Origin of the sequence: Pedobacter zeae (assembly GCF_014196715.1) — a bacterium.
GTDB lineage: Bacteria > Bacteroidota > Bacteroidia > Sphingobacteriales > Sphingobacteriaceae > Pedobacter > Pedobacter zeae.
Genome location: NZ_JACIEF010000001.1, coordinates 1,149,285 through 1,206,955 on the forward strand (window position 1 = coordinate 1,149,285; position 57,671 = coordinate 1,206,955).

The 57,671-nt window shown below is 38.8% G+C and carries 50 protein-coding genes; 26 read left to right on the forward strand and 24 right to left on the reverse strand.

Annotation, left to right across the window (positions count from 1 at the left end):
• Window positions 1–304: 304 nt before the first annotated feature.
• The 4 genes from GGQ60_RS04825 to GGQ60_RS04840 all read right to left on the reverse strand — a co-directional run bounded on the left by GGQ60_RS04825 (window position 305) and on the right by GGQ60_RS04840 (window position 4,972).
• Window positions 305–994 (reverse strand): response regulator transcription factor, encoded by a 690-nt coding sequence (locus tag GGQ60_RS04825; protein ID WP_183760398.1) that lies wholly within the window; start codon window positions 992–994, stop codon window positions 305–307.
• A gap of 103 nt (window positions 995–1,097) precedes the next feature.
• The gene (locus tag GGQ60_RS04830; protein ID WP_183760400.1) at window positions 1,098–2,210 is read right to left on the reverse strand and encodes a TlpA disulfide reductase family protein; all 1,113 of its coding nucleotides are present in this window, start codon (window positions 2,208–2,210) and stop codon (window positions 1,098–1,100) included.
• A complete protein-coding gene (gene gatB / locus GGQ60_RS04835; RefSeq protein ID WP_183760402.1) occupies window positions 2,210–3,673 on the reverse strand; it encodes an Asp-tRNA(Asn)/Glu-tRNA(Gln) amidotransferase subunit GatB in 1,464 nt (487 codons plus the stop codon). Before gatB ends, GGQ60_RS04830 begins: the two co-directional genes overlap by 1 nt.
• Before the next feature lie 111 nt (window positions 3,674–3,784).
• Window positions 3,785–4,972 carry an ATP-binding protein gene (locus GGQ60_RS04840; RefSeq protein WP_183760404.1) on the reverse strand — a complete coding sequence of 396 codons (1,188 nt, stop codon included), beginning with the start codon at window positions 4,970–4,972 and terminating at the stop codon, window positions 3,785–3,787.
• A 248-nt stretch (window positions 4,973–5,220) separates the two neighbouring features.
• Here GGQ60_RS04840 and GGQ60_RS04845 point away from each other — a divergent pair, with 248 nt between their 5' ends.
• Together GGQ60_RS04845 and GGQ60_RS04850 are read left to right on the forward strand one after the other, a co-directional pair.
• Entirely contained in the window at window positions 5,221–5,712 is a 492-nt protein-coding gene (locus GGQ60_RS04845) for a hypothetical protein (protein WP_183760406.1), read from the forward strand.
• 125 nt (window positions 5,713–5,837) lie between these two features.
• Complete coding sequence (locus tag GGQ60_RS04850) at window positions 5,838–6,344, forward strand: hypothetical protein (RefSeq protein WP_183760408.1); 507 nt, start codon at window positions 5,838–5,840, stop codon at window positions 6,342–6,344.
• 80 nt (window positions 6,345–6,424) lie between these two features.
• Here the strand turns inward: GGQ60_RS04850 and alaS are convergent, their stop codons facing one another.
• Entirely contained in the window at window positions 6,425–9,046 is a 2,622-nt protein-coding gene (alaS, locus tag GGQ60_RS04855) for an alanine--tRNA ligase (protein ID WP_183760410.1), read from the reverse strand.
• 116 nt (window positions 9,047–9,162) lie between these two features.
• Between alaS and GGQ60_RS04860 the strand changes: the two genes are divergently transcribed.
• The 6 genes from GGQ60_RS04860 (at window position 9,163) to GGQ60_RS04885 (ending at window position 17,683) form a co-directional block, all read left to right on the forward strand.
• Complete coding sequence (locus GGQ60_RS04860; RefSeq protein WP_183760412.1) at window positions 9,163–9,498, forward strand: MerR family transcriptional regulator; 336 nt, start codon at window positions 9,163–9,165, stop codon at window positions 9,496–9,498.
• Window positions 9,499–9,879: 381 nt separating this feature from the next.
• Window positions 9,880–11,877, forward strand: coding sequence for a ComEA family DNA-binding protein (locus GGQ60_RS04865; protein ID WP_229685090.1), 1,998 nt, complete (start codon window positions 9,880–9,882; stop codon window positions 11,875–11,877).
• 81 nt (window positions 11,878–11,958) lie between these two features.
• The gene (locus GGQ60_RS04870) at window positions 11,959–13,968 is read left to right on the forward strand and encodes a ComEC/Rec2 family competence protein (protein WP_183760416.1); all 2,010 of its coding nucleotides are present in this window, start codon (window positions 11,959–11,961) and stop codon (window positions 13,966–13,968) included.
• 1 nt (window position 13,969) lies between these two features.
• Window positions 13,970–14,746 carry an enoyl-CoA hydratase/isomerase family protein gene (locus GGQ60_RS04875; protein ID WP_183760418.1) on the forward strand — a complete coding sequence of 259 codons (777 nt, stop codon included), beginning with the start codon at window positions 13,970–13,972 and terminating at the stop codon, window positions 14,744–14,746.
• A gap of 22 nt (window positions 14,747–14,768) precedes the next feature.
• Window positions 14,769–15,416: a DUF4412 domain-containing protein gene (locus GGQ60_RS04880; protein WP_183760420.1), complete on the forward strand. Its 648-nt coding sequence runs from the start codon at window positions 14,769–14,771 to the stop codon at window positions 15,414–15,416.
• A gap of 98 nt (window positions 15,417–15,514) precedes the next feature.
• Window positions 15,515–17,683 carry a S9 family peptidase gene (locus tag GGQ60_RS04885; RefSeq protein WP_183760422.1) on the forward strand — a complete coding sequence of 723 codons (2,169 nt, stop codon included), beginning with the start codon at window positions 15,515–15,517 and terminating at the stop codon, window positions 17,681–17,683.
• A 32-nt stretch (window positions 17,684–17,715) separates the two neighbouring features.
• Here GGQ60_RS04885 and GGQ60_RS04890 read toward each other — a convergent pair whose 3' ends face one another.
• Window positions 17,716–18,423, reverse strand: a complete 708-nt coding sequence (locus GGQ60_RS04890) for a DUF3307 domain-containing protein (protein WP_183760424.1) — start codon at window positions 18,421–18,423, stop codon at window positions 17,716–17,718.
• Entirely contained in the window at window positions 18,423–19,034 is a 612-nt protein-coding gene (locus GGQ60_RS04895) for a SatD family protein (protein WP_183760426.1), read from the reverse strand. The genes GGQ60_RS04890 and GGQ60_RS04895 overlap by 1 nt, the downstream gene beginning before the upstream one ends.
• 156 nt (window positions 19,035–19,190) lie before the next feature.
• On the opposite strand from GGQ60_RS04895, the gene GGQ60_RS04900 reads away from it, so the two are divergent.
• The 5 genes from GGQ60_RS04900 to GGQ60_RS04920 all read left to right on the forward strand — a co-directional run bounded on the left by GGQ60_RS04900 (window position 19,191) and on the right by GGQ60_RS04920 (window position 26,369).
• Window positions 19,191–20,219 carry a ligase-associated DNA damage response exonuclease gene (locus GGQ60_RS04900; RefSeq protein ID WP_183760428.1) on the forward strand — a complete coding sequence of 343 codons (1,029 nt, stop codon included), beginning with the start codon at window positions 19,191–19,193 and terminating at the stop codon, window positions 20,217–20,219.
• Between the two features lie 2 nt (window positions 20,220–20,221).
• Window positions 20,222–21,811 carry an ATP-dependent DNA ligase gene (locus tag GGQ60_RS04905; protein WP_183760430.1) on the forward strand — a complete coding sequence of 530 codons (1,590 nt, stop codon included), beginning with the start codon at window positions 20,222–20,224 and terminating at the stop codon, window positions 21,809–21,811.
• Window positions 21,812–22,039: 228 nt separating this feature from the next.
• A complete protein-coding gene (locus GGQ60_RS04910) occupies window positions 22,040–24,514 on the forward strand; it encodes a ligase-associated DNA damage response DEXH box helicase (RefSeq protein ID WP_183760432.1) in 2,475 nt (824 codons plus the stop codon).
• 71 nt (window positions 24,515–24,585) lie between these two features.
• A complete protein-coding gene (gene pdeM, locus GGQ60_RS04915; RefSeq protein ID WP_183760433.1) occupies window positions 24,586–25,224 on the forward strand; it encodes a ligase-associated DNA damage response endonuclease PdeM in 639 nt (212 codons plus the stop codon).
• 161 nt (window positions 25,225–25,385) lie between these two features.
• Window positions 25,386–26,369, forward strand: a complete 984-nt coding sequence (locus GGQ60_RS04920) for a hypothetical protein (protein WP_183760436.1) — start codon at window positions 25,386–25,388, stop codon at window positions 26,367–26,369.
• On the opposite strand, the gene trxA is transcribed toward GGQ60_RS04920, so the two are convergent.
• The 5 genes from trxA to GGQ60_RS04945 all read right to left on the reverse strand — a co-directional run bounded on the left by trxA (window position 26,359) and on the right by GGQ60_RS04945 (window position 32,742).
• Window positions 26,359–26,655: a thioredoxin gene (gene trxA, locus GGQ60_RS04925; RefSeq protein WP_183760438.1), complete on the reverse strand. Its 297-nt coding sequence runs from the start codon at window positions 26,653–26,655 to the stop codon at window positions 26,359–26,361. The genes GGQ60_RS04920 and trxA overlap by 11 nt on opposite strands.
• 160 nt (window positions 26,656–26,815) lie before the next feature.
• The gene (locus tag GGQ60_RS04930) at window positions 26,816–27,430 is read right to left on the reverse strand and encodes a hypothetical protein (protein WP_183760440.1); all 615 of its coding nucleotides are present in this window, start codon (window positions 27,428–27,430) and stop codon (window positions 26,816–26,818) included.
• A 71-nt stretch (window positions 27,431–27,501) separates the two neighbouring features.
• Window positions 27,502–28,866 carry a dihydrolipoamide acetyltransferase family protein gene (locus GGQ60_RS04935; RefSeq protein ID WP_183760442.1) on the reverse strand — a complete coding sequence of 455 codons (1,365 nt, stop codon included), beginning with the start codon at window positions 28,864–28,866 and terminating at the stop codon, window positions 27,502–27,504.
• Between the two features lie 56 nt (window positions 28,867–28,922).
• Window positions 28,923–30,167, reverse strand: coding sequence for a competence/damage-inducible protein A (locus tag GGQ60_RS04940; RefSeq protein WP_183760443.1), 1,245 nt, complete (start codon window positions 30,165–30,167; stop codon window positions 28,923–28,925).
• A 4-nt stretch (window positions 30,168–30,171) separates the two neighbouring features.
• Window positions 30,172–32,742: a putative LPS assembly protein LptD gene (locus tag GGQ60_RS04945; RefSeq protein ID WP_229685091.1), complete on the reverse strand. Its 2,571-nt coding sequence runs from the start codon at window positions 32,740–32,742 to the stop codon at window positions 30,172–30,174.
• A 164-nt stretch (window positions 32,743–32,906) separates the two neighbouring features.
• Here GGQ60_RS04945 and GGQ60_RS04950 point away from each other — a divergent pair, with 164 nt between their 5' ends.
• The 3 genes from GGQ60_RS04950 (at window position 32,907) to GGQ60_RS04960 (ending at window position 35,674) form a co-directional block, all read left to right on the forward strand.
• Complete coding sequence (locus tag GGQ60_RS04950; protein ID WP_183761292.1) at window positions 32,907–33,770, forward strand: N-acetylmuramoyl-L-alanine amidase family protein; 864 nt, start codon at window positions 32,907–32,909, stop codon at window positions 33,768–33,770.
• 12 nt (window positions 33,771–33,782) lie between these two features.
• The gene (locus tag GGQ60_RS04955; protein WP_183760447.1) at window positions 33,783–34,559 is read left to right on the forward strand and encodes an N-acetylmuramoyl-L-alanine amidase family protein; all 777 of its coding nucleotides are present in this window, start codon (window positions 33,783–33,785) and stop codon (window positions 34,557–34,559) included.
• A gap of 161 nt (window positions 34,560–34,720) precedes the next feature.
• The gene (locus tag GGQ60_RS04960; protein WP_183760449.1) at window positions 34,721–35,674 is read left to right on the forward strand and encodes an MlaD family protein; all 954 of its coding nucleotides are present in this window, start codon (window positions 34,721–34,723) and stop codon (window positions 35,672–35,674) included.
• A gap of 314 nt (window positions 35,675–35,988) precedes the next feature.
• On the opposite strand, the gene GGQ60_RS04965 is transcribed toward GGQ60_RS04960, so the two are convergent.
• The 5 genes from GGQ60_RS04965 to GGQ60_RS04985 all read right to left on the reverse strand — a co-directional run bounded on the left by GGQ60_RS04965 (window position 35,989) and on the right by GGQ60_RS04985 (window position 39,768).
• Window positions 35,989–36,894 carry a ribonuclease Z gene (locus GGQ60_RS04965; protein ID WP_183760451.1) on the reverse strand — a complete coding sequence of 302 codons (906 nt, stop codon included), beginning with the start codon at window positions 36,892–36,894 and terminating at the stop codon, window positions 35,989–35,991.
• A gap of 71 nt (window positions 36,895–36,965) precedes the next feature.
• Entirely contained in the window at window positions 36,966–37,343 is a 378-nt protein-coding gene (locus GGQ60_RS04970; protein ID WP_183760453.1) for an STAS domain-containing protein, read from the reverse strand.
• A 43-nt stretch (window positions 37,344–37,386) separates the two neighbouring features.
• Window positions 37,387–38,331 (reverse strand): phosphoribosylaminoimidazolesuccinocarboxamide synthase, encoded by a 945-nt coding sequence (locus tag GGQ60_RS04975; RefSeq protein WP_183760455.1) that lies wholly within the window; start codon window positions 38,329–38,331, stop codon window positions 37,387–37,389.
• 121 nt (window positions 38,332–38,452) lie between these two features.
• The gene (locus GGQ60_RS04980) at window positions 38,453–38,731 is read right to left on the reverse strand and encodes a hypothetical protein (RefSeq protein WP_183760457.1); all 279 of its coding nucleotides are present in this window, start codon (window positions 38,729–38,731) and stop codon (window positions 38,453–38,455) included.
• A gap of 77 nt (window positions 38,732–38,808) precedes the next feature.
• Window positions 38,809–39,768: a PhoH family protein gene (locus GGQ60_RS04985; RefSeq protein WP_183760459.1), complete on the reverse strand. Its 960-nt coding sequence runs from the start codon at window positions 39,766–39,768 to the stop codon at window positions 38,809–38,811.
• Between the two features lie 103 nt (window positions 39,769–39,871).
• Between GGQ60_RS04985 and GGQ60_RS04990 the strand changes: the two genes are divergently transcribed.
• The 3 genes from GGQ60_RS04990 to GGQ60_RS05000 all read left to right on the forward strand — a co-directional run bounded on the left by GGQ60_RS04990 (window position 39,872) and on the right by GGQ60_RS05000 (window position 41,448).
• The gene (locus tag GGQ60_RS04990; RefSeq protein ID WP_183760461.1) at window positions 39,872–40,651 is read left to right on the forward strand and encodes an SAM hydrolase/SAM-dependent halogenase family protein; all 780 of its coding nucleotides are present in this window, start codon (window positions 39,872–39,874) and stop codon (window positions 40,649–40,651) included.
• A gap of 142 nt (window positions 40,652–40,793) precedes the next feature.
• Window positions 40,794–41,321 carry a hypothetical protein gene (locus GGQ60_RS04995; protein WP_183760463.1) on the forward strand — a complete coding sequence of 176 codons (528 nt, stop codon included), beginning with the start codon at window positions 40,794–40,796 and terminating at the stop codon, window positions 41,319–41,321.
• A complete protein-coding gene (locus tag GGQ60_RS05000; protein ID WP_183760465.1) occupies window positions 41,302–41,448 on the forward strand; it encodes a hypothetical protein in 147 nt (48 codons plus the stop codon). The genes GGQ60_RS04995 and GGQ60_RS05000 overlap by 20 nt, the downstream gene beginning before the upstream one ends.
• Before the next feature lie 155 nt (window positions 41,449–41,603).
• On the opposite strand, the gene GGQ60_RS05005 is transcribed toward GGQ60_RS05000, so the two are convergent.
• The 6 genes from GGQ60_RS05005 to rpsO form a co-directional block, all read right to left on the reverse strand.
• The gene (locus tag GGQ60_RS05005; RefSeq protein WP_183760467.1) at window positions 41,604–42,554 is read right to left on the reverse strand and encodes a D-2-hydroxyacid dehydrogenase; all 951 of its coding nucleotides are present in this window, start codon (window positions 42,552–42,554) and stop codon (window positions 41,604–41,606) included.
• 63 nt (window positions 42,555–42,617) lie between these two features.
• The gene (gene serC, locus GGQ60_RS05010; RefSeq protein ID WP_183760469.1) at window positions 42,618–43,691 is read right to left on the reverse strand and encodes a 3-phosphoserine/phosphohydroxythreonine transaminase; all 1,074 of its coding nucleotides are present in this window, start codon (window positions 43,689–43,691) and stop codon (window positions 42,618–42,620) included.
• Between the two features lie 224 nt (window positions 43,692–43,915).
• Window positions 43,916–46,306 carry a TonB-dependent receptor gene (locus GGQ60_RS05015; protein ID WP_229685092.1) on the reverse strand — a complete coding sequence of 797 codons (2,391 nt, stop codon included), beginning with the start codon at window positions 46,304–46,306 and terminating at the stop codon, window positions 43,916–43,918.
• Between the two features lie 114 nt (window positions 46,307–46,420).
• Window positions 46,421–47,092: a ribulose-phosphate 3-epimerase gene (rpe, locus tag GGQ60_RS05020; protein ID WP_183760472.1), complete on the reverse strand. Its 672-nt coding sequence runs from the start codon at window positions 47,090–47,092 to the stop codon at window positions 46,421–46,423.
• Window positions 47,093–47,415: 323 nt separating this feature from the next.
• Window positions 47,416–49,551 carry a polyribonucleotide nucleotidyltransferase gene (pnp, locus tag GGQ60_RS05025; protein ID WP_183760474.1) on the reverse strand — a complete coding sequence of 712 codons (2,136 nt, stop codon included), beginning with the start codon at window positions 49,549–49,551 and terminating at the stop codon, window positions 47,416–47,418.
• Window positions 49,552–49,727: 176 nt separating this feature from the next.
• Window positions 49,728–50,012 (reverse strand): 30S ribosomal protein S15, encoded by a 285-nt coding sequence (gene rpsO / locus GGQ60_RS05030; RefSeq protein ID WP_090979643.1) that lies wholly within the window; start codon window positions 50,010–50,012, stop codon window positions 49,728–49,730.
• 197 nt (window positions 50,013–50,209) lie between these two features.
• Between rpsO and GGQ60_RS05035 the strand changes: the two genes are divergently transcribed.
• From GGQ60_RS05035 to GGQ60_RS05065, 7 genes are all read left to right on the forward strand, one after another.
• On the forward strand, window positions 50,210–50,764 hold the full coding sequence (locus tag GGQ60_RS05035; RefSeq protein WP_183760476.1) for a hypothetical protein: 555 nt from the start codon (window positions 50,210–50,212) through the stop codon (window positions 50,762–50,764).
• Window positions 50,765–51,071: 307 nt separating this feature from the next.
• Window positions 51,072–51,491, forward strand: coding sequence for an acyl-CoA thioesterase (locus GGQ60_RS05040; protein ID WP_183760478.1), 420 nt, complete (start codon window positions 51,072–51,074; stop codon window positions 51,489–51,491).
• A 264-nt stretch (window positions 51,492–51,755) separates the two neighbouring features.
• Entirely contained in the window at window positions 51,756–53,180 is a 1,425-nt protein-coding gene (locus GGQ60_RS05045; protein ID WP_183760480.1) for an MATE family efflux transporter, read from the forward strand.
• Window positions 53,181–53,509: 329 nt separating this feature from the next.
• Window positions 53,510–55,297 carry a translation elongation factor 4 gene (gene lepA, locus GGQ60_RS05050; RefSeq protein WP_183760482.1) on the forward strand — a complete coding sequence of 596 codons (1,788 nt, stop codon included), beginning with the start codon at window positions 53,510–53,512 and terminating at the stop codon, window positions 55,295–55,297.
• An 86-nt stretch (window positions 55,298–55,383) separates the two neighbouring features.
• The gene (locus GGQ60_RS05055) at window positions 55,384–56,265 is read left to right on the forward strand and encodes a bifunctional 5,10-methylenetetrahydrofolate dehydrogenase/5,10-methenyltetrahydrofolate cyclohydrolase (RefSeq protein ID WP_183760484.1); all 882 of its coding nucleotides are present in this window, start codon (window positions 55,384–55,386) and stop codon (window positions 56,263–56,265) included.
• 120 nt (window positions 56,266–56,385) lie between these two features.
• Complete coding sequence (locus tag GGQ60_RS05060; protein ID WP_183760486.1) at window positions 56,386–56,646, forward strand: DUF6364 family protein; 261 nt, start codon at window positions 56,386–56,388, stop codon at window positions 56,644–56,646.
• 3 nt (window positions 56,647–56,649) lie between these two features.
• On the forward strand, window positions 56,650–57,069 hold the full coding sequence (locus GGQ60_RS05065) for a PIN domain-containing protein (protein ID WP_183760488.1): 420 nt from the start codon (window positions 56,650–56,652) through the stop codon (window positions 57,067–57,069).
• A gap of 170 nt (window positions 57,070–57,239) precedes the next feature.
• Here GGQ60_RS05065 and GGQ60_RS05070 read toward each other — a convergent pair whose 3' ends face one another.
• Window positions 57,240–57,575: a Rieske (2Fe-2S) protein gene (locus tag GGQ60_RS05070; protein WP_183760489.1), complete on the reverse strand. Its 336-nt coding sequence runs from the start codon at window positions 57,573–57,575 to the stop codon at window positions 57,240–57,242.
• Between the last annotated feature and the right edge of the window lie 96 nt (window positions 57,576–57,671).

Here is a 57,671-nt window from a genome sequence, read left to right on the forward strand (position 1 = left end):
AAGAAGGATACTGAAGTGAATACGAGCAAACAATATAGAAGAATCGTCTTTTCTACTGGAGCCAACCGGTTTTGCCAGCAGCGAAATGGAGAAATCTATAGAGAAGGATTTAGCTGGGCTGAACACTCCGTGGTTCTCGACTGCGTTGCACTCCGGTCGAAATGATGATCCAGCAGAAGGCTTTCAGCCATATTGATTCTTATACAATAAATTATCCCTCAGAATGGCAACATAAAAAAACACAGATTAATCATCAGGTAAATACCTTTATTAATCTGTGTTTATATGTGGTGTGAAAAATTGCTTAGGAAAGTTCAAACTTATAGCCTACTCCTTTTACAGTCGAAACATAGGTTTCACCTAATTTTTCCCTTAATTTACGGATGTGTACATCAATAGTCCTGTTGGTTACCACGACCGAGTCTTCCCAGATATTTTTTAGGATCGATTCGCGGGTGTAAACTTTTCCCGGTTTCGAAGCCAATAAATACAGGAGTTCAAATTCTTTTTTGGCCAGCACTACTTTGTTTCCGGCTTGAAAAACCAGGTAAGCTTCGCGGTCGATGACCAAATCGCCAATTTCCAACTTGTTTTCAGATACTTCTTCCGTCCCTGCATTTCTTCTTAATATAGCGTTAATGCGGCTAACCAGGGCACGTGGCTTGATCGGTTTTGCAATGTAATCATCAGCGCCTACATTAAAACCTGCAATTTCGGAATATTCTTCACTCCTGGCGGTTAGGAATACCATAAATGTATTCTTAAATTCAGGAATGGCACGCATTAAACGGCAAGCCTCTATCCCATCCATTTTAGGCATCATAATATCCAGGATGATTAAATCCGGATGAACCTTTTTCGCAACAGTAATTCCTTCCTGGCCATTGGTAGCTGTGAAAACCTGATAACCTTCTTTCTTTAGGTTATACTCAATAAGTTCCAGAATATCTGGTTCATCATCAACAATTAATATTTTCTGACCTGCGTTGTTCATAGTTAAATATTTGTTACGAAAGTAGTATCTGTGATGCAGTATTTAGTTAAGCTTAAGTTAAGAAATTGTTAATTACTTAAATTAGTTTAACATGGATTTTTTTTTAACGTAACGTTTTAGCTAAAAATGCTTCTAATTCATTTCCCCGTAGGTTTTTTGCTATAATTTTTCCCGATGGATCAACAAGATATGAAGTAGGGATAGCCTGTACCTGGTATTTTTTTACCGTTTCCCCGTTAAAATCTTTTAGTTCCGAAACGTGGGTCCAGGTTAATCCATCAGCCTTTACCGCACCCAACCAGGCTGCTTTATCGGTATCTAAGGAAATGCCAATGATGTCAAAATTTTTGCTTTTATATTTATTGTAAACTTTAACTACGTTCGGGTTTTCCTGGCGGCATGGCTGGCACCATGAAGCCCAAAAATCGATCAGTACATATTTTCCTTTATAATCTGATAAACTTACCGGCTTATGATCTGCAGTATTAATCGTAAAAGCAGGCGCAACCTGTCCTACCTGAACAGCTTTTAATAGGGCCATCTGTTTTACAAAAGTATCTACAGTGGCATTGCCTTTAATTTCTTCTTTAATCTCATCTGCAAACTGCACCAGCTCGGCTTCAAACTCCTGCGGACTTAAAGTATTCATTGCGTAAAAACTGGCAAGTGTTCCTTTATTATCTTTAGCAAATTTAATGATTTGTGTATTAAGCTGGTTGATATACGATTCGTACTGTGGTTTCATCGATTCTAACACCGCTGCCCTGTTTTGTGGCTGTGTTGCAACTTTTGCCTCAAAATCTGCCTGCAATTTTTCTACCTGTTTGGCGAAATTATTTCGGATGGCATTCAGTTCTGAGAGTTTATCTACTTCATTTGCACCGGAGATTTTGTAAGCCATGGTTTTATCGGCTATATCGGCTTCCAATTTGATATCGTCGCCGTTTTTTGCAATGAACATAAATTCATGGTTACCCAACGATATCCTGAAAAAATCAACCGATGGTGTTTTGCGTGTGAACTTAAATTCTCCCTTTTCTGATAAATTGGTCGAATCAATTGCCACCATGTTGCTGTTTTGCATTCCATATAAAAACACTTTCTTCTCTGTTCCAGGATTGATGAAAGTTCCTTCAATGGTAAAGCTGTCTTTGGGTTTGCACGCCGTGAAGGCGATCGCGATCAGCATAAATATGCTCAATTGTTTTAGTCTCATTATTTCAGTTTTTCAAGTATTAATCCATTTAATTTTTTAGCATCGGCTTTACCTTTGGCCAGTTTCATTACATCGCCAACAAATAAACCTAAAACGCCTTTTTTTCCTTTCTTGTACGCTTCTACCTGTTGAGGATACTTATTTAACACTTCATCAATAAAAGCACTTAATTCATCTTCGTTTTCGGAAATGAGCAAATTTAACGACTGTGCTAAATCGGTCACTTTTGCGTCTTCCTGTAATTCAACTGCCGGTAATAACTGTTGAACCGCAATCTGCTGGGTAATTTTTTTATCATCAACCAGGTTGATCGTTTCGGCCAGTTGTACGGGTTTTATGTTAAACCCGGCAATGTTAATCCCTTTTTCATTTAAAATAGCCCTTACCGGACCGATTAACCAATTGATCAAACTTTTCTTATTGTTTACAAAAGGTTTGGCCGTATTGAAATAAGTGAGCAGATCCAGATCCTCTGCAAATAAGGCCGAATCGGCCTTACTGATCCCAAATTCAGCCATCATTTGTTCTGAAATCTCATTCGGCAGAAGAGGCATCAACGATTTGATTTCTGCCAGCCAATCGTCCGAAATGTAAACAGGCTGCAGATCGGGATCTGAAAAGTAACGGTAATCATTTGCTTCTTCTTTGGTACGCATAGGGGAAGTAATTCCGCTATCCGCATCAAAATTCAAGGTGCTCTGGATGATCTTCCCACCATTAGTGATAACTTCTACCTGGCGGCTAAATTCGAAATCCATAGCCCTGCGCACGTTACGCATGGAGTTTAGGTTTTTTACTTCACAGCGGGTTCCAAAGCCTGTTGTACCACTTGGTCGTATAGAAATATTGGCATCGCAACGCAAGCTGCCCTCTTCCATATTACCGTCGCTTACATTTAAATGCCTCACCAATTTCCTGATTTCGCTCAGCAACACCGAAGCTTCTTCCGAACTTCTGATATCGGGCTCGGTTACAATCTCAATTAATGGCACACCTGCACGGTTTAAATCAACCAGCGAATAATTATCATCCTGGTCGTGGATACTTTTACCTGCATCTTCCTCTAAATGGATCCGGTTAATCCCAATCTTCTTTTTAGAACCATCTGCAAGCTGGATTTCTAAAAAACCATTTACACAGATCGGTTGATTATCCTGCGTAATCTGATAACCTTTCGGTAAATCGGCGTAGAAGTAATTTTTTCTATCGAAATGATTCACCTGATTGATGGTACAGTTTAAGGCCAGCCCTATCCGGACAGCTTTTGCAACCACTTCTTTATTAAGTTTAGGTAAGGCACCGGGCAAGGCAAGTGAAACGGTTGATATATTTTGATTGGGTAAAGCTCCGAAAGCTGCACTATCAGCTGAAAATATTTTAGTATGCGTATTTAACTGAACATGGATTTCCAATCCTGAAACGAGTTCGAAGGCAGTTTGGGGGCTTGTTTCTTGTAAAGGCATTAAAGCTTCGTATTAGGGTAAGTTTTGTTAACCACAGCTTTGCCGTTTAAATACGGATTAATCTATGGTTAACTATTATGGTGTCAAATATAGTTATTATTTGGTTTTTCGTTAAAAAAGGCTCGATGGAGAAATTTTTAGAAACTCCTGCCATGGCAAACCTCCTGCTCCAACTAAAAGGATTTTATCTGGCTTATACATTTTGCTAAAAGCATGCATGCCAGATGTGCCACTAACCAAACCTGTGCTTTTAACCTCCAGGCCAATTGTTTTACCGCGTTTTTCTAAAACAAAATCTATCTCATCATTTCTATGGCGCCAGTAAAATACCTTGTATCCTTCTACAAAAGAAGAGTTTAGCAGGTGCGCCCCGATTGAAGATTCGACCATTCTTCCCCATTCTGCGGGTTGTTTCCTTATTTCCTCAAAAAGCTCATTTCTCTGTGCACTCACCAATGCATTGTTATGTACCTGGAATTTAGGACTTGACGAACGTTTACGAATTACGTCAGCCGCGAATTTTTCAATACCGCCCAACAAGCCTGCAGTATCTAACAATTGCAGATAATGAGACAAGGTAGTGGTATTACCGGCATCAGAAAGTTGCCCTAGTATTTTGGTAAAAGACAGTATCTGACTTGAATATAAACAACCCAATTCAAATAAACGTTTCATTAAAGCAGGTTTATCTACACGCGTGAGCATTAAAATATCTTTCGAAATACTGGTTTCTATCAAAGCATTTGAAACATAGTTTTTCCAGCGCTCTTCATCTTTAATTAAACCTGCTGAGCCGGGATAACCTCCAAACCATACATACTCTTCGGCTGTAAAACCAAAAGCGCTTTCCATTTCTGTAAAGCTCCAGTGCCCCATATAGGTTAATTCGAAACGGCCGGCAAGCGACTCAGTAAGCCCCTGTTGGATAAGCAGCCTTGAAGATCCCAATAAAATTACTTTCAGGTTTACTTCATTCCGCACGTCTTCTTCCCAAAGACGTTTCACCATTTCACTCCAATTATCAATTTTCTGAATTTCATCAATTACAAGAAGGTATTCATCAACCCCAGTTTTTTTTAAAAGCTCCCTGGTATTATACCATATCAGTTCTATCCATGTTCTATCAGAAGCCGCAACAGCATCTGCAGATTCGAATATATAAGGCGTATCAATTCCCTTAACCAATTGACTGATCAATGTTGTTTTGCCTATCTGCCTAGGTCCTACAAGTACTTGAATAAACTTCTTAGGTTCATTCATTACTTTTTTAAGTTTCTGTAAATAAGATCTTTGAAACATAACTAACAATTTACTCAATACATTGAGTAAAATTACTCAATAAACTTAGTAATTCAAAAAGGTATCTAAATTCCTGTTAATAGAATCTTATATCAAGATATAACTAGGCCAAAAAAGGCAAAAACAAGTTCGTTATAATAAGTGCTGTAATCACTACACAATAAAAGGCTTTGAAACTGGTCTTTTTATTTAATAATTTTTGGCACGTATTTGGCATTGGATAAAAACACACACAAATTAAATTGGTTATGAAAAGATTATTTTTAATTGCTGCATTAATGATGGTTTCATTTTTCAGCATTCCGGCAAAAGCTCAGTTAAATGTAAATGTGAACATTGGTTCGCAACCCTTATGGGGACCTGTAGGCTACGATCATGTTGATTATTATTACCTTCCCGACATAGAAAGCTATTATTATGTTCCGAAGAGACAGTTCGTATACCTGAATGGAAACGATTGGGTTTTTGCTAATTCTTTACCCAGCAGATATAGTAATTACGATTTATACAGCGGTTATAAAGTAGTAGTTAATTCGCCAAGACCATATCTGAATTTCAGAAACGACAAGGTAAAGTATGCAAAATATAAAGGTAATAAAGGTCAGTTGATCATCAGGGATAGCCGCGATAGTAGATATTATGAGATAAAAGGGCATCCACACGGCATGCCTCCAGGACAGGCTAAAAAAATCTTTGGAAAAGAGAATAAAGGCAAAGGCCATGGAAATGGCAAACATTAGCCTGTCATATTAAATTAAGTTAAAAGGAGCTTCGAAAGATGCTCCTTTTTTATTTCTCTGTTACAATAGAAGTTTTGGCACAGCGTTTGAATTAATGAAACACACACACAAATAAATAGATTATTATGAAAAAGTTATTCATCATCTCCGCGATTGTAGGTATCGTGGCTTTAACAGCTAATCAATCTAACGCTCAGGTAAGTATTAATTTAAACATTGGCACGCAGCCTGCGTGGGTTCCGGCGGGCTATCAAAGTGTTGATTATTATTATCTCCCGGAGGTACAATCCTATTATTGTGTGCCGCAAAGACGATTTGTTTATTTAAGCGGAAGCAGGTGGATACGTTCGAGGTATTTACCGGCCAGGTATAGAGGTTATGATCTCCATCACGGAAGGAAAATCGTAATGTACGGAAATAATCCATACCGTAATTTTAATGAACACAGGGTAACCTATATTAGCCGTAACAATTATTACCGTTCATCTTATGGTGGCGGAGACAGGATCAGATACAATTCGCCCCGGTATGATTACAGACCGCACCGCGAAAAAAACTGGCATCGTGAAGGACGTGGAGATTTCATGTTAAGAGGCCACGGTCATGGTGGTGGAAAACACGGCAGACATTAACATAAAAAAACAAAAAAGAGGCTCTAGGGCCTCTTTTTTACATTCAAAGTGTTATCTTGATTTATTTTATGGTTATCTCATTATTGATGATGAGGTATAAAATTTTCTGCTTTTTCCAGCACAGTTTTTAAGCCGGCCGGATTTTTGCCCCCTGCGGTTGCATAAAAAGGCTGTCCGCCACCACCACCCTGGATTTCTTTACCCAGTTCGCGTACGATGTTCGAGGCATTTAATCCTTTTTTAACCAAATGATCAGAAAGCATTACGGTTATACCTGGTTTCCCATCAATTTCTGTTGTAAAAATAAGGAAAAGGTTATCAATCATGTCTTTTAAAGAGAAAGCCAGGTTTTTAATTGCTTCTGCACTTTGCAGGTCGATGTGTTTGGCAATCAGGTTGATTCCGTTAATTCCTCTAACATGGTGTACAATTTCATGTTTTAAATTGTTTACACGTTCCAATGTCGATTTTTCGATTTCCTTTTTCAGTTTGGCATTCTCATCCAATAAGGCCTGAACAGATGCAGATAAATCCTTGCTTCCGTTTAATAAAGCCTTTAAATGCCCCAATTCTCTTCTCTGATCGAGGAAAAATTGTTCAGCCTTATCGGCAGTAATGGCTTCGATACGGCGAACACCTGCTGCTACTGCACTTTCTGAAACAATTTTAAAAGAACCAATCTGTCCGGTGGCTTTTACATGCGTACCACCGCAAAGCTCTTTGGAAAAATGATCATCGAAGGTAATCACACGAACAAAATCTCCATATTTTTCACCAAATAGCGCAGTTACACCACTTTCAATTGCATCCTGATAGGGAACATTGCGCTGCTCTTTAAGTTTAATGTTCTGGCGTATTTTTTGGTTTACAATAACTTCGATCTGGGCCAACTCTTCATCAGTTACCTTTGCAAAATGAGAAAAATCAAAGCGCAGGTAATCGGCGTTTACCAGTGAACCTTTCTGGTTAACATGTTTGCCCAGCACCTTTTTAAGCGCTGCATGCAATAAATGCGTTGCTGAGTGATTATCTTCTGTTAAAATACGTTTATCTTCATCTACAACCGCCCAGAATTTACCTTCTAAATTATCAGGCAAAATGTCGGTAAAATGAACTGTTAGTCCGTTTTCCTTTTTGGTATCAGTGATATCTACCCAGAACTGGCGGCTATGGTCTTCTAAACGGCCGGTATCACCTACCTGACCACCGCTTTCTGCATAAAAAGGCGTTTGTCGCAGCACAATCTGGTATTGCTCTTTGCCCTTAGCTTTAACTTTACGGTATTTTAAAATCTCTGTTTCAATTTCCAGGTCGTCGTATCCTACAAATTCACTTTGATCTTCGGCATTTACTACAATCCAATCGCCTGTGTCAATAGCTGTTGCGGCCCTACTGTCGTCTTTTTGTTTTTTCAACGCCTGCTCGTAACCAAGCAGATCAACACTCCAGCCTTTTTCCCTGGCCATTAGCTCGGTTAGATCGATCGGGAAACCGAAGGTATCTGATAATTCGAAGGCAAAAGCTCCTTCAACTACGTGATTGGTGGCCTGGTATTTTTCGAAACGCTGAATCCCTGTCGACAAGGTCCTCAAAAAAGAAACTTCTTCTTCTAAAACTACTTTTTGAACAAAATCCTGCTGAGAGATCAACTCATCAAAAACGCCTTTAAATTGTTCGGCCAATAAAGGAACCAACTGATTTAAAAACGGCTCTTTAAAGTTTAAAAAAGTATAGGCATAACGTACAGCCCGGCGTAAAATCCTGCGGATTACGTAACCGGCTTTGTTGTTGGAAGGCAACTGGCCATCGGCAATAACAAAAGAGATGGCGCGGATATGATCAGCCATTACGCGCATGGCAATATCAGTTTTCTCGTCAGCCCCGTATTTAACGCCTGCTTTATCAGAAATAAATTGGATCAGCGGCTGGAAAACATCGGTATCGTAATTGGATGTTTTATCCTGTAAAACCCGTACCAAACGTTCAAAACCCATCCCGGTATCTACATGTTTAGCCGGTAAACTTTGCAATGCCCCATCTTTTAAACGGTTAAACTGCATAAATACGTTGTTCCAGATTTCTATCACCTGTGGATGATCTGCATTTACCAGCGAAGCACCGTCAACTAAAGCTTTTTCTTCGTCGGTACGGCAATCTACATGGATTTCAGAGCAGGGGCCACATGGTCCGGTATCGCCCATTTCCCAGAAATTATCTTTTTTGTTTCCTGGTAAAATATGGCTTTCATCAACATATTGTTTCCAAAGGTCGTAAGCTTCCTGGTCTTTTTCCAGGCCTTCTTTTTCATCGCCTTCGAAATAGGTAACATATAATTTTTCTTTCGGGATTTTATAAACTTCGGTCAATAACTCCCAGCTCCAGGCAATGGCCTCTTTTTTAAAATAATCGCCAAAGCTCCAGTTGCCCAGCATTTCGAACATGGTGTGGTGGTAGGTATCGATACCTACTTCCTCCAGGTCGTTATGTTTACCGGAAACGCGCAAACAGCGTTGCGTATCTGCAACACGAGAATATTTTACGGTGGCTTCTCCTAAAAACAAATCTTTAAATTGGTTCATACCTGCATTGGTAAACATCAATGTAGGGTCGTTCTTAACTACAATCGGTGCTGAGGGAACAACATGGTGCTGTTTCGATTCAAAAAAACTAAGGAATGCCTGTCTAATCTCTTTTGCTGTCATTTCAATATTATTGGAGGCAACAAAATTAAAATTTTATTGCGTTATTAAGGAAAAATCGACCTACATTTGAATACTTTAATTAACCGATATAAAACACTCATAATCAAGCACAAGTTATGCCGTATAAAGAAAGGGACATTAATAAAATGTATTATACCATGGGCGAGGTGACTGAAATGTTTAATGTAAACGCGTCGCAGATCCGTTTTTACGAAAAAGAATTCGATATCCTGCAACCTAAGAAAAACAAGAAAGGCAACCGCTTATTTACTCCCGAAGATATAGAGAACCTAAAGATCATTTTCAATTTGGTTGATGAAAAAGGCTTTACCTTAAAAGGCGCGAAGGAATACTTAAAGAACAATAAATCGGATGTGAAAGAGAACCAGAGAATTATTGATTCATTGGAAAAGTTGAAAAGTTTTTTGGTCAACCTGGCTGAAGAACTTTAGGCAGCTATTTGATTTGTACATCGGTTAATTGCATTAATTAAAGCGTTTTAAAAATACATTTTTGTAGTTTTTTATTTATTTTCCTATATTAGGATCAACAATACAAAAATCACCCTATTTTTTATTAACCAGTTTAACTCCTGCTTATGAAAATATGGTGTGCATTGTTGCTCTTCTCTTTTCCCTATTTTTTATTTTCCCATAACCATTTTGGTGGCTGTTCTTTCGTAATGGTTAACCATGTAGGTACCTGTGCAAATCCTTTTGGAAGTATGCCGGCTCCCAGCCGGGAAATGGCGATTGTACAGGTTTTTAATTTTTATGATCAATTTCTAACCAGGAGGGATCATGCGCTTTAAGAGCTTAATAGCCGGGTTTGTAATGATCGGATTCATGGCAAATGCCCAAACCAATACTCAGGAGACAGATATACGTGATATTTTGGAGAGCATGGCCGAAAGCCTCCCGGATGATTACGATATGACGGAATTGGTAGATGTATTGGAGAAATACCGTAAACATCCAATTAACCTGAACCGAACTACGGTTGAAGAATTGAAAACACTGGTTTTCCTATCTCCCCTGCAGATCGGGAACTTCTTTAACTATATAAAAGAAAATGGCCTGCTCGAGGATGTGCTCGAATTACAAAGCATTGATGGTTTTGATATTAAAACCGTACGTACCATCCTGCCATTTGTAACGGTGAACAATATCACGGAATACCGGCAACTCCGCTTTAAAAATATGATAAATGCTGGCGGAAATGATTTGATGATGCGTTTCGCACAGACCTTACAAAAACAAAAAGGGTATACAGATTTACCCGGTAACCGGTATTTAGGCTCGCCCGAAAGATTCCAAATGCGCTACCGGTATCATTATAGTTCAATTCTATCAGCAGCCGTAACTTTTGACAAAGATGCTGGCGAAAAATTTATAGGCAAACCCTTCGATTTCTATTCAGGCAATATCACCTTATTAAAATTAGGTAAGCTAAAAAAATTGGTGCTTGGGGATTATGCATTGCAATTTGGGCAGGGTTTAACGTTATGGTCGGGTTTTTCTTTCGGCAAAGGTCCCGATGTAACCAGTGTAGCTAAAAAAGATTTAGGTTTAAGACCTTATAACTCTACCAACGAATATTCTTTTTTTAGAGGAACTGCTGCAACAATTAACTTATTTAAGAATGTAGAGCTCACTCCTTTTGTTTCTTTCCGTAATCTTGATGCCAGTCAGAAATCAGATTCCGAAGGAAATCTGATTCAGTCTACAATTAATCAGACCGGATTGCATAGAACACCCACAGAGATTAAGAATAAAGGCGTGCTGCCACAAAGCGTACTGGGTACAACCATTCAATATACCAAAGATGAATTTGCGGTTGGTGCAATTGCTTATCATACCCATTACAGGAATCGTTTTGTTACACAAACAGCAGCCTACGACCGGTATAGTTTCACAGGAAAATCGTTAACCAACCTGGGCTTGTTTTATAATTATACCTATAAAAACATGTATCTCTATGGCGAGGTGGCTAAGGGTTTAGTTGGTGGAGTTGCCTATATTAATGGTATCCTTATCAGTTTGTCTCCAATCGTTTCTGCTGCCTTAACTCATCGTAATTACGCTAAAGATTACCATAGCTTCTTTAATCAGGCGGTATCCGAATCAACCGAAGCGGTAAATGAAAAAGGCTTATATTTTGGCTTAAATATTAATCCAAATAAACATTGGGCATTTTCTTTTTATGGCGATTATTTTAGGTTTCCGTGGTTAAAATACCGCATAGATGAGCCATCAAAGGGTTACGAGGTTTTAGCTCAAGCCCTTTATACACCAAGCAAAACCGTTAAAATTTTAGTTCGGTTCAAAACAGAACATAAACAACAAAATACCGATTTGGATGTTGCTGTAAATTTTTTGGATGATGTAAAAAGAGAGGGATACCGGGCAGAGGCATCCTGGCAATTAACTGATAATTGGCGCTTTCAAAATCGGATAGAGGTTTCTCAATATAAAAAAGGTAGTGCCAATAGGGCGTTCGGCTATCTCATTTTTCAGGATATAGACTATTCGCCGATGTTTGCCAGGCTAACCGGAAATGTGAGATTTGCCTATTTCAATACGCCAGGCTATAACAGTAGAATTTACGCCTACGAAGATGATGTGTTGTACAGTTTTGCTTTTGGTATGTATAGTGGAAAGGGTGTTCGTACCTATTTGAACCTAAGGTATAATGTAATCAAGAGACTAAGTTTTTGGATGAGGTATGGCTTGTTTGTGTACAGGGATGTAGAAACGGTAGGGACTTACCTGGATGAAATTAAAGGCAATAAAAAATCGGAAATTAAAATCCAGTTACGTTATCAATTTTAAACAATGTTTAAATCTGAATATGTTTTTGTCAGGATCCTTTTCCCCTTTCTTTTAGGTATCTGTGTTTTTTATTTCTTTCAGATGAGCCTATATATTCAGCTATTCACTGTAATGCTGCTTGTTATTTTACCGGGCACTTTATTTCTAAACATTACCTATAAAAGATTAAGCATATATCGTTATAAAGGAACTATTGGGCTTTTAATTTTTCTACTTTTTTTCAGTCTTGGCGCTTTGCTCTGCTTGCTCAATAATGAAAGCCTGAACCAAAGTTACTTCGCCAAAACTCCCTGCAATTACTTAAAAGTTTGGGTGAATGATGAACCACAACAAAGCAATACGCTCTTGCGCTTTAAAGCTAAGGTAATATCAGGATATCAAAAAGATAAACAGGTGCGGCTAAGCGGACAGATGCTTATTACCTTAAGATTGGACAGCATAAGCCCCATAAAACTTAAATATGGCGACGAAATTATAATTCCGGCTAAATATACAGTGGTAGAGCCTCCATATAATCCTGCAGAATTCGATTTTAAAGCCTGGTTAGGTAGCCAGAATATTTACCACCAGGCATTTATGGATCAGGACCACATTGTTATCAATAAAAATAACATTAGTAACCCCATTATAAAGAGGGCTTTAAACTTAAGGGAAAAACAGGTTGCAAAATACCGGAGACTGATTAAAAACGACGAGGCTTTTGCCGTGGCCTCTACTCTTATTTTAGGCTACCGGGCCGATTTAAATCAAGAAACTTTATCGGCATATTCCAGAACAGGAACCATTCATGCTTTATCAGTATCAGGGGCACACGTAGCGATTATCTATGTTGTTTTAGATTTGCTGTTCTTTTTTTTGAATAATAACCGGGCATTAAAGATGCTGAAACTCCTGCTTATCTGTGCTTTGATTTGGGGATATGCTTTGTTAACCGGACTATCCCCTTCCGTGGTTCGCTCGGCCATAATGATTACTGTTTTAATCATGGCCAAAGGTTTATCAAAGAAAACAAACAGTTATAATGTTCTGGCCTTTTCAGCCTTTTGCCAGTTGGCTTATCATCCATTTTTAATCTGGGATGTTGGCTTCCAACTCTCCTACCTGGCTGTATTTGGTTTAATTTATCTTCAGCCTAAAATTTACAACCTCCTTTATGCTGGGCCAAATTGGATAGATAAATTATGGAGTTTTACCTCTATGTCTTTAGCTGCACAAGTAGTTACGTTTCCATTAAGCATTTATTATTTCCATCAATTTCCGCTTTACTTTCTTTTTGCCAATCTTTTGATTACCATCCCATTGATATTAATGATGTATTTAGGAATTGTAGTCTTAATTCCGCCATTCGGTTTCCTGTCCCCGGTTTTAGAATGGATCATAAATTTTACCAATGCCGTACTGAAATGGATGGCCAGTTTACCGTATGCCAGCTTTTCATCCATATGGATTAATTTACCCGAATTAACCTTATTGAGCCTTTTTTTGGGATTGGCCGTTTATGCATTGGCCAAATTTAATAAACAACTTTTGTTCACTTCTTTATTGTTATTGGTTTGTTATCAGCTTTTGGTTATGTGCGACGGTTTAAAGGCTTTTCACCAAAGGAAAATCATTTTCTTTTCCCTCAGAAAAAACTATGCGGCTGCTTTTATTAATGGAAAAGAAGCTGTTTTAATTTCAGATCTTACCAGAGAGGATAAAAACTATTCATTTTCTATTGAACCGGCATTAACCCAACTACAATTAAACAAAATACATTTTATTAATGTTAAGAAAGACACCGTTTTAGGGCATTTTGTACTAAAGAATAACCAGATTGCCTTTTTTCAGTATAAGTTACTCCTGCTTGATGAAAACCTGAATGGTAAAAAGATAGATGGAAATGCTACTTTTTCAGGCATCTGGTTAAGTGGAAATACAAAATTCAATTTTGGCAATATGGGTGCCGGTATAAGATATAAAACGGCAATAATAGATGCCACTAATAAAGAGTATAAAATTCAGGTCTTAAAGCGGCAAATGGAGAATAATCATATAGAAGTATATGTTTTAAAGAAAAATAAAGCATATTTGGTACAACTAACACAATAAGATGGAAAATCTGGTTTTATATCAGGTTGCTGAAAGAATAGCAACGATAACGATCAATAGGCCCGAAAAGAAAAATGCGCTGAACCCTCGACTTATAGCCGAATTAACTTCAGCCTTTATCCAGGCATCAGAGGACGACCTGGTAAAAGTAGTCATATTAAATGCAAATGGAGATGCTTTTAGTGCTGGTGCCGATTTAGCATATCTTCAGCAACTACAGCACAATACATTCGAAGAAAATGTTGCCGATTCAAATGCGCTCAAAAAACTCTTTACCACCATTTATTATCTGCCAAAGGTGGTAATTGCCCAGGTAGAAGGCCATGCCATTGCTGGTGGCTGCGGTTTAGCCACAATCTGCGATATTGTTTTTGCCACTCCTGAAAGCAATTTCGGTTATACCGAGGTAAAAATAGGTTTTGTTCCAGCTATCGTTTCCTGCTTTTTAAAACAAAAGGTAAGTGAATCCATCGCCAAGGAAATTTTACTGACCGGAAAAACATTCTCTGCTGAACAGGCACTTAACTATAATTTAATAAATTTTGTAACAAATTCATCAGATATTCATCAAAAGACAAGAGAATTTGCACTAAGTTTGTGTTCAGGGAGTTCAGGTAATTCATTAATGATTACAAAACAGCTGATTACCCAAACGGTTAATCCTTATTTAGAAAAAAGCTTGGAAACCGCGGTACAAATCAATGCCAGGGTGAGGGAAAGCGAAGATTTTAAAAAAGGAATCTCTTTATTTTTGAAAAAAGAAAAAATCAATTGGTAAATAACTAAACTAAAATAAAAACATGTTCAAATCAATCAAAACTGGCATCGTAGCGTTAATCTTAGTAAGTACTGCTATAATTGCTCATGCACAAAAGAAAATTGCTGAAGGTACTTTGGTATTTGCGGTAACTGCCAATGGCTCTACAACTGATATTAAAACTAAATTTAATGGCAGCTTAACCAAAATTGAAATTGAAAATGGCCCGGCATTGGTTAACATCATTTCAAACACAGCAGATAAAACCGGATTATTATTGATCGATGTTCCGGTAGCACAAAAACAGTTTGCAGTAAAAGTAAGTAAAGCGGAAACGGAAGCACAGGAAGCATTGTTGCCAAAATATTCTGATTACAAAGCCACTGGCGAAAAACAGGTAATTGGCGGGTTTAATGCCGAAAAATATACCTACAAAGACGACAAAGGCGGAGCGCATGAATTATGGGCTACTAAAGATGTTGATATCACTGCAGTTACCAATGGCGGTTTCTTTAAGGGTTTGGGCGCTTTTCCTGTAAAATATTCGGCAGTAATTAATGGCGTAAATTCAGACCTGGTTCTGAAATCTCTTTCTGAAGCCAAGGTAGGTGCCATTACCACTGAAATTCCTGCTGGTTACGAAGTAGTAACTATGGAGGAATTGAAAGCAATGCAAGGTGGAGGTGAATAATTAACCAATTCCAGCTAAATTATAGCTTTTTAACTGCGGGCTTTTTATTTAAATTAGCCTGAAAGTTAAAAAGCTTTTTTTATGTCTAAAAATTATATATGATTAAAAACTTATTACTCAGATTATCAGTATTTTGTATTGGGATATGTGCGCTAATTGATGCCAAAGCCCAAGGCATCAACTGGGCAAAAGATGGCAACTCCTATTACCAGATTGCAAGCGGAGAAATTATTTTGGTTAGCCTCCCTAAAAACGACAGAAAAACAATTATATCGAGGGCACTGTTAACCCCTGCCGGGAAAGATAATGCCCTAGCGGTTAGAAGTTTTCAGCTGTCTGATGATGGTACAAAAGCACTCATCTACACCAACAGTAAAAAAGTTTGGCGGTACGATACGCGTGGCGATTATTGGCTGGCTGATTTAACAGCCAACAAGATTACCCAGATTGGGAAAGATAAGCCTGCATCCTCATTAATGTTTGCAAAACTATCGCCTGATGGAAGTAAAGTGGCCTATGTAAGCAAACACAATTTATATGTAGAAAATATTGACGGGACCGGGGCTAAAGCGTTAACCACTGATGGCACCGACCGGATGATCAATGGTACCTTTGATTGGGTTTATGAAGAGGAATTTGACTGCCGGGATGGTTTTAGATGGAGCCCTGACGGGAAATCAATAGCTTATTGGCAGATTGATGCAACCAAAATCAAAAATTTTTTGATGATCAACAATACCGATTCTATTTATTCGTACACCATCCCGGTGGAATATCCAAAAGTGGGTGAAAACCCATCTGCCTGCAAAGTTGGGGTAGTTGATATTGCCTCTGCAAAAACAAATTGGTTAAATGTTCCGGGCGATAATATCCAGCATTACATTCCAAGGATGCAGTGGGTTCCGAACAGCAATACAATCATTTTGCAGCAGCTTAACCGCGAGCAGAACGAAAGTAAAGTATTTATCTGCAATGCCGTTACAGGTGATGCAAAAGCGGTGTATACTGAAAAGGCAAAAACCTGGATCGATGCCCAGGACGAATGGAAATGGCTCAATGATAATAAAGAGTTTACCATTGTATCAGAGAAAGATGGCTGGAAGCACCTGTACAGGATCAGTATTGATGGAAAAAAAGAGACGTTGGTTACGAAAGGCAATTACGATGTAATCGATGTAAAATTGATGGATGTAAAAAACAATATGGTTTACTTCCTGGCATCGCCAACCAATGCTACACAAAAATATCTTTTTAAAACCAAGCTGGATGGAAAAGGAAAATTGGAACAGGTTACCCCTTCTATTCTGCCTGGAACGCATAATTACGACATCTCTCCAAGTGCAGCTTTTGCGCGCCATAATTATAACAGTTCTATCGTTAGGCCAATTGCCGAGTGGATGAATTTCACAACAGGCAATCCTTTAACCATGGATGGAAGTATTACCACGCAATTATCCAAACAGCCGGCGGCTAAAAACAATGTGGAGTTTTTCAAGGTAACAACTGAGGATGGCATTGAAATGGATGGCTGGATGAAAAAACCTGATAATTTTAATCCGGCTAAAAAATATCCGGTCGTATTTTATGTTTATGGTGAACCTGCCGCACCTACAGCGGCAGATACGTATGGCGCAGGAAGAAATGCTTTATACGCGGGCGACATGGCCAAAGATGGTTATATCTATATTTCAATGGATAACAGGGGTGCCCCTGTACCAAAAGGAAGCACCTGGCGTAAAAGTATTTACAAAAACATCGGTGTGATCAATATCCGCGATCAGGCAATGGCAGCTAAAAAATTATTGGCTACCAACGCTTTTATGGATAAAGACCGTGTGGCCGTTTGGGGCTGGAGCGGTGGTGGTTCATCTACCTTAAACCTGATGTTCCAATATCCTGAAATTTACAAAACAGGTATTGCCATCGCTGCGGTTGGTAACCAGTTAACTTACGATAATGTTTACCAGGAGCGTTATATGGGTACACCTTTTCCAAGTAAAGAAGCTTATGTAAAGGGCTCTCCTGTTACTTATGCCAAAAACTTAAAAGGAAATTTATTGTACATACACGGTACCGGCGATGATAATGTACACTATCAAAATGCCGAAATGTTGATCAATGAACTGATTAAAAACGGAAAGGTTTTTCAGTTGATGAGCTATCCTAACCGTACGCACAGTATTTCAGAAGGTGAAGGAACAAGCGAACACCTGTCGTTAACCTATACCAAGTTTTTAAGGGAAAATTGTCCTCCGGGGGCAAGATAAAGATTTTAAAAGCAGCTTTAGGGCTGCTTTTTTTATGCGATAAACCTTTGGATGAGCATTGCTGTTATAATGGCTATCCCGAAACTTAATAGGGTTCCGATCAGCACATATTCAGTAAGTTTCAGATCGTGTTTCTCTTTGAGATCACCAAATCTGAATATTGATTTTGCCGCGAGCAAAAAGCCAACTGCCTCAAAATGGTTGGTAAGAATAAACAGAAAAATCAAGGTTCTTTCCAGTATTCCGATGTATTTGCCCGCGTTCTCTAACGATTTAGGGCCATCTGGCTGATCAGGGATCCACTTGGCAATTATCACCTTCATCACGATTGATGTTGGCAGGGTTAAAAACAGAGTGCCCGAAATTAATATCCAGATACGCAGGTCATTTAAATAGGCAATATCCAGGTTTCCTTTATAAAAGAGATGCCACACGGCCACTATCGATCCAAAGTGCAATGCCTGATCTGCAAAAAATAGTATACGGGCATTTTTACTGTTTTGAAAGATCGATTTTAACGCATCGATAAGCAAATGGATCAAACCTATCGTTAAAGCTGTTTTCCAGACATTGAAATTTAAAAAAACAAGAAATATCAAAGCCATGTGCACTGCTACATGCAGATAAAGCTTTGGTGATTTTAACTTTTTTCTCTCTTTATCTTTTACCCAGGCATTTGGCTGCAAAAAGAAATCTCCAATTAAATGGGCAATAATTAGCTTAATTAAATAGATATCCATTATTTTAAGATCATTTGGTTCAGTTTTTTACGGTATAGCTTATCCACTTCCATTATTTCATTATAATGAGCGCGTTTTAGGGCCTCACTTACAGAAGATTGGGTTCTGCCCGAAATTGCTGCCAATTCGCTCTGCAGCCGGTTTTCGTTTTCCAATGCAAGTTTTACCATTTCAGCAGCTACTTCTCCCCAATTATCCATGGCAATAAGAGACAGTTTGATCAGAACATTCATCTCTTCATCAAAATCAGGGTTATCCGTTTTGATGGCCAGATTGGTTTTAGACTGTTTCAGGGTATCAAAGGCTGTACCCGAATGAACAAATGCATCGCCGCTTGATTCTGATAGTTTCCTTCTTTTGTTTTTAATTGTACCAATGCCAATGCCCATCCTCACATCGGCAGGCTTATTTACCCTGATACAGGCTTTAATATAGGCTGCAAGTTTGATGGCTTCTTCGGCCTCTACTCCTACCTGAAAACTGTCTCCGCGGAAAATTTCCCACCTGTTAGATTCTCCTGCTGCCAATTTCAACGCAGATTTTAGGTTCGATAACCAACTGTCTTTAATTCTTCTTGAACCTACAATATCACCGGTTATAATACAAATCATACTACAATATCGAACTTATTATCCATATTACAAAAAATAATATCGGCTAATTAGCCGATATTTCGATTTATCGGCTAATTAGCCGATATTTTAAATTATCGGGTATTTACCCGATATTGAACTAAAACTAATCCCTGAATTTATTGTTTAGTAGCTATGGCGTTGATCGAATTTACCAAAAGAGGCATTTATTGTAAGCAGGGCGATTTTTATATTGATCCCTGGTGGCCAGTAGATTACGCCGTAACTACACATGGACACAGCGACCACGTTCGGTTTGGAAACAAATATTACCTGTGCCATACTTTAACCAAACCCATCATCAAACGCAGGATCAGTGAAGATTTAAATGTAGAAACATTGGAGTACGGAGAAAGCATTAACCGTAATGGCGTAAACATTTGTTTTTTCCCTGCCGGGCATATTATAGGATCGGCACAGGTACGCCTGGAATACAAAGGTGAGGTTTGCGTGATCTCTGGTGATTATAAAATTGAAAATGACGGTATTACTACACCCTTTGAGCCTGTAAAATGCCACTCTTTTGTTTCAGAAAGTACTTTTGGCTTGCCGGTTTATAAATGGCAAAAACAGGAAATTGTTTTTAACGGCATCAGGAACTGGGTAAACGATAACATCAATCAACAGAAAACAAGCGTGTTAATTGCCTATAGCTTGGGCAAAGCACAACGTTTAATTAAGAACCTGGCAGGTGATATCCCTATTTATGTACATAACAGTATTGCCAATTTAAATGAAGTGATTACAGCAGCTGGCGTGAATATTCCGGAAACCATCAGAATTACACCTGAAACAACCAAAGATGAATTGCGGAAAGGAATTGTAATTGTACCACCAGTGATGCGGGATAGCCGCTGGATCAAAAATTTATCCCACCCGGTTACCGGCATATGTTCTGGCTGGATGCAGGTAAGGGCCCACCGCCGTTGGCAAAGTGCCGATGCCGGTTTTGCACTCAGTGATCATGCCGACTGGCCGGGCTTAATCGAAGCCATTACAGCAACAGGTGCCGAAAAAGTGTATGTTACCCATGGTTTTACCGCTGCTTTTAGCCGCTTTTTAAATGACGAAGGTATTGAAGCGGCAGAAGTTTTAACCCAATTTGGCCAGGAAGATGACGAAGAAAATAAAGTAGATTTAGCCGGGCAAAATGAAAATAAATAATCATGAAACGTTTTGCTAAACTGATCCAGCAGCTCGAACTGAGCAATAAAACCAACGATAAAATCGAAGCCCTGGTTGATTATTTTAATTACGCCGACGATAAAGATAAAGTATGGGTAATTGCCTTATTTACCGGTAAAAAACCCAAGAGACCGATTAAATCGGCGCTGTTGAAATATTGGGCGATAGCCATTACCGAAACCCCCGAATGGTTATTTGCCGAAAGCTATGCCAATGTTGGCGATTTAAGTGAAACCATTGCTTTGTTGCTGCCCCCGGCCGAAAACACATCAGATTTTCAATTGCATACCTGGATCGAAGAATTGCACGATCTTGAGGGTAAAGATGATGAAACCAAAAAAGAATTCATTTTAAGTGCCTGGAATAAATTAGAAACCCAGGAGCGTTTTATTTTTAACAAACTGATTTCCGGAAATTTCAGGATAGGTGTTTCCAATAAAATGCTGGTAAATGCACTAGCCAAACAAAGCAGTTTGGATAGTGCCCAGATTATGCACAGCATTATGGGCAAATGGAATCCTAATACCATCACTTTTCATGAACTGATTAATGGTATTCATGTTAATACCGATAATTCCTGGCCTTACCCCTTTTGCCTGGCCTATGCTTTAGAACAGGAACCTGAAAAACTGGGCGATATTTCGGAGTGGCAGGCCGAATGGAAATGGGACGGTATCCGTGGGCAGATTGTAAAAAGAAATGGCGAACTTTTTATCTGGAGCCGTGGCGAAGAACTGGTTACAGAACAGTTTCCCGAATTGCATTTTATGATCGATGTTTTGCCTGATGGTGTTGTTTTAGATGGCGAAATACTGGCGGTACAAGATAAACAGGTATTATCATTCAGTACCCTGCAGCAGCGTTTGAACCGTAAAACGATCAGTAAAAAACAATTGGAAGATGCTCCTATAGGTTTTTTTGTTTATGATATTTTAGAATATGAAGCCAAAGATTTTAGGGAGGAACCTTTAAGCATTAGGCGGAAAATACTTGAGCAATTGATCGGTGGCTTAAACGGAAGTCAGGTGATAATATCGCCCGTAATCAATTGCAAGTCGTGGCAAGAACTGGCTGATTTAAGACAAACTTCGAGATCGATCAACAGTGAAGGAATTATGCTCAAAAAATTGAGTTCTCATTATCATAGTGGCAGAAAAAGAGGCGATTGGTGGAAATGGAAAATCAATCCTTACACGGTAGACGCAGTCATGATCTACGCCCAAAAAGGAAGCGGCAGAAGGGCTAATTTCTTTACCGATTACACTTTTGCTGTTCGTGATGGGGAAAACCTCGTTACAATTGCAAAGGCCTATTCGGGATTAACAGATAAGGAAATCAAGGAAGTAAACAGTTTTGTAACCCGTAATGCAATTGAGAAATTCGGTCCGGTGCGTACGGTAAAACCTGAGCTGGTTTTCGAAATTGCTTTTGAGGGAATTGCTGAAAGTAAACGGCATAAGGCAGGCTTAGCTTTACGTTTTCCACGTATATTGCGGTGGCGAAAGGATAAAAAGGCAGATGAAATTAATACTTTGGAGGATTTAAGGCAATTGTTGCAATCAACGCTGTGAGGTTGTGAGACACAGACCAGGGAGTCAGGTTGGGTTGATGCAGGTTTGTCTTGCTGTTTAAACCCGACAGCAGCGATACCCTTTTTTGTTATTGATCATTAACATTTAAGGATAATCACAAAAAAGGTAAAGCATATGGCGGGACTGCTGTAACCAAAGCGCACTGTTATTGCTTTTCAAAAAAACTAAACTTATCAATATAAAAACAAAAAAAGCTAGACATTAAACATGGACCAAACCAAAACCAAAGGTTATAAAAAGATAAAAGCCTGGTTAAAGGCCAATAAACGCAGGCCTTTCCAGTTTCAGGAAGATGCCTGGCAGTATTATCTTAATGGCTATAGCGGTTTGGTTAACGCGCCTACAGGCTTTGGCAAAACCTTTTCTCTTTTCCTGGCTGTAGTGATTGAGGCTTTAAATGCATCAGAAGCCAACAGTAAAAAAGCAAAAGACCGTTTACAGCTGATCTGGATTACTCCCCTCCGTTCCCTGGCAAAAGATATTGCAAGGGCAATGCGTGAAACTTTATTGGAAGTAGAACTGGATTGGCACGTAGGCGTACGCAATGGTGATACTACGCAGGCAGAAAAAGCACAACAGAAAAAATCGATGCCAGAGATTTTATTGATTACCCCGGAAAGCCTGCACTTGTTACTGGCACAAAAAGGCTCTTCTACCCTGTTCCGGAACCTTAAATGCATTGTGGCGGATGAATGGCATGAACTTTTGGGCAGTAAGCGGGGTGTTTTGGTTGAGTTAGCGATTTCGCGGATCAAGGGCTTGCAGAAACTCGAAAAAAACCAGTTTTTAAGGGTTTGGGGCATTTCTGCTACCATAGGTAATATTGACGAAGCTCTAGACGTATTAGAACCTAATTTAGAAGCGAAACGTGTTATCGTTAAAGCCGATCTGGAAAAGAAAATCGCGATTAAATCTATTATCCCCGATGATATTGAAACATTGCCATGGGCCGGGCACCTGGGTTTAAAACTGGCCTATAAGCTATTACCGATTATCGAGAAAAGTAAAACTACCTTAATTTTCATCAATACCAGGGGGCAATCTGAAATGTGGTACCAGCATCTGCTGAACATCGAACCCGAATTGGCCGGACGCATTGCGATACACCATGGGTCGATAGATTTCGAATTACGCAACTGGATTGAAGATGCCTTGCATACCGGCCAGCTAAAAGCAGTTATTGCCACTTCATCATTGGATTTGGGCGTAGATTTTAAACCCGTTGATACCGTAGTTCAGGTAGGTTCGCCAAAGGGAGTAGCCCGTTTTTTACAAAGAGCAGGCCGCTCTGGGCATTCCCCGCACGAAACTTCTAAAATATATTTCTTACCTACTCATGCACTAGAACTGGTAGAAGCTGCAGCCATTAAAGAGGCTGCCAAAACCAATAATATAGAAAGCCGGGAGCCATTTATCATGGTATTTGATACTTTAATTCAATACCTCGTTACATTGGCTATTGGTGATGGTTTTGACGATAAAGTTATTTACAATGAAATCAAAAACACCCATGCATTCAAACCGATTCTCCCCGAAGAATGGAACTGGGTAATGCAGTTCATAACCTCAGGTGGCGACAGTTTAAGTGCTTATACCGAATTTAAAAAGGTAGAGAAAGAAAATGGACTTTGGAAGGTTAGAAGCCGGCAGTTGGCAATGCGCCACCGTTTACACATCGGAACCATTGTAAGCGATGCGATGTTGAAAGTAAAATTCATTTCGGGTGGTTACATCGGCATGGTGGAAGAATATTTTGTTACCCGCTTAAAAGCTGGCGATAACTTCCGTTTGGCCGGGAGGGTTCTGGAATTTATCCAGGTAAAAGACATGACGGTTGTAGTAAGGGTAAGCAAACAAAAAAATGCCATTTCGCCAAGCTGGAATGGTGGGCGTCTGCCCCTGTCTTCCAATTTAGGGTCAGTTTTAAGAAAAAAATACAATGAAGCACTAAATAAAACCCATCAGGATGAAGAATTGGATTCTGTTTACCCATTGTTTTTATTACAGGAAAAACGTTCTCATGTACCTCGAAACGACGAATTATTAATTGAGCTGATCAACAATAGAGAGGGATTTCATTTATTTGCATATCCTTTTGAAGGGCGCTTGGTGCATGAGGTTTTGGCAGCACTTGTAGCCTATCGTTTAAGCAAATTGCTGCCAATCAGTTTCTCTATTGCCATGAATGATTATGGTTTCGAACTTTTAAGTGAAACAGAAATCCCGATGGACGAATCGATTGCCTACGAAGTTTTCTCTCCTAAAAATTTAACGGAAGATATTACCTTAAGTATTAACGCTACGGAAATGGCCAGACGGAAATTCCGGGACATTGCCTGCATTTCGGGATTGGTTTTTCAGGGTTACCCCGGAAAATACGTGGCAAATAAACACCTCCAGTCATCAGCAGGTTTGTTTTTTAATGTTTTTAGCGATTATGACAAACATAATTTACTTTTGCGGCAAGCTTACGATGAGGTTTTTTATCAGCAGCTTGAAGAACCCAGGTTAGCTGCCGCTTTAGAAAGAATTCAGAATGGAGCGATAATCATCACCCATCCGAAAAGTTTTACGCCACTGTCTTTTCCGATTAAGGTTGACAGTTTAAGGGAGAATATGAGTTCGGAGGAATTGGAACAGCGGATTGCCAGGATGAAGGCCGAATCAGAGAAAATTAAATAGCTATACTTGCCTGTGGCCTGTCGAATTAAAAGATCCTTCGACAAGCTCAGGATGACCATAACATCAAACAAATGACCATTACCTGCCAGGATGAAAAACTGATTTTAGATAAAGAAAGGGCTATATTTTTGCCCAAATACCAGCTTTTAGCCATTAGTGATTTACATTTGGGCAAATCGGCACATTTCCGTCAGGCAGGTTTGCAGGTACCTGCTACCATTGCGCAAACAGACCTACAGCGTTTAAGTTTATTAATTAAGCAATACCATCCCAAAACACTGTTAATTAACGGAGACATGTTCCATCATGGTTTGAATACCGATATTGATGAATTTTCTGCCTGGAAAAAGCAATATCAGGAGCTGGATTTTTTATTGATAAAGGGCAATCACGACCGGCTTTCCAGTGCAGATTATGCTGCAATGGATATCAATATACATGAGCGCAGTTTTTGTTTAGGGCCATTTTGTTTTATACATCAAGCGCCAAATTATACAGAAGAAGAGTTATACCCGATTAGCGGCCATATCCACCCGGGCGTTACCATTGTCGGAAAAGCAAAGCAAAGATTAAAATTCCCTTGTTTTTATTTTGGAAAGGAATACGCCCTTTTACCTGCTTTTAGCTTATTTACGGGCTTATATAATATTTATCCTAAAGCCAGCGAAAGAATATTTGCTGTAACGCCTAAAAGTGTTTTGGAGGTGTAGAAAACTTTTATATTAGCAGAATGTTTTCACGTCGCCTGATTTTCGGCCTATTTCTCATCACTCTCAGCTATTCAGCTAATGCTCAAAAGGCATACATAAATCCCGGAGTAGATACAACAGATGTAAGGATAAAAGAAGTTATTCAATTCTATCAAAATTATTTGGGGGATTTTAAAGGTAAAAAATTACCTGATTTTAATAAATATTGGTCAGCTGAAGACTGTAAAAACTTTAAAATCCCCGATCCATCAGTTTACGGTATTGGCGGCGATTATCCAACTGTTTCTATGGCAACGGTAAAAACTATTTTTTATGTGAAGCCCTTATCCGATTCGCTATTTATCCTTAAAACTACTGGTGGCTGGATAGACTCTCTTAAAAACTACAATTTGTTGTATAATTCTAATCACTATGTAAAGAAGACGAAATCGAAACATTTGGAATTTATTACACCGTACCAATACTCCATTGATCAATGGGCATCTAAAAAGGTTAGGAATGTTACTTTTTTTTATCCAAAAAAGATAAAATTTAATAGTACCAGGGCAGATGAGTTAATTAATCAGCTTAAAAAGTTAGAAAAAGACTGGAGCACCTCTCCCATTGAGATTAAGTATTTTTACACATCAACATATGATGAAATTCAATTTATAAGGGGTTTCGATTTTACATTGGGTTTGGGAAATGCAGACAAACCCACCGGTATTTCAAATCAAACTGATAATATTGTTTATTGTGCAGGAAGCGGCGAGAATTATTTTCATGAGGTGGTTCATATTTACCTAAACCCGATGCATAAGCATTCTCCGCTAAACGAAGGATTGGCAGTATTTTATGGTGGTTCAATGGGGCACCCACTTAAATGGCATATTAAGCGTTTACAGGATTACTTAATGAACCATAAAACAATAGATTTGGGTAAACTGGATAATTTTTACTTTATGGATAATTATACCAACCCCAATAGTACAATACTTGGAATGTTTTGCCAGTTAGCTTATGATCGGGATAAAATAAACGGACTAAAGCGAATAATGACTTATACTTCCATAAAAGAAATATTGGATAAAGAATTCAATATCAGTCCTGAAGATCAAAACAAAGCATTAAGAAAGCTAATTTACAATTACAAAGCTATCGATTAGCATCGATAACCTGTTTCAGCTGTGCTGCCTGTGCCACACCACTTTGTCTCCATACCTGTTTTCCTTTTTTGAAAAGGATTAAAGTAGGAACGCTCTGCACATTGAACGATGAAGCAGCTGATTGATTCTTATCAATATCAACTTTAATAATCGATACCGAATCACCCACCTGTGATTTTAATTGTTCCAGAATCGGTTTCATCATTTTACATGGACCACACCACTCGGCAAAAAAATCTACCAGAACTGGTTTATCCCCGTTAATCAAATCTGAAAATTTAGCCATGATATTTGTCTTTATTTATAAACAAGAATGAACCGGATTGGTTTTAAATGAAAAATCCGTCATCTTGAGTGAAACATAGCGAAATGGAGAGATCTATTTTAGATTTCTCAACTGCGTTAATCTCCGTTCGAAATGACGAATTTGACAGTCGATTATTTATTTAAGCACTTATTGGCAGTTCTGCAGCTAGGGCAGCTATCCAATCTTCAAATAAAGCTTTTTCAATTTTGATTACCTCAGCGGCATGGCTTTCCCAATCTTCAGAAAAGCTAACCAATTGGTTCATCATCTCTTCCAAATGTCCTTCTTCTTCCAGGATAATCGATTTCACATTTACCTTGCTTTTTACTTCATCTAAAGCAGCCTGGTAAACGGGATAAAGTTCATCGGCACGCACTTCAATGGCATAGGTAACAAATAAATAGGCTGCAAATTTTAAGTCGTAGCCTGAAAGATTAAAATGAGCTTTTAAATAACGGCAAACCGCAATATCCAAAGCGTGGAGGTAGTATTTTGTATGGTTTGGCGAAAGTAATTCGGCATTGGTATAGGTTTTACACAGCGACTCATCAACCTTCGAAATCTGTTTTTTTAAATAATAGGCATGACGATGTTCTTCAGCTGCGTGTTTAAGGACAATCAGGTTTACGTTTTCTTTATGTTCAGAAGCCGAAATCTTCTTTGCACCTGCATTTTCCATATAAGATAAGGTATTTAACCATTTGGCATGCAATACGTTATCTGAAACTATTAATTTTAACTGTGTAGCTAACATTCTTGATCGTTAAACTGGTAAATTGTTGGTTTACACCAACTGAAAATTGCTAATTGGAAGCTGCAGACTGATTAAATTTCTCTGTTCAGGTCCCAGCTTTCTAAATAATCGGCCACCCTGCGTACAAACATGCCACCTAAAGAACCATCCACCACCCTGTGATCGTAAGATAATGACAGGAACATCATGTGCCTGATCGCGATCACATCTCCGTGTTCGGTTTCTAAAACAGCGGGTTTCTTTTTAATGGCGCCCACTGCAAGGATGGCTACCTGGGGTTGGTTAATAATTGGCGTACCCATTACATTCCCGAAACTACCCACATTGGTTAAGGTAAATGTCCCGCCTTGTGTCTCATCAGGCTTTAATTTGGAATTTCTTGCTCTTGTAGCCAAATCGTTAACCGCTCGGGTTAAACCAAGGAGATTTAACTGATCGGCATTTCTGATTACGGGCACAATCAGATTCCCGGTGGGTAAAGCTGCAGCCATACCGATATTGATATTGCTTTTTTTGATGATCTGTGTTCCGTTAACCGAAACATTGATCATCGGAAAATCTTTGATTGCTTTTGCAACAGCCTCTACGAAGATCGGTGTAAATGTTATTTTTTCATTTTCGCGTTTCTCGAAACTGTTCTTTACCTTATTGCGCCATAAAACCATATTGGTAACATCAGCTTCAACAAAAGAGGTTACATGCGGCGAGGTCGCTTTACTCATTACCATATGGTCGGCAATCAGTTTACGCATCCTGTCCATTTCTATAATTTCATCCCCACCACTAACAGATGTGGTAGATGGTTTACTGGCAACAGCAGGTTGTGATGCTTGCTGAACATTTGGTTTAGACTCGCTTGCTGTTTCAACCGGAGGTGGCGGAGTCAAAATAACTGTTTGTGTTTTAATTATGCTTCCGTCATTTTTATTCGCGATATATGCTAAAAGGTCATCTTTAGTTAAGCGCCCATCAACACCAGAACCTTGAACTGTATCTAACTCAGACAGCGAAATATTTTCCTGGGCTGCAATACTCTTAACCAGAGGAGAATAAAAGCGTTCAGACGAGCTGAAATCAGTTGCAGCAGTTTTTTTATTTTCTGACGGAAGTTGCTCAATGCCTGGAATAGTTTCTACTTTTTCTTCTGTGTGGGGTGTTTCGGCAACAGGTGTTTCAACAGGAGAATGATCCCCACCTTCTGTTTCAATAATGGCAATTACATCACCAACCTGGGCAACATCGTTTTCCTGGAATAACTGTTTTACCAATTTGCCTGCTACAGGGGAAGGAACTTCAGAATCTACTTTATCCGTAGCGATTTCAAGGATGGTATCGTCCAACTCGATCGCATCACCCGGTTGTTTTACCCATTTAATCACGGTTGCTTCCGCAACACTTTCACCCATTTTCGGTAACAATAGTTCGTATTGAGCCATATTAAATTACAGTATTTTATATTGGTAACGCCACAAAAATACGGTTTTTATTCTTTCTAAACCGTTTCTTTAAGGAGATTTAATAGCATGGTTAGTGCCGATGCTGCCGACCGTTCGATGTTCTGGATACGTTTATTGCTGAAATTAAACACTTTAGCTATAGTTTTATTTTTGGAAGAAACTGCAATCCAAACCGTACCTACCGGTTTATCTGCTGTTCCGCCATCAGGGCCGGCTATGCCGCTAACAGCAATGGAATAATCGGTTTTAAAATGTTTTATTGCCCCTTCGGCCATTTCGGTAACCGTTTGTTCGCTAACGGCACCAAAAGTAGTTAAAGTGTTTTCTTTTACCCCTAAGATAGATTCTTTCAGTTCATAGGCGTAGGCTACTGCCCCACCCCAATATACGGAGGAACAGCCGGGATGCTGGGTAATGAGGTGTGCAATATAACCGCCTGTGCAACTTTCTGCCGTTGATAGTGTTAACCCTCTACTTTCCATGAGGTTCAGGATCGCTTTTTCAAGGGCGATATCTTCATCAATAACCACAAACTTATTTACTTTGGCCATGATCTGTTTGGCGTAAACCTCAACTTCTGTTTTTAACTTGGCTTCGTGATCTCCACTGGCCGATAAGCGCAAACGAACAAGACCTAATTTGGGTAGATAGGCTAACTTAATATGCGCTGGCAAGCTGTTTTCTATTTCCTCGATCTCCTTGGCCAAAAAGGATTCACCTATATTGGCCGTAAGAATCGTTTTATGTACAATAAACGGCAGCTTAAACCTGCTTTTAATCCTGGGCAGAATCTCGTCGTCCATCAGGTACATCATTTCGTAAGGAACACCAGGCATGGATATAAAAATGGTGTTGTTCTGCTCAAACCACATGCATGGGGCAGTACCATTTTTATTTACAATAACTTCACAGCCATCCGGAACATCAGCTTGCTGAATATTGATATCCAATAATGGGCGTTTGTATTTTTCGAAAATCTGGCGAACCATTTCCAGTGCGCCGGCATCATTACGAAAGCCCATATTAAAATACTTTGCCAGGGTTTTCTTGGTGATATCATCTTTCGTTGGCCCCAAGCCACCGGTAATTAAAACAATATCTGCACGGTTTTCAGCAAGCTTGAGCGCTTCCATTATATGTTGCTCATCATCCGAAACTGAAGTAATCTGCTTAACCGAAACACCAATTAAATTTAACTGCTTTGCCATCCAGGCAGAATTGGTATCAACGATCTGGCCTATGAGAATCTCATCGCCAATGGTAATAATTTCGGCTAGCATAAATTTATTGGTATGTGTTGTAAAAACCTTGTCTTTTGCTCAATTTCAAATCCTGTAATATAGATGCCTTAACTTTTATGGTCAAAGAATAACTTCTATAGGCGCCAAATGGAACCCAGTTTACGCTCATATCCCAGCAATGCAGATCACGGTAAATGGCTAAATTCATCGGAGTTAAACCATTATTCTTAAAGTCATAACCCGAATTAAAGGTAACTTTCCATTTCGGGGTTAAATTCACATCGCCATTAAAATTCAGGGTATTCGAAATGGTACTGGTGTTTCCATCGTTCGCATACTGAAAACTATAAGAAAATGAGAAATTCCACGGTATGTTAAAATCAACAAAGGCATTCGGGTCACGGCTTATAGCCGCCAACTGTTCAGACTGTAGATCGTTCAATCCTTTTTTGTTTGCCGCCTCTCCCAATTTATCATTTGCCTCATTTTTACGCTTTAATGCCTCCGGATTTAAACTATAATCAAATGAGAACCCAAAATTGGTTAAACGCGGCAGAAATTTATTCTTTTGGAAAAATAAGCGGTCTTCTCTAATTTTCATGATCTGCCCATTAACCGTAGTGTCTTTTAAAGCATATGGATCCAATGTTCCGTTATAGTTTATGCCTAATTTATCGGTAAACTGCGATCGGCCGCTAAAGCCTATTGTAGATAATTTATAGGCTGGAGCTAAGAAATTGTAAGAGCCGCTAAAACTCAAACCCTGTATAATCGGAATCTTTTTTGAGCCTGTTCCGGTTGTATCATTTTTATTCCTCACCTTTAATTCTACTGTATTATCCAGTCCGAAACCAATGGATGCATTGGGGCCACCAAAAGAACCCGGCTGTGCCATACCATCAAAAATAGAATATTTTAACGGTTGCCCACTGGTATAAATTTGATTCCCATTCTGGTCTATTGCCGGTCTGAAAGGCCCTGCCCCCGCTTTGGTGAAATCAGGAGAGTAAGAAAAAGAAACATTAGGAGTCATTACATGCCTCAACGCCTGTATTTTACCGGCAGGATTAAAGTCTCTCCTGCCATAAATTTTAGTAGACATACTTGTTGATAGGCTGTAACTGCCGGCTCTTTTAAATCCGCTGATGGTATCTTCTCTAAAAGTATAGGTATTATCTGCAAATTGTGTATATCTTCTGCTTACACTCTGGAAATTCCATACTTCGTTGTAGGTACCACCCAAGCTAAAGTTAAGGTATTTCAGGGCTGTGAACGACATATTTACCGGGATACTGTGCGAAAACCCACTTCTTAAACGCTTTAAGCCATCATTCTGAAAAAGCAAACTGTCAAAAGTATCAATCCGGTTGGTTCCCTGTAAGCTGTAACCTACCGTAATTTTTTGATACCATTTTTGCTCTCCAACCGCATTTTTGGGACTGAATGGATTAAATGTTGGTATGTTGAAGGTCATTTCGGGCAACCTTAATGATATTGCCCTTGTGCTTAAAGTCTGATCACTTGATGCGGCCAAAGAGAAGTTCATCCCGTTCGAATAGGCCTTGGCATAACTGATACTACTACTGGTTGAGTTGGTGGCAATGGTATTAATGTCGTAAGTGGTACCTGCGGCCGTATTTTTATAATACCCTTTCCTACCTGTTGATACCAACCTTACACTGGCGCTGAATGTGGTACCCGGGTTGGCATTGGCATTTTGACTGTGGCTCCAATTGATGCTGAAGTTTTTGGTTGGATTTTTAAATGCTTCAGTACCTTCTAAACCGTCTTTAAAACTAGCGTAGGCCAAATTAATGTTACCGTTATATTTATATCTTTTGGTGTAATTACTCAGCAAACTTGTTTCATAAGAGCCATTGGTATAAATGGAGCCTAAAAGTTTGGCATCCCAGTAATCGTTCAATCCGATATAATAACCACCGTTTTGCAGAAAAAATCCTCTTGTTGCATCTTCACCAGGTGTGGGAAGTATTACCCCTGATGTTCTTTTGTTTGGTTTTGGGAAAAAAGCAAAAGGCAGCCCTAAAAAAGTAGGAATATCTTCAATAATCATATAAACGGGTCCTGTAATAATCTGTTTCTCGGTTACCACTCCCTTAGAGATCATTAACCCGAAGTGCGGGTGCGGAAGATTACAGGTACTGTACATTACATTTTTAATGTGCAGTTCATCATCTATTTGTTTTTTACTCTGTCCGCCAGAGAAGAAGCCCCCTTCTTGTTCGGAGAAAACACCATACACCTTAGCCTTGGTTGTTTCCGAATTGTAAAAAATAGAATCGGCAATTGCTGTTCCGTCGGTACCGGATTTGAAGATGGGCCTTCCCATGTACCTACCGGTTTTTGGATCTTTTAAACCGCGCGCGAAAATTGAATTTTGCTTTTTATCGTATCTGATATAGGCCGCATCCAGCTCAAAATCACCATATATAACCCTTGCGTTCCCATATAAATAAACAATGTTTTTATCGGCGCTCATTTTAACCGAATCTTCCGCCTTGTATTCTACTTTCTGATCAAGGCTGCTGTTATTTTTTCCGGTCTTGTTACCTTTATCCTTTTTAGTTGTATCCAGTTTGATGATCTGTTGCAATGAAAATCGCGAATATGCGTTAGCTTTATCAACAGCAAGTGTTAATAAAATGACAGAAATTAGTAAAATAGAGCTCCTCAGAAGTTTCAAATTCGTATTTGAATGTTATTTTTGCACAAATGTTTAATCAAAAACGTTCAAAATTAGTGAAAAATATACCATTGATGTATCTTAAATCCATTTTAACAATTATTATTTATTTGGTATTATCAAATGCAGTTGATAATCAGTTGTTTGCGCAGGAATACAAAATCAAAACAATTGTTATCGATGCCGGTCATGGGGGTAAAGATGGGGCTACTCACGGCCTGTATTCCAAGGAAAAAGATGTGGCACTTAAAACCGCATTGAACCTTGGCCGCGCACTCCAGGACAGCTTGAAAGATATCAAGGTTATCTATACACGTGAGACAGATGTATTTATCCCTTTATACGAGCGCATTAATATTGCAAATAATGCAAAGGCCGATTTATTTATTTCCATTCACTTAAATGATATGCCGATCAGGGTATCGAGAGTGGTTGATTATTACAAAAAAGTAAGAGGCAGAAAAGTACCGGTTTATAGAACCGTTACCTCTAAAAGCACTTCAACGAGGGGAACAGAAACCTTTGTATCCGGAACGGGCCGTTTAGGCGAGCAGGACGAGGTGATTAAAAGGGAAAATGCGTCGATGTTTTTGGAAGACAATTATCAGAAAAATTACGAAGGATTTATTGCTAACACACCTGAGAGCGATATCATGTTATCTTTAATGAAACAAACCAATAGGGATAGGAGTTTAAAGTTTGCCTCAATGCTGCAGCAGGAATATGTTAATGCAGGGCGCATCAACAGAGGGGTGCAAGAGAAGAGCCTCGCAGTATTGGCGCGTGCGGCCATGCCGGCAGTATTAACAGAAATAGGTTTTGTGAGCAATCCCGAGGAAGAAGATTATATGAATTCTACTGAGGGACAAAATGAAATTGTAAGCGGAATTATCAAAGCAATTAAAAATTATAAACGGATCGCTGAAACATCATTTTAATACCCTTCATGAATGAAGATTAAACTTCTGATCACCGCACTTTTATTTTCGATACTGGTAAACGAAAAAGCACCTGCCCAGGGCTATAAGATCAAAACAATTGTTATTGATCCGGGGCATGGCGGGAGAAAACCAGGAGCCTCGGGCAGTTTTTCAAAAGAAAAAGATGTTTCATTAAAGGTTGCATTGAAGTTGGGGGCATTGCTGAAGGAAGAAATGCCAAATATTAAAGTAATTTTTACCCGGAAAACAGACATAGATGTTGATTTGTATAGACGTGCAGAAATAGCGAACGAAGCCAATGCAGACCTTTTTATATCGGTACACTGTAATTCAATGCCTCCTGGCAATACCCATATTAAGGGCGTAGAAACATTGGTTGCAGGTTCGCACCGACTAAAGGAACAGGATGCCGCTATACGGGAAAATGCCGATATTAAATTAGAGAAAAATTACAAAAGCAAGTATGATGGCTATGATCCAAGCGATCCCAGTAGTTTTATCCTTTTATCGCTTTTAAAAAATACCTTCAGAGATAAAAGTATTAAATTTGCCAAACTGATACAGAATAGCTACATCAGCAGAGACAAGCGGTTAAGCCGTGGCGTTAAAGAGCAAGGTGTTTTGGTGCTGCAGCGATGTGGCATGCCTGCTGTTTTAACTGAAGTAGGTTTTATCTCGAATAAAGAGGAAGAAAAATACATTAATTCTCAAAACGGACAAAACGAGATCGCTAATTCTATTTTAGAAGCAATAAAAACATACAAAAAAAATATTGAGGTTAAATAAGTGGCATTATAAATGATAGTTATTTTAACTTTACAAAAAATATAAAGAGGTACCAAACAAAACAATTACATATACCAGGTGTATATATAAAGTTTAACGTAAAAAAGAATTGCGCTCCAGCAGATTGAAAGCAAAATCTGCAGCCACTAAAAAAAACACTTATGAAGATTAAGAACGAGACCAAAGTAGGTATTTTAGCCGCATTTGCGATAGCCTTACTAATTATTGGATATAATTTTTTAAAAGGTAATTCCATTTTTTCAAACGAAACAACATTATACGCAAGATATACACGGGTAGATGGTTTAACGGTTTCTAAACCTGTATTAATTAACGGTTACCAGATTGGCCGGGTTGCAAAGCTACAGCTGGAGCCGGGCGGTACAATTTTGGCTACTTTAAGCATCAACAGCAAATATGAAATTCCTGAAAATAGTATTGCCCGCCTAGAAGGCACTGATCTACTGGGAAGTAAAGCAATTGTAATGTCGTTAGGCGATTCAAAAAAAATGGCTGAAGATGGTTACACTTTAAATGCTAATGTAGAAAAAGGATTGATGGAACAGGTTCAGCCTGTGCAGAAAAAAGCTGAATTGATTATTGGCAAAATGGATTCTATTTTGAGCAGTGTTAATTCTATCCTGAATCCTAACTTCCAAAAAAATGTAGATAAAAGTTTTAACAGCATTGCAGGTACGCTGGCTTCGTTGGAAACCACCTCTAAAAAAGTTGATGGCCTGGTTGGATCAGAAAGTAAACGCATTGAAGCAATCCTTAGGAATGTTGAGGGCATTACCGCTAACTTGAATAGCAATAACCAAAAAATCAGCGACATTTTAACCAATATTAATACGGTTACCGATAAGTTTGCTGCTGCTAATTTTAAACAAACCTTAGATAATGCCAATAATGCTATTGCCGATTTACAAAGTGTAATTTCGAATATTAAAAGCGGCAAAGGTAGTTTAGGCCTGTTATTGAACGATGATAAAATGTACCAGAATTTAACTAATGCTTCCAAAAATCTGGATGAGTTAATGATCGACTTAAAAGCAAATCCAAAACGTTATGTACACTTCTCTGTATTCGGCGGCGGAAACAAAAAAGATAAGTAATTAATTTTTATAAAGTTGAAAGCCTTACATTTTTAAATTGTAAGGCTTTTTTTATGGTTTTGAATCTATGTAGCTAACTTGAATATTTATTCTTTAATCGTCCTGAATGCAATGAAGGATCTTTAAATAATGCAAAATGTAAGTTTGGATAGAATTTAATTTAACCAATTTGCATTATCAGCAGGAAAATCTCTGCTTAAAATCCCGCAGATTTAAGAAGATAGACGCAGATTGTATTAACAATTATTTTACCCCAAACTCTGCGGACTCTTAGTATATTCCTCAGTGCGTTCTGTGGTAAAAAAATAAAAGCTCTAAAGCTGAAAAGTTCTCCCCTCTACGGCCAGTTCTGTATTTTCAAAAACAGACTGCGCTTCTTCCAAGAGCATCTGCAAGGTTTTGTAACGTGAAGAGAAATGCCCGATCAGCAGTTTCTTTGCTCCGGTAATTTTGGCCACCTCCCCTGCCTGTAAAGCTGTGGTGTGGTGGGTTTCAATGGCGCGGTCTAAAAGATCATGCATAAAGGTCGCTTCGTGATAAAGCGTATCGCAATCTTTTATGGCAGAAAAATAGCGCTCATCAAATAACGTATCCGAACAATAAGCATAACAACGCGGCGGATCGGCTTCAGTAGTATAGTCTTCACTGCGCAAAATATTGCCGTTGGGGAGTTCTACGTCCATTCCTTTTTTTAAAGCCGTGTAATAAGCCATAGGCACTTCATCCGCTTTATCCTTGATGAGTTTTCGCTGCCTTTTCTTTTGCTGAAAAATAAACCCAGTGGTTGGGATGCGGTGATTTAAAACAATGGTTTTGACAATCAGGTCGCTGTTTTCAAAAATCTGCTTCGGTTCGTCTGCCTCAATCGGGAAAAATGAGATGGGGTAGCGTAAAACCGTATCGGAGTATTTAAACTGGATTTCCAGGATCTCCAACAGCGGCTTAGGACCGAATATCTGTATTGGCTTTACCCTGCCGTTTAAGTGCAGGCTTGAAAGCAGGCCAATTAGGCCAAAATAGTGATCGCCGTGTAAATGGCTAATGAAAATATAATCTATCCGCGCCGCCTTAAGGTTAAACTTGGCTAATTGCTGTTGTGTACCTTCGCCGCAATCAATCAGATAACATTTTTCGTTACAATTTAAAAGCTGTGCCGATGGGTTCCGGTTAAAAACAGGAGTGGCCGAACTGCTTCCTAAAATGGTAACTTCAAATTTCATAATGATGAGATATAAAAAGCCTCGTAGATTTTTAGAAAACTACGAGGCTATAATATTATTGGATAAATGGATTATTTAGCGCCTCTGAACTCTTTTTCCAGTTCATCCATAAAGATGAAATCAGTTGCCTCTTCTATTGTATTAACAAACGTTACAGATTGGAATATGTTTGATAATTCTATAATTGTAGCAAGTTCATCACTAATTCCGGTCACGATAAACAATCCATCAGCTGCTTTGCAAAGCCTGTCGCCAACCAATAAACAGCTCAAATCTTGTGCATCATTACATTCAGTAACATGGCTAAGATCAACTATAATGTTTTTAAAGCCTTCTGCATTAAGCAAATACAGTTCAGATTTTAATCCAGGTGCATTATCGTTAGTAAACTTAGGTTCTTCTAAAGTTAAGCTTACGTATTTATCGTGTTTATCTACTGAAAATTTCATCTCTCTAATCTTTATGGCACTAATGTATAAATTCTTTCGGATTTTATAAAGTTTCTAATGCCTTTACCACATTGCTTTCGATACGGCTGGAAATTGCATCGGCATCAGCTTTTATAAACTTCTCTCCTACAATATGCTCGTAAAGTTCGATATAACGTTCAGAAATAGAATTTACAATTTCAGGTGTCATTTCTGGAACTACCTGTCCGTCTTTGCCCTGAAATCCGTTTTCAATCAGCCATTTACGCACAAATTCTTTAGAAAGCTGTTTCTGTGGTTCATTGTTATTCTGACGCGCTTCGTAACCTTCGGCATAAAAATACCTGGAGGAATCAGGGGTGTGGATTTCATCAATCAGGTAAATTACACCATCGGCTTTGCCGAATTCGTATTTTGTATCTACCAAGATTAATCCGCTTTTGGCGGCCATCTCTGTTCCGCGCTGATATAGTGCGTAGGTATATTCTTCTAATTTTTCGTAATCTGTAGCAGAAACAATGCCTTTGGCCAAAATATCTTCTTTTGAGATATCCTCGTCATGCCCTACCGAAGCTTTTGTTGTTGGTGTAATAATAGGGTGCGGCAGTTGATCGTTTTCCTTTAAACCTTCAGGTAAAGCAACGCCACAAACCGAACGTTTTCCTGCGCTATATTCCCTCCAGGCATGCCCGGCTAAATAACCTCTGATAACCATTTCTACTTTAAAAGGCTCACAGATACGCCCGATTGTGACCATCGGATCCGGAACAGCCAAAACCCAGTTCGGAACAATATCCTGTGTGGCAGATAAAAATTTAGCCGCAATCTGATTTAAAACCTGTCCTTTAAAAGGAATAGCTTCGGGCAATACAACATCAAAGGCTGAAATGCGATCTGATACGACCATTACCATCAATTGATCGGCAATTGTATATACATCACGTACTTTTCCTTTGTAAAAATTACTTTGATTCGGGAAATTGAAATGGGTTTCTTTTAGTGCTTTCATGAGGATGTAAAAATAGCAAAAAAGTCGGAAAGCCCGAAAGTCTTTAACCTGAAGACCGTGATAAGAGGCCTACAGATAAAATGTTATAAAAACACCCGCAGTTTATGAACTGCGGGTGTTTTTATTTAAGATTATTTAATGCCTGTTTAAATTTTTCTGCCGTAACACTGCAGATGTGTTTGTTTTTAACCTGAATGCTAATGTTATCATCCGATTTAATCAACTGAAGCCGTCCTTTAAAAACGTGGGCCTGATCAATATCAATAAATGTTAACAGCTTTATCAACTTTTCTTTTCTACACGCCCATTCTTCATTATTTTTTGAAAGAATTAACCGGACGGTGTGCGGTAATTTCTCAAAAGAAAGGCTAAGATCATTTTCTAAAAGAATATGTTCCATATTTTTAAACTCAAGGTAAAAAAGATTTGATCTGCAATAAATAATAATACTATGTATCGGGCTTTCTAACCTCCTGCTTACTGGATATCGCCGTACGCTTTCAGAATATCTTTTACAAGTTTATGCCTCACTACATCCTCTCCGCTTAAATAGATGATATCAATACCTTTAATATCTTCTAAAATCCTTAAGGCATTAAACAATCCCGACATTTGCTTTTTAGGTAAATCGACCTGCGTAACATCGCCAGTAACAATAAATTTAGCAGTTGGTCCCATACGGGTTAAAAACATTTTAAGCTGCATATCAGTGGCATTTTGTGCCTCATCTAAAATCACAAAACAGTTATCTAAGGTACGGCCACGCATAAATGCCAAAGGGGCAATTTCGATGGTGCGGTTTTCGATGTAGAACTTTAATTTTTCTGCAGGGATCATATCATCCAGCGCGTCGTAAAGCGGGCGTAAATACGGATCGATCTTTTCTTTTAAATCGCCGGGCAAGAAACCGAGGTTCTCTCCTGCTTCTACAGCAGGGCGTGTTAAAATGATCCTTTTTATTTCTTTATTTTTTAAAGCCCTTACGGCTAAAGCCACAGCCGTATAGGTTTTACCTGTTCCGGCAGGACCGATCGCAAAAAGGATGTCATTTTTGGCAATACTGCTTACCATTTTACGCTGATTTGCGGTTCTTGCTTTTACCAGTAAGCCGTTAGTACCGAAAACAATCACTTCTCCACCACCGCCGGTTGGTTGTTCTGCATCTTTTTTTGTAACACCGGTTGCCTTTGCGCCCAGTATTGTTTCCACATCATTATTGCTCAACGAACTATATTTTTCGAGGTGTGCAATCAGTTGGTTAAACTTTTCTTCGAAAGCCTTAAGTTCTTGTTCATCACCAAGAACCTTCACATCACTCCCTCTCGCTACCAGTTTTAACTTTGCGAAAGCACCTTTAATCATTTCGTAATTCTCGTTGTTCGGCCCCCAAAAGTGAGCAGGATTTACGGTATCCAGGGTTAATTTTAATTCGTTCAAACTGTAGTATTTTAAAAAGTTATCGGGGTATATTAATTAAAATTTGAATATTTGCAGACGCTTAGGCCTGTACACAAGAATAAGCAATAATAATGAATTTTTAATGGCGATAATTACTTTAACAACAGATTTAGGTTCAAAAGATTTTTACCAGAGTGCATTAAAAGGTAGTCTGTTGAGTCTGATGCCTGGCGTTAATTTAATCGATATTACCCATGAAGTTCCTTCGTTCAATATTTCTTATGCAGCTTTTGTTTTAAAAAACGCTTATCCATATTTTCCTAAAAATACGGTACACCTGATCGGGATCGATTCGGTATACAGTGAAAACACTAAATACATTGCGGTAAAGCACCGCGATCATTATTTTGTGGGTGCAGACAATGGTATTTTCTCCCTTTTGTTTGATGATGTTCCTGAAGAGGTGGTGGAACTGAACATTATGCAGGATTTAAAATACCTGCACTTCCCGTTGGTTGATATTTTTGTTAAAGCGGCAACACACCTGGCCAAGGGAGGCAAACTAAAAGATATCGGTTTACCTGTAGCAGAGATTGAACAGAAGATGCTTTTGCATCCTGTTATTGAGCGGGATGTAATCCGTGGAAGTGTAGTATATATTGATACCTTTTGCAATGTGATTACCAATATTACCAAGGATCTTTTTACCAAAATTCAAAAAAACCGCGATTTTACTTTACACTTCAGAAAAAGTGAAATCATTACCCAGCTGAGCTGGCATTATAACGAAGTACCGGAGGGTGAAAAACTGTGCTTGTTCGGTATCAGTAATCACCTCGAAATCGCCATTAATAAAGGTAAGGCAAGTGGCTTACTCGGATTGCATTTAGGCGATATTGTGCGGGTTGAGTTTCATTCTTAGAAAGGTAAATATAAAAGACCAAGCTGAGAAAGATTTCCACCTTAGTAGGGATGAAGAATATTTTTGGCGCTTTGCATTACCAATGAACAAACGACGACTGAACCGGTAAAACAACTTTCACTCTTTTCACGTTTATATACACATGAAAAAATATTCTTACCTGCTCTTGGGTGTCTTATTAAGTTTTCAGGGCTTTGCTCAACAGGATACTGCTGCGTATGCGGCACAACGTCTAAAAATAAACGGCCTGCTTTCCGAAAGAAGTGCAAGGTTTGGACAATATGAGGAAAGTTTAAACCAGCGAACCGGAATATTTGGATGGCAAACCAAACGTGACATTAAAAATTCCAATGAAATTTTGCGTCAGGTTGTATTAACAGATAATAATATTTTTAAAGAGCTGAAAATACTGATGGATTATAAAGATCTGCAGAACCAGCAGAAAATAGCCTCTTCAGAAAACTCTCAGGCAAGGATTGAAGCTTATATGGTGACCATTAAAAAACTTCAAGACCAGAATGCACAGCTCAAGGAAGATTTAGATAAAAGGAATAAAGGGAATTTGTCAAACTACATCATTGTATTTCTGATTTTGGTGATGGCCGGCGGATTTTATTTCTTTTATAAAAAACTACAGCGATATAAAAGGTATGAAAAAAGCACTGTTTAAAATCCTGGCGAAGATAAATAAAATGGTCTTGCCAAGTTTGTATAAAAAAGACCCAAGTAAGCTTACTACTTTTCAGAAAGCGATATTGGGTTACCGGTATTGGGTAACAACAAATGCGTTGGATTAAGAACGGCCGACTTTAAGTCGCCCGTTCTGATAGGATCGTCATGCTGATTTATTTTATAAGTAGAAATAGTGTTTTCTACGACCTTGAAACTACTTCGTGATCAACATCTATCCTGAATGAAAGCGCCTGAAACAAGTTCAGGCCGACGAAGGGTATTATTTCTTAAAGTGCTCAATGATCAATGTTGCCAGTTCCGTACCGATACGTTCCTGTGCTTCATTTGTTGATGCACCGATATGCGGTGTTAAAGAGATTTTTGGATGGGTTAAAATCTCTGCCAATGGTGTAGGTTCATTGTCAAAAACATCTAAACCTGCAAAAGAAACCTTGCCTGAGTTTAAGGCTTCAATTAAAGCCAGCTCATCAATTGTTCCCCCCCGTGAGCAGTTTACAATACCCACACCATTTTTCATTTTTGCAAACTCTTCTGCGCCTAAAATGGGCTTATCAGCAAATGGTGTATGCAAACTAAAGAAATCGCTGCCTGCAATCACCTCATCTAATGAAACCGTTTTAACAGGGATACTTACTGATTTTCCGCCTTGAAATTCTAAAGTAATTTCAGATTCAGACGGGTAGAGGTCATAAGCCAATACGTTCATTCCCAGGCCTAAAGCCACTTTAGCCGTTGCTCGGCCGATACGTCCAAAACCTATAATACCAATGGTTTTGCCACTTAATTCAGTTCCTTTGGCATAAGATTTTTTCAGGTTATTGAATTGCGTAGCACCTTCAACCGGCATTTTACGGTTAGCATCCTGCAAAAACCTGATGCCGGTAAATAAGTGCGAAAACACTAGCTCGGCCACTGATAATGAAGATGCAGCCGGTGTATTTACCACTGCAATACCTTTGCTGCGTGCATAGTCTACATCAATATTATCCATGCCAACCCCACCTCTGCCAATTAATTTGATATTTGGAACGGCATCAATTAATTCTTTTCTCACTTTTGTTGCGCTACGAACGGTAATGGCATCATAGTTTTTTAATGCTTCGGCTAGCTGATCCTGAGGAACAGTTTCTGTATCTACCTGGAAACCTGCTTTTTCTAACAATTCTTTTCCGATCGGATCAATCCCATCGTTTGCTAATATCTTAATCATGGTTATAGTTCACTTAGTGGACTGACGCGTCGATTAACGGCATCAGTCTCCTATTAATTTAAATTAGTTTGCTTTTGCTTGTTGTTCTTCAAATGATTGCATGGCGTCGATCAATGCATGAACACTGGTGATTGGCAATGCATTGTACATCGAAGCGCGGAAACCACCCACACTTCTGTGTCCTTTAATACCCACAATACCTTGCGTTTCAGCATATTTCAAAAATGGTTTTTCCAACTCCGGGTTTTCCATTACGAAACATACATTCATTCTGGAGCGATCTTCAACTGCGCAGGTTCCTTTAAATAAAGGGTTGCGGTCGATTTCCCTGTAAAGTGCTTCAGCTTTTTGTTTGTTTTCTTTTTCAATCTCGGCAACGCCACCTTTCGATTTTAACCAGCGAAGATTTAATAAAGCCACATAGATAGAGAAAACAGGGGGCGTATTGTACATTGATCCATTATCGATATGCGATTGATAATTCAGCATAGAAGGGATTTTACGGTCTATTTTACCTAAAATCTCATTCTTAACAATAGCGATGGTTAAGCCGGCTGGACCTACATTTTTCTGAGCTCCTGCATAAATTAAATCAAATTTTGAAACATCGATAACACGGCTCATGATATCAGATGACATATCGCAAACAACGGGAACTTTTGTTTCAGGCACTTCGAAAAGCTCAGTTCCATAAATGGTATTGTTTGAAGTATAGTGAAAATAAGCACTATCGGCAGGGATTTCGAAATCTTTGGGGATGAAAGTATAATTTGCATCCTTTGATGATGCAACTACATTCACATTACCGATAAATTTAGCCTCTTTTAATGCTTTGCTGGCCCAAACACCGGTGTCTAAATAACTTGCTGTTTGTCCGTCACCCAATAAGTTCATCGGAACCATTGCAAACTGTAAACTTGCACCGCCCTGTAAAAATAAAACGGAATAACCCGACGGCACATTTAATAATTCTTTTACCAACTTATCAGCTTCGGCAACAACTGCCTCAAATTCGGTTGTTCTGTGCGAAATTTCTAAAATTGATAATCCATCGTTAAAATCTAAAACAGCCTGAGCTGCTTGTTTAAACACTTCTTGAGGTAAAATACAAGGGCCTGCGCCAAAATTATGCTTCATCTTATTATATAATGTTTTATGGGCGTAAATGTAAAATTTTTAAAGCAGTTATGCCCATAAAATCGTTACTTAAAAAATTAAATTTTGTTAAAAAAAGACTATAAATTGATTGATTTATTGCAGTTTTCGCAAAAGAATTCATTAATCAGAAAGACCAAAAGATAAAGGTTGTTTTGTCAGACCCATCAGGTTTTTAAAACCTGGCAAGTTTAGCAGTTTACGGCTTATTTTTTCAGTTTCACAATCAACTTTAAGTTAAATTGCCTGCCGGTTAAATAGTTTGGAATGGCATATCGCACGTTATCTACATCTTTTAGCCAAAGGTAGGAAACCGTATTATTAATATTCAGCATGTTAAAAACCTCAAAGAACAGAATAACCGAGCTGAAATTTTTGTCCAGAAACCTGGGTTTATGCAAAGCTGCATCATCTAACAGATCTTTTGAGAAACCGATATCTACCCTTTTATACGACGGTATAAAAAACTTATCGAGGTACCGGGGTGTTTGTGAGGGGCCAATTGGCAACCTCGAACCATAAAGCACATTTAGGTGCACCTTATAAGTTGGGCTGTTAAGCAGTTTATCCTGAAAGAATATAGAAAAATTTAAGCGTTGATCAGTTGGCCGTTTTAAATAGCCCGGATAAAATGTTGTTCCGTTTTCGACATAGCTATCGCCGATGATATCTTCATTGGCATGCATTACCGACATTCTGAAATAAGAAACCAGATCCTTTACAAATTCGCCACCTATACTGAAATCAGCACCATAGGCATAACCTCTTGATGCCTCGTTTGCAAGGTATTTAATTCTCAGGTTATCAATTTTATAGGGAATCAAGCGGTCAGAATATTTAAAATAGGCTTCTGAAGTAAATTTTAGTCTTGTTCCAAACGCATCAAAGGCATATTCGTAACCAAGAGAGGCATTGTAAGAGCTTTGTGCTTTTTGGCTGATATATAATTTCCCTGAAAAATCCCGTATGGTACGGTAAGATGGTGGCTGCTTGTAAACTCCTGCCGTAAATCTTAAAATCTTGTTATTTGAATTTGGCCGGTAGGCGATCAGCAGCCTCGGACTGATCAGTAACTGCCTGCTTAACGAATTATAGGTAGCTCTTGCACCCAATTGTAATTCTGCATAATCGGAAAGCGAATAACTATCCTGGATATAAGCACTGTAATTTTTAATATCGAGGTTGTTTTTTACATTGATTACATTTTGTAAAACGATGTTTTTTGAATTGTTGGGTAAAATAAAACCAGCAGAATCAGTATAATTATATTCATTTAACTGATCGTTGTATTTAGATTTATCGAATTTTAGACCCCACGAAAAAACATGGTTGTTAAAATTCTGATCAACTTTTATTTCGGATGAAAAAACCTGTGTATTGAGGCTGTTTCTTCCATAGTTGTAATAGCTGCCGATGCCCCGGTTTTTAGTTACCGGTCCAAAGTTTTCCCCTTCAAAAGAACGGTCTACCTCATCAAAAATATAGCTTCCGTTAATATCAAAACGCTCTCTTTCGATGGTATTGAAGTAGCTGGTTATCAGTTTGATTACCAGGTTTGGTTGTGGGGCATAAGTGGCTGTTATGGCATTTCCAAAGCTTTGATAATCATCAATTTCCTTTCCTGTATAATCAACATTCAGCCTTAAGGTAGTATTTAAGGTTCCAAACTGTGTTTCCCTGTTGGTTGGTATGAGTTTAAACTGGCCAAGGTTAAAACTGCCGAGATAGCTGATATTGAATTTTGGAGAGAAATCATATTGATAGAGCAACTGCGCATCTGCAAAATTAGGATTATAACTTCCCTTTTCGTCCTGTTTGATTAATACACTCGAATTGTTCTTATATCTTAAGCCAGCCAATAAAAAACTGTTTTTAAACAACTTTTTTGTGGTTATTGAAGTGTTTAAAAGACTGGTACTTAAGGTGGTCTGGCTACTGTCGGGTTTATCATATTTAATATCCAGCACAGAAGAAAGTTTATCGCCATACCTGGATTCGAAACCACCTGCAGAGAATTTTGCTTTGCTCACCAGGTCCGGATTGATAAAGCTCAATCCCTCCTGTTGCCCGTTGCGGATCAATACGGGCCGGTTAATCTCTACATCGTTGATGTAAATCAGATTTTCGTCGAAATTCCCTCCCCGAACGCTATACTGGGCACTTAATTCGTTATTGGTAGATACCCCCGGAAGGGTTTTGAGCATGGTTTCAAAATTTCCTGAAACTAACGGCATGGAAGGTACATCGGCAATATTGATGGTAGTGGTATTGCTTAACTGGTTTTGTTTGTTGGTGATGTTCACCTGCTCTAATTCGTTGGTATTGGCAATTAAATTTACCTGTTTGACGATTCTTGCACCAGAGCGTTCATTAAATTTGATTGTTTGAGGCAGGTAGCCCAGGAGTGAATATTTAATGCTGAAAGTTTTCGTTTTGGAATAAATGGTGTAAACCCCAAATTCGTCTGTAACCGTAGTTTGTGCCTGACCCAAAACAATAACGGTAACCTGAGATAAGGGTTGTTTATCCTCACTGTAAACTATTCCGGAAACCCTAACCAATGGCTGTGCTACAGCGAAACTGTAACCAGCAATCAAAAGGAGAAGGATTAGCCGAAATTTGAGCATTTTTTAGTATCAGGCAAAAGTATCAGGCATTAAGACTGTATGCGCCTTATCCTAAAAACAATTTAGCAATAAACATTCAACAATTTAAATATTTATAGCGGTAGTTGTCAAGCTTTTCATTTTAGAAATGGTTTCTGTTGGATTATCTGCTGCAAAAATTGCATTTCCAGCCACAAAAGCGTTGGCACCGGCAGATACTAATGCAGCAATATTCTGTAAACCTACGCCACCATCTACTTCAACAACTAAATCCTCATTAACACCCCGCATCAACGCTTTTAAATCCTGTATTTTTTTGTAAGTATTATGAATAAAAGCCTGACCGCCAAAGCCGGGATTAACTGACATGATGAGGACCAGATCCAGGTCTTCAATTACGTCCTGCAGCAAAGTAATCGGTGTGTGCGGGTTTAAAGCTACGCCAGCTTTGCAGCCTGATGCCTTGATTAACTGAATGGTGCGGTGTAAATGGGTACAGGCTTCGTAATGTACCGTGATCCGGTCTGCCCCTGCTTTAGCAAAATCCTCTATATATTTATCAGGCTCTACGATCATTAAATGTACATCCAACGGCTTTTGGGCATGTTTTTTCACCGCTGACATCACCGGAAAGCCAAAAGAGATATTGGGCACAAAAACACCATCCATTACATCAACATGGAACCAGTCGGCTTCACTTTGGTTGATCATTTCAATATCGCGCTGCAGATTGCCAAAATCGGCTGAAAGTATGGATGGGGCTACAATGTATTTCATTTAATTATTTTTTAGTCTTTAAATTCAAATTCCGCTATGATTTTTTGAACAACGTTTATCAACGGCGGTTATCCTGAAACTCATTTCAGGTTTTTAATAGCAGAAAAAATGCTGACCACGAAGTGGCTACAAGGCAACTGAAAACACTATTTCTACTTGTAAATAAATCCAGCATGACACTACGATGCAAGTTACAAAAGAAGAGCGAAAGTTTTTAGTTAGAAAGGCCGAAGTTATTTTTCTGTTAACAAAAAACCCTTTCAGCTTACTGAAAGGGTTTTATTATTGAGTTGCTGAAATAAGTTCAGCATGCCGATTATCAATTAAGCTTGTGGCGCAGCTGGTTTTTCTGGCTTAGGTAATAAAACTTTACGCGAAAGTTTCATTTTACCTTGTTTATCGATGTCTAATAATTTAACCTCGATTTTATCGCCTTCTTTCAATACCCCATCCATGGTTTCTAAACGCTGCCATGAAATTTCAGAGATATGCAACAAGCCATCTTTACCTGGCATGATTTCAACAAATGCTCCAAATGGCATAATCGATTTTACTTTACCTTGGTAAATTTCGCCGATTTCTGGTTTGGCTACAATGTTACGGATACGGGTAACTGCTGCATCGATCGATGCTTTGTTATCGGCAAATACTTCAACGATACCTTTTCCGTCAACTTCCTCAATTGAGATGGTTGCGCCGGTTTCGCGTTGCATTTCCTGAATAATTTTACCTCCAGGACCGATAATTGCACCGATAAATTCTTTATCAATAGTTAAAGAAACAATACGAGGTGCATGTGGTTTGTAGTCCTCATTCGGCTGGCTGATGGTTTTCTTCATCTCATTTAAGATGTGTAAACGACCTTCTTTAGCCTGTAATAAAGCTTTAGTTAAAACTTCGTATGATAAACCATTGATTTTTAAGTCCATCTGACAAGCAACGATACCATTTTCAGTACCGGTTACTTTAAAGTCCATATCACCCAGGTGATCTTCATCACCTAAGATATCAGAAAGGATGGCATATTTACCAGTTTTTTCGTCGGTGATTAAACCCATTGCAATACCTGAAACCGGCGCTTTGATTTTAATACCGGCATCCATTAATGCTAATGTACCTGCACAAACCGTTGCCATTGACGACGAACCATTTGATTCTAAAATATCAGAAACTACACGGATGGTATATGGATTAGCTTCGCCCTGAGGTAAAACTTTTTTCAATGAACGCTGTGCTAAGTTACCGTGTCCGATTTCGCGGCGACCAGCACCTCTGTTCGGTCTAACCTCGCCGGTAGAGAAACCAGGGAAGTTATAGTGTAATAAGAACTTCTGGAAACCATTAAAGAAAGCACCATCAATCATTTGTTCATCATCTTTACCACCTAAAGTAACTGAGGTTAAAGATTGGGTTTCGCCACGGGTAAATACTGCCGAACCGTGTGCTGCAGGTAAATAACCTACTTCACTCCAGATTGGGCGGATTTCAGTTGTTTTACGACCATCTAAGCGGATACCTTCATCTAACAATAAGTTTCTGATGGCATCGTACTGAACATCATGGTAATAATGTTTAGCCATGGCTTTGGTTAAATCGTCTGTATCTTCTGGCATTGCCTCGAAGAATTCGTTGATAATAGCAGTAAAACCTTCTTTACGAACATCTTTATTGCCGCCTGCTTTGGCTACAGCATAAACCTTATCGTAAGTATCGGCATAAACCTTAGCTTTTAAATCAGCATCGTGTTCTTCATGGCTGTATTCGCGTTTTACGGTTTTGCCTGTAGCTTCGGTTAATTCAACCTGGACAGCGCATTGAACTTTAATTGCATCGTGTGCAAATTTTAAAGCTTCAACCATTTCATCTTCCTGAATCTCGTCGCACTCACCTTCTACCATACAGATATCGTTAGCAGAACCGGCAACCATAAATTCAAGTGTAGCACGCTCCAGATCGCTGGCATACGGATTAATTACCAATTTACCGTCGATCTTAGCTACGCGTACTTCAGAAATCGGGCCGTTGAAAGGAATATCCGAAACTGATAATGCAGCTGATGCAGCCAAACCAGCCAAACAATCTGGCATGATATTTTTATCAGCAGAGATTAAAGAAATCATTACCTGTGTATCAGAATGATAATCTGAAGGGAACTGCGGACGCAAAGCCCTGTCTACCAAACGTGAAATTAATACCTCGTAATCAGATAATCTTGCTTCGCGACGTAAAAAGCCTCCTGGTATACGGCCTGTAGCCGCATATTTTTCCTGATAATCAACCGATAAGGGTAAAAAATCAGTGCCTGGTTTAGCACCAACAGTAGATACCACTGTTGCCAGCAACATCGTATCGCCCATTTTTACTACAACCGAACCATCAGCTTGTTTAGCCAGTTTACCCGTTTCAATTTCTACAATTCTGCCATCGCCCAAATCGAACGATTTTTTTATTACATTCATTTAATTAGAATTATGGTGTGTTTTCCTCTTTCTACACACCGTTGTTTATATATGTGTTTTTGTTTTTGCAAACGAAGATAGATTAAAAAAAACTATCTATAATAAATCCCGTAAAAAAAATACCGGGGAATTAAAAAGCCATTCCCTAAAGAATGGCTTTCGCTGATAAAATTCGCTTATTTTTGTTTAATGATATCACGAAGCGATAAAGCTTTAATGATAGCACGATAGCGCTCAATATCTTTTTTGTACAGGTAAGCTAAAATACCGCGGCGCTTACCTACCAATTTTTGAAGTGACAACTGAGTAGAAAAATCCTTGCGGTTTTTCTTTAAGTGTTCTGTTAAGTGCGCAATACGGTATGTGAATAACGCTACCTGACCTTCTGCAGAACCAGTATTGGTTTCTACTTCGCCGTGTTGTTTAAAGATTTCGGCTTTCTTTTCTGAACTTAAATACATTCTTGAATAATATTAAAGCAATAAAATTAATTAATTGTGGCGCAAAGATAATGCTATTTTTATTTAAATGCAAGTTACCGCGTCGATACTTTCCTAATCCTTAACATCTTGATTATTAACGCAGCTATTTAACAGTTAATAAGAATGAATACCAAAGTTTTTCTATTTTAGGACTTAGATATTATCACTACCTCAAGATGCAAAAACCGAAAGTAAGCAAAGAATCCAAATTATCATTAAATACCGTTGTTGGAGTGTGCGCAATTGTAACCAGTATTTGCGCAATAATTATAACATTATACCAAACCAGATTGCAACGAATTCAGCAATATGCATCAGTAAAACCGTTATTGGTGGGCTATTCAAACAGCTTTTCCGATCAAACAAATGCTAGCCATCAATCTTATCATTACGAACTTCTGATTGCAAATCAGGGTTTAGGACCAGCAATTGTATCTGATTATGTGTTTTATTATCATGCTAAGCCTTATCAAAACATCGCCGAAATTCTTAAGCAAATAAAGGCCGACCACCAGCTGGATTCAACAAAAACTGTGATGCTTACCAATTTATGGAAAAATGAAGTGCTCCCTGTTGGTGAAAAATTAAGTTTAATTAAAATAAATGATGAACGCCTTGGGCCGTTGGTCGAAAAATCTGATATTAAAATAATGGTTCAATATAAATCACTGTATGGGCAAGAGTGGCGTTTTATAAATAATGATAAATCGGAACCAAAAGAGGTTGAATAAGTTTTTCTTTTTAAAAGCAATTTCCAGTTTACTAGCCCTTTGCCTTTCGGAAATTTTAATGGCTTACCGCCGTTCATGGTAACTGAAATGTAGCTAAGCTGTATAACGTTGAAAAAGCGCTGCTCAGTGGTACGGCTCAGATAAATAGCATCAAGTCCCGCAACAACTGTTTGCTGTGGAGTATTTAAATCATATATTTTAAGCTTTCCAATTCATATTAAAAATGCGAAAAATAGATAATATATCTTTACATCAATATGTATATTTTAAATACGTTAAAATCCTACTTTTACAAAAAAAATAAGCCTTGGAAAAGAATCAATACAGCATTTTCGAAAGTGAGTTACGCGTCCGCCCGGATGATATCGACATGTTTAATCATGTACATAACAGTAAATACTTAGATTATGTATTGGCAGCACGTTATGAGCAGATGGAAAAGTTTTATGGTATGCCATGGGAACATTTCACCAAACAAGGTTTGGGCTGGGTAGTAAGCCATGTTGATATCAATTTTAAACGCCCCTTATTAATGAACGATTTAATGCTCATCCGCACCGGAATCCTGCACATGAGCGATAAAGGCTGCTCAGTTCAGTTCGAGATTGTTAATCAGAAAACAGGAAAAGTAGTGTCGGATGGTATTTTTGATTATGTACTGATCGATTTAAATACGGGTAGAAGTACAAAAGTTACCGACGAAATGATTAAAGCCTACAGTATATAGGCATATGGTATAAATCAGTGCATTGGCGTCTTCATCACTAAAAAAACCGGCGAAATTTAATCAATTTCATAAAAATTGGTCATCAAAACTTGACAATTGAAAATTTTCCCTATATTTGGCTCATCAAAAAGACCAGAGCCATGAAAGTATCTGCAATCCGTTTGAGGTTCTAAATAACCGAGGATTCCCTCCCTCCGATTTTAATTTAGGTATGTACGCATCATGGCGTACCATTGGTTTATACATCACAATTATTTACATTATATGTCACAGTCTCCAAAGACCCAGGGCAAATTATCGTCTTTTTTTGATATCCTGGTTCAGTCTTTAAAAGGTCATGAAGTAGACCTTACGTCCATCAGTATCAAACGCGCAATTATTTTATTGGCTATCCCAATGATGTTGGAAATGGCTATGGAATCGGTTTTTGCCTTAGTCGATTTATATTTTGTTGGCCACCTGGAAAACAGCAGTAATGCTATCCAAACCGTTGGTTTAACCGAATCGGTTTTAACGATTATTTATTCATTAGCCGTTGGCTTAAGTATGGCAGCTACGGCTGTTGTGGCCAGGAGAATCGGCGAGAAAGAGCCAGAGGCCGCATCAAAAGCTGGCATGCAAACCATAATAATTGCCATTATGGTTGATGTTCTGATTAGCATTGCCGGATTGATTTATGCAAGAGACATTTTATTGTTAATGGGGGCATCGGCAGAAACAGCAGATCATGGTACCACCTTCGTCCGCATTATGATGGGTGGAAGCATTATTATTGTTCTGCTTTTTCTAATTAATGGGATTTTTCGCGGTGCAGGTAATGCCGCAATCGCCATGAGAAGTTTATGGATCGCCAACATCGCTAACATTATCCTCTGCCCTATTTTTATTAATGGTTTTGGGCCGGTACCAGCGTTTGGTTTAACAGGTGCAGCAATTGCTACGACGATTGGCCGTGGTTTGGGGGTTACTTATCAGGTTTACAATTTGTTCAGTGGTAAAAACATATTAAAAATACGCATCAGCCACTTTTTGCCTGATTTTACCCAGATTAAAGCCATCATTAAAATTGCTGCTCCGGCTATTTTTCAATTCGTAATTGCGAGCTGTAGCTGGGTGTTTTTGGCCGAGCTGGTTGCTACTACCGGTGGCGATACAGGATCGGCAGGTTACCAGACCGCATTACGCCTGATGATGTTTTTTATGCTGCCCGCCTGGGGATTAAGCAATGCCGCCGCTACTTTGGTGGGCCAGAATTTAGGTGCGGGGCATATCGAGCGCGCAGAAAAATCGGTATTTCAGACCTTGAAATACATCATCATTTTTATGGCCGTGGTAAGTGTATTGTTTTTAACCTGTGGGCATTTGTTCGCCGCGTTTTTTACCACTGATGAAAATGTGATTGCTGTTGCAAGCCAAGCATTGAAAATTATGAGCATCGGTTTTGTGATTTATGGCGCAGCCATGGTATTCAGCAGTGCGTTTAATGGTGCCGGCGATACCTGGACGCCCACCAAAATTAATGTTTTTGCTTTCTGGCTCTTCCAGATTCCTTTGGCTTACATATTGGCTAAATATTTAGAAATGGGTCCGACAGGTGTTTTTATTGCTATTCCAACGGCAGAAGCCGGTATTGCAGTAGCGGCTTTTATTTTGTTTAAAAAAGGAAAGTGGAAGAAAACGGTGGTTTAATTTTTTAACCACAGATGGTGCTGATAACCACAGATGTATTATTAAACTGAAGGTCGTTATCCTGTCTATTTGTGGTTAATTTTAAACATCAGGTATAAAACCTCTCAAAAGAATTACTGCTATGGGTTATATAAACCTGGCTGGAACGAACATCCCGGTTTTCTACCGTCCAAACCCGCATTGAATCAGCATTGGGATAAAGTGAAAAGCTAGATTGCAGTAGCCGAAAAACTACTGCTTTTGCTTTTCAAAACAATAAAAATTCAGCCTTCGCAGCATTCCATTTTCCCCCTTACATTTTCCATTAAAAAACATATCTTTGCGCAAAGATGAAGCATATACGTAATTTTTGCATTATTGCACATATCGACCATGGTAAAAGTACCCTGGCCGATAGGTTATTAGAATATACTGCGACGATTTCGCAGCGCGAAGCGCAGGCGCAATTGCTCGATAATATGGATTTGGAGCGCGAGCGGGGCATTACGATTAAAAGTCATGCCATTCAAATGAACTATAAAGTTGGTGGCGAGGAGTATATTTTTAACTTAATTGATACGCCCGGACACGTAGATTTTTCATACGAGGTTTCGCGTTCAATTGCCGCCTGCGAAGGTGCCTTATTAATTGTTGATGCCTCGCAAGGTATTCAGGCACAGACCATTTCAAACCTATACCTGGCTTTAGAGCACGATCTTGAAATTATCCCGATCCTGAATAAAATGGACTTACCGGGCGCCATGCCAGAGGAAGTTAAAGACCAGATTATTGATTTGATCGGCTGCGATCGCGACGATATTATTCCTGCTTCCGGTAAAACAGGAATGGGAATCCCTGAAATTTTACAAGCTATTGTAGATCGGGTTCCGGCCCCTGTTGGTGATACTGAAGCGCCATTGCAGGCCTTAATTTTCGACTCTGTATTTAATTCTTTCAGGGGGATCATTGCTTATTTTAAAGTAGTAAACGGCGAAATTAAAAAAGGCGACAAAGTAAAGTTTATTAATACGGGTAAAGAATACCTCGCTGATGAAGTTGGTATTTTGAAACTGGATATGGCTCCAAGGAATGTGGTTAAAACCGGTGATGTGGGCTATATTATATCGGGGATTAAGGAAGCACGCGAAGTAAAAGTTGGTGATACGATAACAACAGTTGCCAGGCCCGCAGATGATGCCATTCAGGGTTTTGAAGAGGTTAAGCCAATGGTTTTTGCCGGTATATATCCTGTCGATACAGATGATTTTGAAGAATTACGTGAAGCGATGCATAAGTTGCAGCTAAATGATGCTTCTATCGTTTTCGAGCCGGAAAGTTCTGCTGCTTTAGGCTTTGGTTTCCGTTGCGGTTTCCTGGGCATGTTACACATGGAGATTATTCAGGAGCGTTTAGAACGTGAGTTCGACATGACGGTAATTACAACCGTACCTAACGTTTCGTACATTGCACATACAACAAAAGGTATCGAAATTACGGTAAATAATCCATCTGATTTACCGGACCCAAGCAAACTGGATTCTGTTGAAGAGCCTTTTATCAAAGCAAATATTATTACCAAAGCAGAGTTTGTTGGCCCGGTGATGTCGCTTTGTATTCAAAAACGTGGTATTATCGTTAACCAATCGTATTTAACGTCTGATCGTGTTGAATTGATTTTTGAAATGCCAATGGGCGAGATCGTATTCGACTTTTACGATAAATTGAAGACCATTTCTAAAGGTTATGCTTCATTCGATTATCACCAGGTGGGTTATCGTAAATCGGATCTGGTTCGTTTAGATATGTTAATTAATGAAGAGCCTGTTGATGCATTATCTTCATTGATCCACCGCAGTAACGCTTACGATTTCGGTAAGAAAATCTGCGAGAAGTTGAAAGAACTGATCCCGCGTCAGCAGTTTGAAATTAAAATCCAGGCTTCGATCGGTGCTAAGGTTATTGCCCGCGAAACATTGAGCGCTTTACGTAAAGATGTAACCGCGAAATGTTATGGAGGTGATATTTCCCGTAAACGTAAGTTATTGGAGAAACAGAAAAAAGGTAAGAAACGCATGCGCCAGGTGGGTAACGTAGAAATCCCGCAATCTGCATTTATGGCGGTTTTGAAATTAGATTAATATAGATTTGAGATCTTAGATTTGAGATTTGAGACAAAACTTGTCTAACCTGAAATCTAAGATCTCGTGTCTCACATCTTATAAAAATGAAATTATTAGACGGTAAATACGTATCAGAAAAAGTTAAGATCCAGATTGCAGAAGAGGCAGCTGAGTTTTTAAATAAAACAGGCCGGAAACCGCACCTTGTAGCCATTTTGGTGGGTAACGATGGCGGCAGCGAAACTTATGTGGCCAGCAAGATGAAAAACTGCGAAAAGGTAGGTTTTAAATCTTCGCTACACCGTTATGATAACTCGGTAACAGAAGCTGAATTATTGGCTAAAATTGAGGAGATCAATCAGGATGATGATGTGGATGGCTTAATTGTGCAATTGCCTTTACCTAAACACATTGATCCTGAAAAAGTTACCGAAAAAATAGATTACCGTAAAGATGTAGACGGTTTCCATCCGGTAAACCTGGGCCGAATGATGCGCAATTTACCTTGCTTTATCCCGGCAACACCTTACGGCATTTTATTAATGTTGCAGGAATACAATATTGATACAACCGGTAAACACTGTGTAGTAGTTGGCCGCAGTAACATTGTTGGAAGCCCGATGAGTATTTTAATGGCACGCAATGCCAATCCAGGCAATTGTACGGTAACACTCACCCATTCACGCACAAAAGACTTAAAAGAGCAGGTATTACAGGCCGACATTGTAATTGCGGCAATTGGTAAAAAGAATTTTGTGAGCGCTGATATGGTAAAAGCAGGTGCTATTATTATTGATGTGGGCATTAACCGGGAAAACTCTACGGAAACCAAATCGGGCTTTAAGCTGTATGGCGATGTAGATTTTGAAAACGTGGCTCCGAAAGCTTCTTACATTACCCCGGTACCTGGTGGTGTAGGTTTAATGACTATCGTAGGTTTATTAAAAAATACATTGGCATCGGCCAGAAAAGAAATATATTCTTAAAATCAATGGCGAAAGCTTAAGTATTAAAAAGCGATTCATTTTTTTGGATCGCTTTTTTTACGTATGAAATTTATTTATGATACGTATTTGTGGTATGTTTGTTTATAATATAATTCGAAAATGGATGCTAAACTAACCTTAAGCTTTAATCAGGACGTAGTAAATAAAGCTAAAAAATACGCTGCTGATCACAACATCAGCCTTTCGCGCTTAGTTGAGCATTTATTAACTCAAGTTACTGCCGGCAATTATAAATCATTAGAAGATTATCCGGTTTCTGATTGGGTAAGTATGGTGGCCGAGGGTGAGGTCGAATATAAAAAAACACCCAAAAAAACACGTAAAGACTCAAAGAATGAATTCTTCTCCGCTAAGAAGTAATAAATGAAAGTGTTTCTGGATGCCAATATTTTAGTTTCTGTATTAAATAAGGAATATCCGCTTTATACCTACTCATCAAGAATCTTAAGTTTGGCTTCTCATCCAAAATTTGAAGTTTATACTTCCCCCATGTGTCTGGCCATAGCATTTTATTTTGCTGAAAAAAAACATAAATCCCAGTTGGCCAAACAAAAAATCGATTTGCTTTGCCAACATATAAAAATTGCAGGGAATTCGTCAAAAAGCGTCTCCGATACATTATCAAATAAGAAAATACACGACTTTGAAGACGGCTTGGAATATTATGCTGCACGATCTGTTGATTGTAAATGTATTATCACGGAAGATGTGGAGGATTTTTATTTTTCTGAGATTGAAGTTTTAAACTGTCAGGATTTTTTTAAAAGACATTTGCTCCCTTAGTTCTCCACTGATCTGTCATTCTGAATGCAATGAAGAATCTTTAGTAAGTAGATTTTCTATTTCGCTCCACTCCCATCTGAATGCGACTTTTCTTTCCACACTTGTTATTTCGTCAGCTATTCATCGCTGAACAAATGACTAATAAACCAATTGCGAATGAACTAACCTGATTATCCCCAAAGTTTGCTCCACCAGCTTTCTTCAAAACCGATATAAAGTCCGTCTTCGCGTAATTCTACCGGATAGATGTTGATATAATCTCCCTGACCTTCTGCTCCCCTGCCCGTTTCCAGACTGTATTCATACCGGTGAATCGGACATACGAGGTTCCCGTTTTTGCACCAGCCTCCGCTAAAGTGACCGCCGGCGTGGGGGCAAAGTGATTGGGTAGCACTAATTTTATCCTCGTTGTTGATTATGCACAGCTGTTTCCCATTAACCGAAATGGTTTTAATGTTACCGGCATGGGGAATCTGGTTGTTGTTTAGCGCTTTAAACCATTTCATTCTGCTAAAATACGGCAAATAAATATCAGTATTATTTCATCTTTCTATTAAATTTCGAATTGGGAACTGCTTCACCATATTTTTTTAAGATATTTG

Excerpts from the sequence above, each read along its gene's own strand:
- GGQ60_RS04825 (WP_183760398.1), bottom strand. The coding sequence starts at position 994 with ATGAACAACGCAGGTCAGAAAATATTAATTGTTGATGATGAACCAGAT.
- GGQ60_RS04830 (WP_183760400.1), bottom strand. The coding sequence starts at position 2,210 with ATGAGACTAAAACAATTGAGCATATTTATGCTGATCGCGATCGCCTTC.
- gatB (WP_183760402.1), bottom strand. The coding sequence starts at position 3,673 with ATGCCTTTACAAGAAACAAGCCCCCAAACTGCCTTCGAACTCGTTTCA.
- GGQ60_RS04840 (WP_183760404.1), bottom strand. The coding sequence starts at position 4,972 with ATGTTTCAAAGATCTTATTTACAGAAACTTAAAAAAGTAATGAATGAA.
- GGQ60_RS04845 (WP_183760406.1), top strand. The coding sequence starts at position 5,221 with ATGAAAAGATTATTTTTAATTGCTGCATTAATGATGGTTTCATTTTTC.
- GGQ60_RS04850 (WP_183760408.1), top strand. The coding sequence starts at position 5,838 with ATGAAAAAGTTATTCATCATCTCCGCGATTGTAGGTATCGTGGCTTTA.
- alaS (WP_183760410.1), bottom strand. The coding sequence starts at position 9,046 with ATGACAGCAAAAGAGATTAGACAGGCATTCCTTAGTTTTTTTGAATCG.
- GGQ60_RS04860 (WP_183760412.1), top strand. The coding sequence starts at position 9,163 with ATGCCGTATAAAGAAAGGGACATTAATAAAATGTATTATACCATGGGC.
- GGQ60_RS04865 (WP_229685090.1), top strand. The coding sequence starts at position 9,880 with ATGATCGGATTCATGGCAAATGCCCAAACCAATACTCAGGAGACAGAT.
- GGQ60_RS04870 (WP_183760416.1), top strand. The coding sequence starts at position 11,959 with ATGAGCCTATATATTCAGCTATTCACTGTAATGCTGCTTGTTATTTTA.
- GGQ60_RS04875 (WP_183760418.1), top strand. The coding sequence starts at position 13,970 with ATGGAAAATCTGGTTTTATATCAGGTTGCTGAAAGAATAGCAACGATA.
- GGQ60_RS04880 (WP_183760420.1), top strand. The coding sequence starts at position 14,769 with ATGTTCAAATCAATCAAAACTGGCATCGTAGCGTTAATCTTAGTAAGT.
- GGQ60_RS04885 (WP_183760422.1), top strand. The coding sequence starts at position 15,515 with ATGATTAAAAACTTATTACTCAGATTATCAGTATTTTGTATTGGGATA.
- GGQ60_RS04890 (WP_183760424.1), bottom strand. The coding sequence starts at position 18,423 with ATGGATATCTATTTAATTAAGCTAATTATTGCCCATTTAATTGGAGAT.
- GGQ60_RS04895 (WP_183760426.1), bottom strand. The coding sequence starts at position 19,034 with ATGATTTGTATTATAACCGGTGATATTGTAGGTTCAAGAAGAATTAAA.
- GGQ60_RS04900 (WP_183760428.1), top strand. The coding sequence starts at position 19,191 with ATGGCGTTGATCGAATTTACCAAAAGAGGCATTTATTGTAAGCAGGGC.
- GGQ60_RS04905 (WP_183760430.1), top strand. The coding sequence starts at position 20,222 with ATGAAACGTTTTGCTAAACTGATCCAGCAGCTCGAACTGAGCAATAAA.
- GGQ60_RS04910 (WP_183760432.1), top strand. The coding sequence starts at position 22,040 with ATGGACCAAACCAAAACCAAAGGTTATAAAAAGATAAAAGCCTGGTTA.
- pdeM (WP_183760433.1), top strand. The coding sequence starts at position 24,586 with ATGACCATTACCTGCCAGGATGAAAAACTGATTTTAGATAAAGAAAGG.
- trxA (WP_183760438.1), bottom strand. The coding sequence starts at position 26,655 with ATGGCTAAATTTTCAGATTTGATTAACGGGGATAAACCAGTTCTGGTA.
- GGQ60_RS04930 (WP_183760440.1), bottom strand. The coding sequence starts at position 27,430 with ATGTTAGCTACACAGTTAAAATTAATAGTTTCAGATAACGTATTGCAT.
- GGQ60_RS04935 (WP_183760442.1), bottom strand. The coding sequence starts at position 28,866 with ATGGCTCAATACGAACTATTGTTACCGAAAATGGGTGAAAGTGTTGCG.
- GGQ60_RS04940 (WP_183760443.1), bottom strand. The coding sequence starts at position 30,167 with ATGCTAGCCGAAATTATTACCATTGGCGATGAGATTCTCATAGGCCAG.
- GGQ60_RS04950 (WP_183761292.1), top strand. The coding sequence starts at position 32,907 with ATGTATCTTAAATCCATTTTAACAATTATTATTTATTTGGTATTATCA.
- GGQ60_RS04955 (WP_183760447.1), top strand. The coding sequence starts at position 33,783 with ATGAAGATTAAACTTCTGATCACCGCACTTTTATTTTCGATACTGGTA.
- GGQ60_RS04960 (WP_183760449.1), top strand. The coding sequence starts at position 34,721 with ATGAAGATTAAGAACGAGACCAAAGTAGGTATTTTAGCCGCATTTGCG.
- GGQ60_RS04965 (WP_183760451.1), bottom strand. The coding sequence starts at position 36,894 with ATGAAATTTGAAGTTACCATTTTAGGAAGCAGTTCGGCCACTCCTGTT.
- GGQ60_RS04970 (WP_183760453.1), bottom strand. The coding sequence starts at position 37,343 with ATGAAATTTTCAGTAGATAAACACGATAAATACGTAAGCTTAACTTTA.
- GGQ60_RS04975 (WP_183760455.1), bottom strand. The coding sequence starts at position 38,331 with ATGAAAGCACTAAAAGAAACCCATTTCAATTTCCCGAATCAAAGTAAT.
- GGQ60_RS04980 (WP_183760457.1), bottom strand. The coding sequence starts at position 38,731 with ATGGAACATATTCTTTTAGAAAATGATCTTAGCCTTTCTTTTGAGAAA.
- GGQ60_RS04990 (WP_183760461.1), top strand. The coding sequence starts at position 39,872 with ATGGCGATAATTACTTTAACAACAGATTTAGGTTCAAAAGATTTTTAC.
- GGQ60_RS04995 (WP_183760463.1), top strand. The coding sequence starts at position 40,794 with ATGAAAAAATATTCTTACCTGCTCTTGGGTGTCTTATTAAGTTTTCAG.
- GGQ60_RS05000 (WP_183760465.1), top strand. The coding sequence starts at position 41,302 with ATGAAAAAAGCACTGTTTAAAATCCTGGCGAAGATAAATAAAATGGTC.
- GGQ60_RS05005 (WP_183760467.1), bottom strand. The coding sequence starts at position 42,554 with ATGATTAAGATATTAGCAAACGATGGGATTGATCCGATCGGAAAAGAA.
- serC (WP_183760469.1), bottom strand. The coding sequence starts at position 43,691 with ATGAAGCATAATTTTGGCGCAGGCCCTTGTATTTTACCTCAAGAAGTG.
- rpe (WP_183760472.1), bottom strand. The coding sequence starts at position 47,092 with ATGAAATACATTGTAGCCCCATCCATACTTTCAGCCGATTTTGGCAAT.
- pnp (WP_183760474.1), bottom strand. The coding sequence starts at position 49,551 with ATGAATGTAATAAAAAAATCGTTCGATTTGGGCGATGGCAGAATTGTA.
- rpsO (WP_090979643.1), bottom strand. The coding sequence starts at position 50,012 with ATGTATTTAAGTTCAGAAAAGAAAGCCGAAATCTTTAAACAACACGGC.
- GGQ60_RS05035 (WP_183760476.1), top strand. The coding sequence starts at position 50,210 with ATGCAAAAACCGAAAGTAAGCAAAGAATCCAAATTATCATTAAATACC.
- GGQ60_RS05045 (WP_183760480.1), top strand. The coding sequence starts at position 51,756 with ATGTCACAGTCTCCAAAGACCCAGGGCAAATTATCGTCTTTTTTTGAT.
- lepA (WP_183760482.1), top strand. The coding sequence starts at position 53,510 with ATGAAGCATATACGTAATTTTTGCATTATTGCACATATCGACCATGGT.
- GGQ60_RS05055 (WP_183760484.1), top strand. The coding sequence starts at position 55,384 with ATGAAATTATTAGACGGTAAATACGTATCAGAAAAAGTTAAGATCCAG.
- GGQ60_RS05060 (WP_183760486.1), top strand. The coding sequence starts at position 56,386 with ATGGATGCTAAACTAACCTTAAGCTTTAATCAGGACGTAGTAAATAAA.
- GGQ60_RS05065 (WP_183760488.1), top strand. The coding sequence starts at position 56,650 with ATGAAAGTGTTTCTGGATGCCAATATTTTAGTTTCTGTATTAAATAAG.
- GGQ60_RS05070 (WP_183760489.1), bottom strand. The coding sequence starts at position 57,575 with ATGAAATGGTTTAAAGCGCTAAACAACAACCAGATTCCCCATGCCGGT.